The sequence below is a fragment of the Micropruina sp. genome (assembly GCF_047606365.1).
Lineage (GTDB): Bacteria > Actinomycetota > Actinomycetes > Propionibacteriales > Propionibacteriaceae > Micropruina.
Map to the genome: position 1 here is coordinate 1 of NZ_JASGEN010000049.1, position 45,728 is coordinate 45,728.

Here is a 45,728-nt window from a genome sequence, read left to right on the forward strand (position 1 = left end):
ACTGCTCGCCGACGCCCGGCTGGCCGCGGCCGGCGCCCTGATCGGGACGTCCGGCCCGGCGCGGTCGTCGAACCCCGCGTCCGGTGACCCGTGGCTGATTCGCGACCCGGACGCCTTCGCCGCCCTGCGCGACCGCGTCCGCACCGGTACCGCAGATCGGATGCTGGCCATCGTCACGACCGCCGGTGAGGTCCTGCAGCGCTACCAACGGATCCAGCTGGCGCTTCCCTCGGCGCCCGCACCGGTGCGCGCCGACGTCACCGAACAGCTCGCCGGACTGATCTATCCGGGTTTCATCGCCGGCACGCCGGAGCCGCACTGGTCGCGGCTGCCGCGCTACCTGCATGCGGTCGAACTGCGGCTGACCGCGGCCCGCAACAATCCGGGACGCGACCGGGCCGGTGCCGAGGTGATCGAGCAGCTCGAGGATGAGTACGCCGCACTCTGCGCCCGTTATCCGGCGGGCCCGCTGCCCACGGACGTCGCCGAGGTGGGCTGGCTGCTCGAAGAACTCCGGGTCAGCCTGTTCGCGCAAACCCTCGGCACGGCAGCGCCGGTCTCCGCCAAACGCGTCCGGACGGCGATGAGCCAGGTGACGCTGTCCTGAGGGCGCGCTGATCACGCCCGCTGCACCGTCATCCCGGACTTGATCCGGGATCCGGGATCCCCTCCCGCCGGAGATCCCGGGTCGGAGCCCGGGATGACGTGATGATCAGCGCTTCCCTACGTGTATGACGGCGATCGTCTGCCGTCGGGGGCTACTCCGCAGGAGTCTGAAATCGACCCCAGAGAGGTCGCTGATCGGCCTCAAGGCGGTGTGGTCATGCCTTGGCTCACCGGTGCGGTTCAGCACTCTGGGGTCGATATCAGAGTGGACCCGCCAGTACCTGCTCGGCATCGCCGGCGTACGCCGTCGGCGTAGTCACTCGGTGGTTGGAGTCGCTCGCGCTAGGGTGGCCGGGTGATCGATCCCCGGTTGCTGTACACGTTCAACCCCGAGGTCTGGTCGAGCCTGGACGGTGTTCGTCCGGTGCTGATCCACCTGTTCGAGGGGTATGTGGACGCGGCCTCGATCAACCGCAACCTCGGTGCCCACATCCTGCAGAACTGCGAGCACGAGATCCTGGCCGAGTTCGACCACGATCAGCTGCACGACTACCGCAGTCGCCGTCCGCAGATGGTCTTCGACACCAACAGCTGGGTGTCGATGAAGGACTTCTCGCTGCTGCTCTACAAGGTCATCGACGCCGCCGGCACACCGTTCCTGCTGCTCGTCGGCCCCGAGCCGGACAGCCAGTGGCGGCGAATGACCCAGGCGGTGCTGGGCATCGCCGAACGGCTGCATTCGGCCATGCTGCTGACCGGCAGCGGCGTGCCGATGGCGGTGCCGCACACCCGGCCGACCCTGGTCACCTCGCACTCCACCGACTCGAAGCTGGCCACCGGCAACCCGCTGTGGATCGACCGGGTGCAGATTCCGGGCAGCTTCTCGGCGGTGCTCGAGTTCTGCGCCGGCCAGGTCGGGCTGACCGGCCTCGGCTTCGTCGCCCACGTGCCGCACTACCTGGCCCAGTCGACCTTCCCGCAGGCGACCGCGGCGGTGCTGCGACGGATGAACGAGGCCGCCGGCCTGCAGATCCCGCTGGGCGACCTGGACGAAGAGGCCGAACAGCAGCTGGCGACGATCGCGGCCGAGGTCGAGGAGGACGCCGAGTTCCCGGCCGTCCTGGCCGCGCTCGAAGAGCAGTACGACCAGCTGTCGGAATCGGGCCGGACGTCGGTGCCCACCGCCGATGAGATCGGTGCCGCGGTCGAGCAGTTCCTGGCCGAACAGGACGACTCGTCCAACGGGCAGAACTGACGTGCCACGCACCGCCGCCGAACTGGTGGGGTTGCTCGAACTCGAACAGCTCGACACCGACCTGTTCCGCGGGCCGCAGCCCGAGACGGTCCGGCAGCGTTCCTTCGGCGGACAGGTGCTCGCCCAGGCTCTGGGTGCCGCGTACCGCACCATGCCGCCCGAACGGGTGGCCCACTCGCTCAACGCCTACTTCCTGCGGCCCGGGTCACCGGCCAGCCCGATCCTGTACGTGGTCGAGCCGACCCGTGACGGACGTGCGTTCAGCCAACGCCGGGTGGTCGGCCGGCAGAACGGCCGTCCGATCTTCTCGATGGTGTGCTCGTTCCACGTCGACGAGGACGGGCTGGACCACGCCGATCCGCTCCCGGTCGGCGTCCCGCTGCCCCAGAATTGCCGTCCGGCCGCGGACGTGCTGGGCGAGCGGTCCGCCCAGACCGCCGAGTTCTGGGAGGCCGAGTGGGGTGCGCTGGACGTCCGCTACGCGACCGAGCCGGCGTCCGATCGACCCGGACCGGCCCAACTGCAGCTGTGGATCCGCACCGAGTCACGACTGCCGGACGACCCGCGACTGCACCAGATGGTGCTGGCCTACCTGTCCGACATCTCGCTGCTCAGCGTCAGCACGCTGACGCATCCGGTGGAGTTCATGTCGTCACGGATGCAGGCCGCCTCGATCGACCACGCAATGTGGTTCCACCGCCCGGCCCGTGCCGACGAGTGGCTGCTGTACGACCAGACCTCACCGTCGGCGTCCGGCGGCCTGGGCTTCTCCCAGGGTCGGCTGTTCACCGCGGACGGCGTCCTGGCCGCCTCCTGCGCCCAGCAGGGCCTGATCCGCGTCCTGGACGCCTGACCTGTCGCCGGGCGCCTCAGGGCGGCGGCAGCAACCCCACCTTCGGGGTCTCGCCCAGTTCGGCGGACTCGTCGTCGGTGAACAGCCGCGACCGGATCAGGAACCGGAACCCGGTGGGTCCCTCCAGCGAGAAGCCGGCACCGCGTCCGGGGACGAGGTCGATGGTGAGGTGGGTGTGCCGCCAGTAGGCGAACTGGTTGGCGCTCATCCACACCTCGACCAGGTCATCCGCTTCCGGCTCACCGGCCGAGCCGGGCTCCCGGACGTCGATCGTGCCCAGCAGCGTGTCGGCGTCCGAGGTGAGGAAGTCCCCCTGGGGGTAGCACATCGGCGACGAGCCGTCGCAGCAGCCGCCGGACTGGTGGAACATCACCGGGCCGTGCTCGCCGCGGAGGCGGCGGATCATCTCCGCCGCCTCCGCGGTCACGTCGACGCGTGAGACGGTCATCGGGTCATCCGGTGCATCAGAAGAACCCCATCGCCTTCGGCGAGTAGGACACCAGCAGGTTCTTGGTCTGCTGGTAGTGGTCGAGCATCATGGCGTGATTCTCGCGCCCGATGCCCGACCCCTTGTAACCACCGAACGCAGCGTGCGCCGGGTAGGCGTGGTAGCAGTTCGTCCACACCCGGCCGGCCTGGATGTCACGACCGGCACGGTAGGCGGTGTTGGCCTCGCGCGACCAGACGCCGGCACCCAGGCCGTAGAGGGTGTCGTTGGCGATCCGGATCGCGTCGTCGTAGTCGTCGAAACCGGTGGTGGCGACGACCGGGCCGAAGATCTCCTCCTGGAAGATCCGCATGCTGTTCTGGCCGGTGAAGATGGTCGGCGCCACGTAGTAGCCCTCGGACAGGTCACCGCCCAGGTCGACCCGCTCGCCGCCGGTGACGATGGTCGCACCCTCTTTGGTGCCGATGTCGATGTAGGACAGGATCTTCTCCAACTGATCGTTGCTGGCCTGTGCCCCCATCATCGTGGCGGTGTCCAACGGGTTGCCCTGAACGATCTTCTTCACCCGCTCGGTGGCCGCCTCGAGGAACGAGTCCTTGATCGAGTTCTGGATCAATGCCCGGCTCGGGCAGGTGCACACCTCGCCCTGGTTGAGGGCGAACATGGCGAAGCCCTCGAGCGCCTTGTCGTAGTAGTCGTCGTCGGCTCGGGCCACGTCCTCGAAGAAGATGTTGGGGCTCTTGCCGCCGAGTTCCAGGGTGACCGGGATCAGGTTCTGGCTGGCGTACTGCATGATCAGCCGGCCGGTGGTGGTCTCGCCGGTGAAGGCGATCTTCGCGATCCGGCTGGACGACGCCAGCGGTTTGCCCGCCTCGACGCCGAAGCCGTTGACCACGTTCACCACACCGGGCGGAATCAGGTCGGCGATCAGCTCCATCAGCACCATGATGGACGCCGGGGTCTGCTCGGCCGGCTTCAGCACCACCGCGTTGCCGGCGGCGAGCGCCGGAGCCAGCTTCCAGGTGGCCATCAGCAGCGGGAAGTTCCACGGAATGATCTGACCGACCACGCCCAGCGGCTCATGGAAGTGGTACGCGACCGTGTCGTTGTCGATCTGCGAGATCGTGCCCTCCTGCGCACGCAGCACGCCGGCGAAGTAGCGGAAGTGGTCGATCGCCAGCGGCAGGTCGGCGGCCAGGGTCTCCCGGACGGCCTTGCCGTTGTCCCAGGTCTCGGCGACGGCCAGCTTCTCGAGGTTGGCTTCCATCCGGTCGGCGATCTTCAGCAGGACCCCGGCCCGGTCGGCGGCGCTGGTCCTGCCCCAGGCGGGTGCGGCGGCGTGGGCGGCGTCCAGGGCGGCATCGATGTCCGCGGCGGTGCCCCGGGCGATCTCGGTGAACGGCCTGCCGGTGACCGGCGACGGGTTCTCGAAGTAGCCGCCCTTGGCCGGCGCCTTCCAGTCGCCGCCGATCCAATGGTCGTAGCGGCTGTTGAAGCTGGCCGGAGAGCCGTCGGTGTTCGGCGCTGCGTAAACGGTCATGGAGACTTCCTTGTCTGCGCACCGCGACCGGGCGGTCCGGCCGCGTGTCCGGAAGGCTAGCCGACCGGACCCAGAGGTGGGTCCGAGAGCAGGTGCCCAGAAGTCGTCCGGGCACAAGGAAGCGGCCCGCCCCGGGGGGATGGGGAACGGGCCGCTTCCGTTTCGGGAGGTCTCAGGCAGCCAGGTCGTGGGTGCTGCGCAGCTTGGCGATGGCGTGCCGTTCGATCTGGCGGACGCGCTCGGCGGTGATGCCCCAGACGGCGGCGATGTCGGCCAGCTTGGCCTGACGGCCGTCGACCAGGCCGTAACGGCGGCGAACCACGTCGGCCGAACGATCGTCCAGCGTGGAGAGCATGCCGTCCAGGCGGGCGCGTTCCTCGGCGTCCAGCACCATCTCGTCCGGGCCGGGGGACATCTCACGGGCCAGCAGGTCACCGAGCGCGGTGTCACCGTCCTCTTCGACCGGGGCGTCGAGGCTGACGTGATCACGGGCCAGCCGCAGCAGGTCGATCACCTGCTCCTCGGTGAGGCCGAGCTCGTCGGCGATCTCCACCAGTTCGGGCTCGCGGCCGAAGCGGCGCTCCAGGGTGCGGCGGACGGCGGACACCTGGTTCACCTGTTCGGCGACATGCACCGGCAGCCGGACGATGCGGCCCTGCTGGGCGATGCCACGCGAGATGGACTGGCGGACCCACCAGGTGGCGTAGGTGGAGAACTTGAAGCCCTTGCTGTAGTCGAACTTCTCCACGGCGCGGATCAGTCCGGTGTTGCCCTCCTGCACCAGGTCGAGCAGCGGCATCTGGGCCCGGCCGTACTTGCGGGCGACCGAGACGACGAGTCGCAGGTTCGCGGTGATGAAGCGCTGTAGCGCCTGCTCGCCCTCGGTGGCGATCTGTTCGAGTTCGTCGGCGCTGGCTCCGTGCGGGCGGGTGGCCTCGTCGTCCACGGTGCCGTTGAGCAGTTGTCGGGCGAACAGCCCCGCCTCGATCCGCTTGGCGAGGATGACTTCCTCTTCGGCGGTCAACAGTGCGGTCTTGGCGATTCCGTCCAGATACAGGCCAACGGCATCCTTGCCATCGATTCCGTCAGTGCTCCGGATGCGGTGCGCAGTCGAGATCATGTGTGTCCTTTCGCTCCGTCATCAGTACAACGCAGCGCCAGCGACGATGTTTCCGTTGACGGCCCCCAATGAACCCTGAGCGCAGCCCCGAGGGGCAAACCAAGACCGTAGTCGTACCTGGACGCCGACCGCGGAGGCTATCGACCTCGGATCCGGTCGCGCCGGTGTCGTCTTCCAGGATGCCACGCCGCCGCGAACAGGTCTTGAGACGCAGCTACTCGGCTCGCTCCGGCGCCACCTGGTCGATGATCCAGGCCAGCTCGAAGGCCAGGTCGCGCCAGGCCTGATAACGACCCGACACGCCGCCGTGACCAGCCACCAGTTCGGTGCGCAACAGGATCGGACGGGCCTCGTCCGCGATCACCGTGCGGCGCAACTGGGCCACCCATTTGGCGGGCTCGGTGACCTCGACCCGGGTGTCGTTGAGGCTGGTGGTGGCGAGCACGGACGGGTAGCGCGCCGCCCGCACGTTCTCGTACGGCGTGTAGCCCTTCATGCATCGGTACACCTCGGGATCGTGCAGCGGGTCGCCCCACTCCTCCCACTCGGTGACGGTCAGCGGCAGTTCCGGATTGAGGATGGTGGTCAGCGCGTCGACGAACGGCACGTCGGCATGGACGGCGCGGAAGGCGTCCGGGGCCAGGTTGACCGCGGCGCCCATGGTCAGGCCGCCGGCCGAGCCACCCTGCGCGACCAGCCGGTCGGGGCTGGTCCAGCCGGATTCGGCCAGCTGCCGGGCGGCCGCAACGAAGTCGCTGAACGTGTTCGGTTTGGCCAGCAGCCGGCCCTGTTCGTACCAGGCCCGGCCCAGTTCGCCGCCGCCGCGGACGTGCGCGATCGCCCACACGAAGCCCCGGTCGAGCAGGCTCAGCCGGGGGATCGAGAACCACGGACTCAGCGAATGCTCGTAGGCGCCGTAGCCGTAGAGCAGGGCAGGGGCGCTGCCGTCGGGCACGACGTCTGCGCGATGGACGATCGACAGCGGCACCCGGGTGCCGTCCGGCGCGATCGCCCACTCGCGGCGCTGCACATAGCGGCTGGGGTCGTAGGCGCCGTGCACCGGATGGTCGAGCACCTCGCTCTGCTTCAGGGTGCGGCGGGCTCCGGTGTCCAGCCGGTACTCGTCCAGCCGGCGCGGGCTGACCAGCGATTCGTGCACCAGCCGGATCCGGTCGGTGGCCGGATCGTCGGCCGACAACGCGCCGGCACTGTACAGCGGTTCGTCGAAGGTGATCGGCGCGGGTTCGCCCCAGCCGCCGTCCTGGGTGCGCGCGATGACTTCGATCAGCGGCAGCCCGTCGCGGCGCGAGCTGAGCACCAGGTAGTCGGCGTAGGCCTGTACCCCGAGCATCCGGACGCCCGGACGCTGCGGCACCAGCGGCTGCCAGGCGTCGACATCGGACGCCGTGAACGGGGCCCGGGCCAGCTGGAACTCGGAGGCGGCCCCGTTGTGCACGATGTAGAGGGCATCGGTGCCGACCTCGACGCTGTACTCCAGGCCGTCGCGGCGTGGCGCCACCACCCGGGCACCCGCGGTCGGATCGGCCACGTCCAGCAGCCGGTACTCGCCGGACTGCTTGCTCTCGGCCGCCAGCAGCACCCGGGTGCGGTCGCGTGATTCGTCCACGCCCACCCAGAACCGCTCGTCCGGCTCATGCCAGAGCAGGACGTCGTCGGCGCTGCCGTCCAGGGTGTGCAGCCACACCCGGTCGGGACGCCAGGCCGGGTCGACGGTCAGGTAGACCAGCCGGTCGTCGCCGCACCAACACCCCCCGCCGGCGACATCGACGTCCGGTGCGGCGAGCTCGGTGCGGGTGGCCAGTTCGATCACCCGCAGCCGGTACCGCTCGTCACCGGTCAGGTCCTCGCTCCAGGCCAGCCGCGTCCCGTCCGGCGACACGTCGCACAGGCCCAGCGCGAAGAAGCTCTGGCCGTGGGCGAGTTCGTTCTCGTCGAGCACCACCTGCTCGGCCTCCGGCGCCTCGGTGACGTCGGGAATCTGTTCCGGGTCGTCGGCGGCCAGCCGGCAGTGGATGGGGTAGTCGAGTCCCTCGACCGAGCGGCTGTAGTACCACCAGGTGGAGCCGTCGCTGTGCCGGACGAAGTCGGGCACCGTCAGGTCGGTCTGCTTGGTGCGGGCCAGGATGTCGCCGTACAACTCTTCGCGCAGCGCCTCCAGATGGGCCGTCTGAGCCACCGTGTAGGCGTTCTCGGCGGCCAGGTGGGCCAGGAACTCTTCGGAATGCTTATCGCTCATCCAGGCGAAGTCGTCGACGAAGTCGTCACCGTGATGGCTGCGGACGACGGGACGCGCCGGCGGGCGCGGAGGCTGCGGCATGGTGACAACCCTAGTGCCGCCCGCTTCGACGGATTCTCGATGGACGGCGGCCGTGCGATAGCACACGTCGCGACGCCCTGGGTTTGGAATGTGACGGCCGGCGTGCCAGAATGGCTCAGGCGCTGGCCATTGACAACCCCCGGTTGTCGTGTGCCCAAAACCAAGAATCCGAGAGGCTACTTGTGTCACCACGCTCCACTGCCGCAGCCCGATCTGAAACCGTACCCGTTGAGGCGGCGGCTCCTCGCCGACGACGCGCTTCGACAGCATCGGCGACGTCCGGTCGCGCACGCAAACCCAAGGCTGTCGCCGCAACCGACGCAGTCGTGCCGACCGTCGAAGACGTGCTGGCCGCGCCGACGACGGTCGACGTGAAGTTCGCCCGCGAGGGCGACGACGTCGTGCTGACCGTCGGCGGCAAGCGGCGTTCGCTCGACGACGTCGACGACTCCAGTTTCGAGGAGGCCAAAGAGGCCGTCGTCGAGAAGGAACTCACCGAGGACGAGGGCTTCATCGTCTCTGACGCCGATGACGCCGACGAGCCCGAGCAGCAGGTGCTGGTCGCCGGTGCCACCGCCGACCCGGTCAAGGACTACCTGAAGCAGATCGGCAAGGTCGCCCTGCTGAACGCCGAGCAGGAGGTCACGCTGGCCAAGCGGATCGAGGCCGGCCTGTTCGCCGAGGAGTCGATGACCTCGGGGCGCGATATCCCGGCCACCGATCTCGACGACTATGAGTGGATCGTGCTCGACGGGCGGCGCGCCAAGAACCACCTGCTGGAGGCCAACCTGCGTCTGGTCGTCTCGCTGGCCAAGCGCTACACCGGTCGCGGCATGCTCTTCCTCGACCTGATCCAGGAAGGCAACCTGGGCCTGATCCGTGCGGTCGAGAAGTTCGATTACACCAAGGGCTACAAGTTCTCCACCTACGCCACCTGGTGGATCAAGCAGGCGATCACCCGCGCCATGGCCGACCAGGCCCGCACCATCCGCATCCCGGTGCACATGGTCGAGGTGATCAACAAGCTCGCTCGCGTGCAGCGCCAGATGCTGCAGGACCTCGGCCGCGAACCAACCCCGGAAGAGCTGGCCAAGGAACTCGACATGACCCCCGAGAAGGTCGTCGAGGTGCAGAAGTACGGCCGCGAGCCGATCTCGCTGCACACCCCGCTGGGCGAGGACGGCGACTCCGAGTTCGGCGACCTGATCGAGGACTCCGAGGCGGTCGTCCCGGCTGAGGCGGTCAACTTCACCCTGCTGCAGGAGCAGCTGCACGACGTGCTCGACACCCTGAGTGAGCGTGAGGCGGGCGTGGTCTCGATGCGCTTCGGACTCACCGACGGCCAGCCCAAGACGCTGGACGAGATCGGCAAGGTCTACGGCGTCACCCGCGAGCGGATCCGGCAGATCGAGTCCAAGACGATGAGCAAGCTGCGGCACCCGTCGCGCTCGCAGGTCCTGCGCGACTACCTGGACTGAGTCAGCAAGCCCAAGCGCCCGGCACCCCTTCCACAAGGGTGCCGGGCGCTTCGCATTGATCGGAGCTTGTCGAACCCCTGGAGGGAGCAGACGGCTCGACCGGCGATTGGTGCGTTGATCAGCGCCTTCTCTAGCCTGTGGGCATGGCGTTCGCGACAACGATTCGACCGGCGACGCCGGACGATCTGGAGGCGCTGGCGCAGGTTCGGGCGACGGCCTGGCGCGAGGCCTACACCGGGCTGCTGCCGGAGGCCGTCATCGCCGCCCAGTGGGAGCGGATCCCGCGGGCGATCGAGCTGTGGCAGCGGGCGCTGGACGCCGGCGAGACGGTCTGGCTGGGCCTGCTGGACGGCGAGATCGTCGGCTACGCCCACGCGAGCGTGGACAGCTCGCCCCAGGCGCCGGTGCCGCTGGAACTGGTCGGGCTGTACCTGCTCCGCCGAGCGCAAGGGCTCGGTCTGGGCAAGGCGCTGGTGCGCACGGCGGTGGGTGATGCGGCCTGCCACCTGTGGGTGGTGGAGAGCAACGAGCGGGCGATCGGCTTCTACCGCTCCGTCGGTTTCGAACTGGACGGGGCACGGCAGGAGGTGGCGCCGGTCTTCGAGGGCGTCCTGCAGGCACGCATGGTGCGCCACTGAGCTGGTGTCCCGCGGGATCGGACCTGGAGGCCAGCTCGACCGACGAGAGATCAGTCGAGGGCGGCGCGGAAGGCGTCCAGCAGCCGATTGCCGAACAGCACGAAGCGGACCAGCTCCACTCCGGACGCCTGATGGCCGCGGACGGCCCCGACAGCGATCCGCGCGACGTCGGTGGCGTCCCAGCCGTACGCGCCGGCACTGATCGCCGGGAACGCGATGCTCGTCGCACCCAGGCCGGCGGCGACGTCGAGGCTGCGGGTGAAGCAGGACGCCAGTTGCGCAGGATCGGTCTGGCCGCGGTGGGCATTGGGCCCCACGGTGTGGATCACCCAGCGACAGGGCAGGTCGAAGGCGTCGGTGGCGACCGCCTCGCCGACCGGCAGCCCCTCGCGCCACTCGGTGCGGCGCAGCCGACGGCAGGCTTCCAGCAGGCGCGGCCCGGCGGCGGCATGGATGGCGCCGTCCACGCCACCGCCGCCGAGCAGGCTCGAATTCGCGGCGTTGACGATGGCGTCCACCTTCTCGGCGGTGATGTCGCCCAGCGCGGCTTCGATGGTGGTCATCGCTCCACGATGCCAGTGCTGCCGCCGTTTGCCCAGCGGGGGAGTGCTGCCCGTTGCCGTCCGACGACCGTGAGCGGCTACTGCGGGGCAGTAGTCTGGCGGCCATGCCGGATCTCACCCATGAGCGCTTCAACGAGGCCGTGGTGGCGCACGTTCCCATCGCGATGGAAGCCCAGGAGGCGCTCGCCTCAGTCGTCGACCTCAATGGCGCCTACCAGGCCGATATCGAGCAGGGGGTGGTCACCATCGCCGGCCGTCCGCTGCGGGTGGTGCTGCTCGGCACGGTGTCCAAAGCCACCGGCACCTGGCTGTGGTCGTGGGCGAACCAGGGCTTCGCGCCGATGCTGCCGGCGATCGCACCCGTCCGTAGGGCCGCCGAGGTGGCCGGTCCATGGGGGCTGTGGGAACTCGGTGAGCCTCAGTTCAGCCTGACCGGAGTGCTCGACACCGGGCTGGGCGCCGGGGCCAGCGTGGCGCTGGTCGCGGCACCCCTGGTCGGGGCGACCGCGTTCTACTCCGCCGACTACGGCGCCGGCATCGCCTACTTCGGGATCGTCGATCCGGCGGTTCCGCGTCCGGCGGCTCAGGCGGTCACCTTCCCGCGGCGGATCATGGCCGCCGTCGACCTGCAGCCGGGCAACCCGCGCGCCCAGGTGCTCACCTACGCCGCGGTGCACAACCTGCGGGTCACCGGCGACGACCGCCAACTGAGGGTGCACCTCGGGCCGGACGTGCTGACCGTGACGTTCGACGAGCAGGGCCGGATCACCAACATCAGCGGCACTGTGAGCCCGGGCGCGAGTCTCTGAACGACGAACGCCCCGGACGGCTGTCCGGGGCGTTCGCGAGATTTGTGTGTGTCAGATCAACTTGTTCGTCTCGTCCTGAATGGTCAGTGCCACCTGCTTCAGCCGATCGGCGTGGGCTTTGCCATGGTGGGCACAGAAGAGGAGCTCGCCGGTGTGCAGGGTAACCCTCAGGTAGGCCTGCGCCCCGCAACGATCGCAACGGTCCGCTGCGGTCAGCTCCTCAACAGCTGTCGTGCTCATCCGCGTTCCCTTCTGTTCCGGGTTGAGTCTACCAATATCAACTCTTGATCCGGCCGGTTTGTTCCGTGGCGCGAGACTACCCCCGGAGATCAACCCCGGCTAGGGCAGGCACGCCGCGCGGAGGTTACGCGATCGTGTCGGTGCCGGGCGCTAGCCTCATCGCGTGACCATCAAAGGCAAACCCGCAGCCGAGGGGCGTGACTACGAGGCCCGTCATCTGCTCGTTCTCGAGGGGCTCGAGGCGGTTCGCAAGCGGCCGGCCATGTACATCGGTTCGACCGATACCCGGGGCCTGATGCACTGCCTGTGGGAGATCATCGACAACTCCGTCGACGAGGCGCTGGCCGGGTTCGGTGATTCCATCCGGGTCGAGCTGGCCCATGACGGCAGCATCGCGGTGGCCGACGTGGCCCGCGGCATTCCGGTCGACATCGAGCCGCGGACCGGGCTGTCCGGCGTCGAGGTGGTCTTCACCAAGCTGCACGCGGGCGGCAAGTTCGGGGCCGGCTCGTACAACGCCACGGGTGGCCTGCACGGCGTGGGTGCTTCGGTGGTCAACGCGCTGGCGGCCCGGCTCGACGTCGAGGTCGACCGCAAGGGCGCCACCTGGGGCATGTCGTTCCGGCGCGGCGTCCCCGGCACGTTCGACGGTCCCGGGCCGGACGCCGCCTTCACCCCGGGCGGTCAGCTCGCCAAGGTCGGACGGGCGGCCCGCGGCCGCACCGGCACCCGCGTCCGGTACTGGCCCGATCGGCAGATCTTCCTGCCCGACGCGCAGCTGTCGCTGAGCCATCTGGTGGCGCGGGCCCGGCAGACCAGCTTCCTGGTGCCCGGGCTGGAACTGGTGGTCACCGATTCCAGAGGCGATGAGCCGACCACCGAGGTGTTCAAGCACGACGGCGGCATCTCGGAGTTCTGTGAGTTCCTGGCCACCGACGCGCCGGTCACCGAGGTGCTGCGGCTGCAGGGCAGCGACTCGTTCACCGAAACCGTTCCGATGCTCGATGACGACGGCGCGATGACGCCCACCGACGTCGACCGGACGCTCGAGGTCGACATCGCGCTGCGCTGGGGCGCCGGCTACGACAGCCACGTCCAGTCGTTCGTGAACATCATCGCCACCCCCAAGGGCGGCACCCACGTGACCGGCTTCGAGCGCGGCCTGGTGCGCGCCTTCGGCAAGGCGCTGGAGGGCACCCGACTGCTCAAGTCCGGCGAAGAGGTCGTCAAGGACGACATTCTCGAAGGGCTCACCGCGGTGGTGACGGTGCGGCTGGCCGAGCCGCAATTCGAGGGCCAGACCAAGGAGGTCCTCGGCACGCCGCCGGTGGCCCGGCTGGCCGCCCGGATCGTCGAGTCCGAGCTCACCGAATTCCTCACCTCCAACCGGGCGGCGCAACGTCCGCAGGCCCGTGCCGTGATGGAGAAGGTGGTCTCGGCGTCCCGCACCCGGGTTGCGGCCCGGGCCCACAAAGAGAACCAGCGCCGCAAGAACGCGCTCGAGTCGAGCACGCTGCCGTCCAAGCTGGCCGACTGCCGCAGCACCGACGGCGAGCGCTCCGAACTGTTCATCGTCGAGGGCGACTCGGCGATGGGCACGGCCAAGCTGGCCCGGAACTCGGAGTTCCAGGCGCTGCTGCCGATCCGCGGCAAGATCCTCAACGTGCAGCGGGCCAGCGTCGGCGACATGCTGAAGAACGCTGAGTGCGCCTCGATCATCCAGGTGGTCGGCGCCGGCTCGGGTCGCTCCTTCGAGCTCGAGCAGGCCCGCTACGGCAAAGTGATCTTCATGGCCGACGCCGACTCCGACGGCGCCCACATTCGCACCCTGCTCACCACGCTGTTCTTCAAGTACATGCGGCCGATGATCGAGGCCGGCCGGGTGTACACCGCGGTGCCGCCGCTGCACCGGTTCGAACTGACCAATCCCCGCAAGGGGCAGGACCGGTACATCTACACCTACAACGAAGCCGAGTACCAGCGGAAACTCGCCGAGCTCGCCAAGCGCGGGGTGAACTTCAAGGAGCCGCAGCGCTACAAGGGCCTCGGTGAGATGGACGCCGATCAGCTCAAGGAGACCACGATGGACCCGCGGCACCGCACGCTGCGCCGGATCACCGTCGAGGAGGGCGAGTCGCTGGAGCAGGCCATGGCGACGTTCGAGAAGCTGATGGGCAACGATGTGGCGCCCCGCAAGGAATTCATCATCGCCGGCGCCTACGCGTTGGACGCCGAACGCATCGACGCCTGAACGCGTCCGTCCGGACGGACGCGGAGACTCGAAAGCCCGGCCCTTCGGCCATGGGGGCGGCGAGCGCCATCATGGGGCCGAAGGGCCGGGCTTTTCGAACGGTGGCCGGTGAGCCTAGGCGTCGACCGGCTTCATCACGCCGGTCACGCCGGAGTGCCCATCGCGCATGAAGGGATCTCCCTCCACGTCCTCGTCATCCTTCTTGAGGGCGAAGAATGCCCACACGCCCGCGCATGCGACCACGGCGGAGATGATGTAGAACGTCGGCTGGTAACCCAGCGCGTCGCGGATGTAACCGAACGGGGTCGAGAAGAGCGCACTACCCAGCTGCGCGGCGATCTCGAAACCCACCATGTACAGCGTCGCGGAGAGCGCCGAGGGGAAGTGCAGCGTCAGGTAGCGGAAGATGCCGAGCACGAACAGCGGCACCTCGATGGCGTGCAGCATCTTGATGCAGGACACGACGATCGGATCGGTGAAGACGGCGGAGCCGAGGATCCGGAAGGCCATCACGGTGACGCCCATCAGCAGGATGTTCCGCACGCCGACCTTGCGCATCAGGATCGGCACCAGCATCATGCAGAAGCCCTCGGCGAACACCTGGACGGAGTTCAGGATGCCGTAGGTGTGCAGGCCGATGTCCTCGTTCGGGAACAGCGCGCGGTAGAAGTTCGGGAACATCTGGTTGTCGTAGAGGTTGTAGAACGTCCAGCTGAAGATGACGAAGCCGATGATGACCCAGAGGTGCTTGAACTTGAGCACCGAGACGATCTCGCGCAGCGTCGGTGCGTGCGGGTGCTCGGTGTGACCCGGTGCGAGCGGCACGTTGTCGGTCTTCCAGAAGATCTGCACCAGCAGGCAGACGATGCCCAGTGCCGAGCCGAGGTAGAAGTTGATGTGCGGGTTGACGGTGAAGATGAACCCTGTGAACAGCGCGGCAACCGCGTAGCCGAGCGATCCCCAGCCGCGGGCCTGGCCGTAGTCGAAGCCGTAGGTGCGGCTCAGCCGCTCGGAGAAGGCTTCCAGCAGGCCGACCGCGGCGGTGTAGCCGAAGGGCAGGTAGATGGCGCCCACCACGACACCCAGCGCGAACGAGTTCGTCAGTAGCGGCTCGTAGACGAAGATCGCGAACGGTGCCAGGCACGCCATGACCGACGACGCCAGGATGACCAGGTGTCGGCGCAGCACGAGGCGGTCCTGCGTCATGCCGTAGAACAGCAGCACCGCGATGGTGGTGAGCGAGTTCACCGAGTAGATCGTGCCGATCTGGCCGCCGTTGAGCCCGAGGCTCTTGTCGAGCCAGCTCGAGAAGAACGACCACCAGATGCCCCACGAGGCGAAGAAGACGAACAGGGTCGTCGAGCTCTGCAGGTATGCGCCGTTCTTGAACAGTTTGGAGTTGATGGCCATCCGGCCTCCTTTGATCATGCTGAATGCTTTCAGCGGTAAGATAGCTGCGCCCACTCTGCGATGCAAGACGTGATGAATGGTTTTAGCTTGCGCATGACCCCGATTGGGCTCGGTTGTCGCGGTCTCCGCGGTCAACTGTGCTAAAACCGTTCAACAACGCGAGCCTTGAAACGGTGTGGTCTTGGCGCGCGGCACCGAAACCCGCCCGAACCGAGAAAGAGATCGACGATGCCCTTCGACCCGTCCTTCCGCCCGCTCGCCCACTTCACGCCCCGCCGGAACTGGATGAACGACCCCAACGGCATGCTCTTCCACGAGGGTGAGTACCACCTGTTCTTCCAGCACAACACGACCGGACTGGTGGCGGGCAACCCGAGTTGGGGGCACGCGGTCAGCACCAATCTCGTCGATTGGGTCGAGTTGCCGGTCGCGATCCCGAGCACCGCGAACGAGTGGGTGCTCTCGGGCAGCGCCGTCGTCGACGAACGCAACGTCTCCGGGTTCGGTACGACCACTGGGACGCCCATGGTGGCCCTCTACACCAGCCACGACCCGGTCTCGAAGGTGCAGAGCCAGTCGGTGGCGTTCAGCCGTGACCGTGGACGAACCTGGCAGAAGTACGCGGGCAATCCGGTACTCGACATCGGGTCGACGGAGTTCCGCGATCCGAAGATCCTTCGTGACGGCGACGAGTTCGTCATGGTCCTGGTGATGGCTGAGGATCGTGCCGTGCGGCTGTACCGGTCGGCGGACCTTCTCGACTGGCGGCTCTCCTCGGAGATGGGTGGTTTCGGCTTCACCGCGGGCGTGTGGGAATGCCCCGACATCGTCCGGGTACCCATCGAGGGCACCGACGAGACTGCCTGGGTGCTGCTGCTCAGCGTGCAGGCGGGTGGGCCGGTCGGTGGCTCCGGCATGCAGTACGCCGTCGTCGCCTACGACGGGAAGAGCTTTCGGCCGCTCGACGACGCACGCTGGCTCGACCTCGGCTCCGACTTCTACGCCGCGATCTCCTACACGGGCACCGATGAGCCCGAACCCGTCATCCAGGGGTGGATGAACAACTGGGCCTATGCCGCCGATGTCCCTGCGGACGGCTTCCGCGGCTCGATGACGCTGCCGCGCAGACTCTCGCTGCGCGAGCGTCCGTCCGGGCTACGGCTCGTCCAGCAGGTGGTCGTGGCCGATGCGCCGCCCGTCCATGAAGCCGAGCACCTGCGGATCGACGGGCGTTGGCGGGTGCCGGTCGACGTCCTGGCCGCCCGTGTGTCGCTGGAGCTTGAGTTCGGGTCGGCCACCCGGGCCGGTATGGACGTCAGGGTCGGCGACGACGGCGAGCGCACCCGCATCGTGGTGGATCGGGACGCCCGCACGATCTCACTGGACCGGACATCTTCCGGTGAGTCCGGCTTCCACGAAGGTTTCGCCGCGGTGCACACGGCCCCGCTGCCCGTGGCCGACCCGCAGGACGAGGCGGCGATGGGCGCCGAGGTGGTGCGCCTCGACGTCTTCATCGACGTCTCCTCGGTGGAACTGCTCGCCGCCGACGGTGAGGTTGCCCTCACCGACCTGGTGTTTCCGTCGCCCGAAAGTCGCGGCATCGAAGTCTTCGCAGAAGGTGGCGAGGCCGTCGTGCGCTCCCTGGTCGTCGCGCCGCTGTGAGCCGGACGCGGGTGCGGAGCTCAGCTGCGGGTCGACGCAGCGACTCGCAGCGGACGCACCGACTCACGGATGACCAGCGGCATGGGCAGCATCGTGTGTGAGGGCTCGTAGTCGCCGATCAGCATCTCGACGCCGCGTTGTGCCATCTCTTCATAGGGCAGCCGGGCGGTCGTCAGACCCGGACGCTGGTAGGCGGCGACCTCTTCGTCGTCGAAGGAGACAACCGAGATGTCATCGGGGATACGCAGGCCCAGCTTCGCCACCGCCTGATAGACGCCGAACGCGACGTTGTCGTTGAGCGCGATGATCGCGGTGAGTTCAGGGTGCTCGGTGAGCATGCGCAACCCGTACTCATAGCCCACATGAGGCTGCCAATCGTCGACCACCGCACGCACCGCGACGATGCCGGCCGCGTCGAGTGCGCCGTCGAGGCCCTTGAACCGCTCACCGATGGTGACCGATGCCCGTGGGTCACCCATCACCCTCGGGATGTCGCCGATCAGCCCGATGCGTCGATGTCCCGCCTCGATGAGCAGGTTGGCGATGGCGTGCCCCGCTGTGCGCTCGTCGGGCAGCACGCTGGGATGCTCGCGGGAACTCGTGCCGTTGATCACGACGAGGGGAACGTAGCGCACCTCGGGCAGATCGATCATGCGCGCACCCAGGAGGCCGACGAGGATGCCGTCGACCCGCCGGTCGAGCATGAGTTCGACGGCGTCGGCGAGTTCGTGGCGGTCCGTCTCGGTCATCAGAACCGTGTAGCCGCGCTGCTTGGCGGCGCCGAGGACACCGCGGATCATGCCGGACGCGTAGCGGGTGAGGGTGACGTGGTCGGAGATGAAGCCGATCGTGTGCGTCGTGTCCTGCCGCAGGCTCACGGCGGCGGGGTTGGGGCGGTAGTCGAGTTTGGCAGCGGCGGCGCGCACCCGTTCGGCCGCCTCGGCGGACAGCCGGGTGCCCGGCTTGTCGTTGAGGATCATGCTCACGGCGGCCTTGGACATGCCGGATTCCCTCGCGACGTCGGCCAGTGTCGGCCGTCGAGTGGGTCCCCGGGTCATTGCCTCGCCTCCTTCGCCGAGCGTCGCACCCGGCTTTCGGCCCAGTCTATGGAGAAGCCGAGACGCTCATCTCGAAAGCGCCAGGTTCGTCGCGGGACGACCCCCCAACCCCGGAGGACGGGTTGGGGCTGGATCGATGACAGGTTCAGTGCAGCGGATGCCGCTGAGCGAACTCGTACTGCTGGTCGAAGATGTCCTTCAGCCCGTGGTACGTGGCCGCCTGGATCTCGCCCAGCTCCCGGTACACCTCGTGGGTGGCGGCGTCCGGCTCGGTCGTGCTGCCGTGCCGGGACATCGCTTTGGCGGCGATCTCCAGCGAGTCGTGCGTGCCGGTGGCCGCCATGGCCATCACCGCGGCACCCATCGCAGACACCTCCTCGGTCGGGCTCTCGGTGAGCGGCAGCCCGATCGCGTCCGTCATGATCTGCCGCCACAGGGGGGAACGCTGCCCACCGCCGACCGCGGTCACCGTTCGCAACGGGACGCCGGTGGTGTCGGCGAGCCCGGCCAGGTTGCGGGCCATCTCGATGCTGATGCCTTCCAGGGTCGACCGGTACAGCTCGGCACGTCCGTAGGCGCCTGCCAGTCCGACGATCGCGCCGTGTGCGACCGGATTCCAGAACGGGCTCTGCACGGCGTTGAAGTAGGGCAGCGTGACCAGGCCGCCGCAGCCGGGCCGCACGGCGGCGGCCTGCTCGTCCAGCGCCGGGTCCGGACGGCCCCCGAGGGCCGGGTCGCCGAGCTTCTCCCGGAACCAGCCGGCGAGATAGGCGCCCGAGTTCTGGACGATCTCCAGCACGTACTGGCCCGGAATGCCGGCGGCATCGGTGCGGAACACCGCGGCATGCTCATAGCGCGGCGAGTGGACGCCGGCCACCAGGGCCGTGCCCATGTTCAGGTAGGCCTCGTCGAGCCCGATCGCGCCCACGCCCAGCGCAGCGGCCTGGCCGTCGCCGCAGGAGGCCACCACCTGCACCTCCTGGTCGAGCCCCCAAGCGGTGGTGATCTCGCGGTTGATCAGGCCGATCACGCTGGCCGCCGGGACCAGCTCGCAGAGCTGCTCGGCGCGCAGCCCGGCGTGGGTCAGCATCTCTTCCGACCAGTCGAGCCGGGCCATGTCGAACAGGCCCAGGCTGTCCGCGGTCGCCGCCGAATCGACCCAGCGTCCGGTCATCGCGTGCACCAGATAGGCGTGCACGCCGACCACCTTGTGGGCGTGCCGCAACACCTCGGGCTCGTTGTCCTTCAGCCAGGCGATCTTGTACACCGATGGGGTGACGTCGGGCTGGAAGCCGGTCAGCTGATGGATGTGCTCGGTGCCGAAGCGGCGCACCTGGTCGGCGGCGCGTCCGTCCAGCCAGAGAATGCCGGGACGCAGCGGCTCGCCCTCGGCGTCCACCAGGGTGAAGGTCTGGCGCTGGATGGTGGCGCACAGATGGGTGATCCGGGCCCGGTCGGCCGCCGACAGCGCGGCCACCGCCTGCGCGACGGCGTCGTTGGTGCTGCGCCACCAGTCCCGCGGGTCCTGTTCGTAGAAGTCGACGCGTGGTGTTTGCATGGCGAACTCGGCCTTGCCCTGGGCGAGGACCGAGCCGGTCGCGTCAACGACGAGGGCCTTCGTGCTGGTGGTCGAGCTGTCGATACCGATGACGAGCGGGCTGGACATGTGCACCTCCTTGTGCGGATCCGATCGTTCGAGAGTAACGGTCGCGTCCGGCTGCCGCCGGAGTTCCGGACGGCTGTCCCGGGGGACGAGAGCCGCCCTGCGCCGGACGGGCTGTTGCCGGAAGCATGTCCAACGCAGCGGTGTGCCCTCGGGACTCACCGCCGACGGGCGATAACCTGCGGCAATGACCACTAACCCGCCGAAGCCCACGATCCTGCTGCGCGCCGAGGAGCGCCCCAGCGAGCGGCGCACCCCGCTCACGCCGGAAGGCGCGGCCGAGGTCGAGGCGGCCGGCATCCGAGTGCTGGTGGAGTCGTCGACGACGCGGGTCTACCCCGACGAGGAATATCGCGCGCAGGGTCTGGAGGTCGTGCCGGCGCGTTCCTGGCTCGATGCCGACCCCGACGTCGTCATCCTCGGCATCAAGGAGCTGCCGGATGGGCCGGCTCAGCTGCGCCATCGGCACATCTACTTCGGGCACGCCTACAAGGGCCAGCAGGGCGCACCGGAACTGCTGCGCAGGTTCGTGGCCGGCGGGGGAGAGCTGCTCGATCTTGAGTATCTGGTCAACGAATCCGGCCAGCGGGTGGTCGCCTTCGGCTACTGGGCCGGCTTCGTCGGCGGTGCGCTCGGCGCGCTGCAACTCGCGGGTGACCTGACCGCGCCCTTGGTGCCGATGTCGCTCGACGAGCTGGCGGGGAAGCTGGAGGACGCCGGTACGCGGTTGACCGGTGCCACCGCGGTGGTCACCGGTGCGTTCGGACGGGCGGGGCGGGGTGCCACCGACGCCCTGGTTCTGGCCGGTGTCGGGGTTTCCCGCTGGGACCGGGACGACACCCGGGACCTCGACTCCGACGCCCTGGTCGCGCACGATCTGCTGGTGCACTGCGTGCATGCCAACGTGCCGCAGCCGCCGTTCCTCACCGAGGCCGATCGGACGCGTCCGGGCCGCCGCCTGCGGGTGCTGGCCGACGTGACCGCCGATGTTCCTTCTGATCTCAACCTGCTGCCGGTCAGCAACCGGCTCACCAGTTGGAGCGAGCCTGTGCGGCGCATCTGGGACGATCCGGTGCCGTTGGACGCCATCGTCATCGACAACCTGCCGTCGTTGCTGCCGCAGCAGGCCAGCCAGGACTTCTCGTCCGGCCTGGTGCCCATCCTGCCGGGACTGTTCACCGGTGATCCGGTCTGGGGGCGGGCGGCCGCCACTTTCCACGAGGCGATCACCGGTCTGGGGCTGACCGCGGGGGTGTGACGCCGCGCGGACGTCAGCCGAACGGACGTGAAACGACGAAGCCGGCGAAACCCTGAGGGTTTCGCCGGCCAGTTGATCGTCCGGAGCGCCGCTCGCGCGGCAACCGCAGTCACCGGTTGATCGGGATCAGCCGACGGCACGAAGCCGATGACGCGCCTCGATCCGTTCGCGTGATTCGGACACCGAATCGAAGCGATGCGAACGTCCGGCGTCGATCCGGTGCTGCTCGGACGGCATCGACGGCTGCTCGCGCTGAGCCCAGCGGATCAAGGCGAGGCCACCGTGCAGGGCGAGGCGATCGAAGACAGACAGTCGGCGCAGTTCGGTTGACGTTGTGTATTCGTGTATGGGCTTTTCTAGCGTATTCATGATGGCGCATTTCTGAAATTGGCAGGCTAATTAGCGTGTCCACAAATGGCGTGGACGCGGGTAGGCCACGGCGGGCTTTTCTGCAATGAAGTGGTGCTTCGCGGCGATTCCGATTTGTCTACCGGTGCCGGCGATGACAGAGGCTTGCCGACTCGGTGCGTGCCGACGGCGATCGCTCGTGTGCGATCAATCGTGGCAGGAAGAACTCGACAGTCCTCGGCAAGGGGCGCTCGGCAGACCCCTCAGTAGGAGGGGATCGGCAGTCGTCGCACCGTCAACCGGCAAGTAGCGACGTACCGCCCACGCAGCCGAGGGCCGGCACGACAGTGCCGTCGATCTTCGATGTGAATCGGATCATCATCTCTCTCGGCCTCCCTTCTGTGGTCGCGGTCGTATGTCTTCGTTGACAATAGACGCCTATCTCGGCAATTGCAACCGACTGGCGAATAATGTCACCTTTGGCGGTGTCGACGGGCGTATTCGGGCGAAACTGTCCTGATTCCGGCGCATTGTGATCGACGGGCGAGGAGCGGTCAGCCGGCGAGGGCGAGCGCGAACGGCAGGACCGAATCAGCACCGGCGCGACGCAGCAAACGCGCAGCCACCGTCATCGTCCAGCGCGAGTCGATCAGGTCGTCCACCAGCAGCACCGGGCCGCGCACCTCGCGCAGTTCCTCGGCCAGCTGGTCCGGCACCGCGAACCGTTCCCACAGGTCGCGCACTCGGTAAGCGCTGTTGGAGGCGCCTCGTCCGGCGCCGGCGTCCGGGTTGAGGGCGAGCGGACCGAGCAGCTTGAGGCGTCCGGCGGAGGCGATGCCGGTGGCCAGCGATTCCACCAGGCGCGGACGGCCCGCGCTCGGCACCCACACCACGGCGGCCGGTCGCTCGGCCCAGTCCCACGCCTTCAGCACGCGCAGGCAGGCCCGGCCCAACTCGGCGGGCACCTCGGCATCGATCGGACGCCCGTCGGCGTCGGACGCGAACAGCTCGCGCAGCGGACCGCCCCAGCCCAGATCGGTGAGCCGGGCCACCACCCGGCCGGGTTCGGCCTGTTCGGCGGCGGCGATCTTTCCGGTGACGTTCTTGCCGTCGGCACGGATGCCGAGGCGATCCAGGCCGGTCGGCCACAAGGCCCGCGGAGGCACGGCGACCCCGACCCGATCGAGCGCTTCGGAGGCCGTGCTGGTGGCCGCGACGGTGACATCGGTGGGGTACCAGCTGCCGGCGCAGACGTCACAGCGACCACAGGGCGCCGCGTGCGGATCGTCGAGTTGGCGGGTCAGAAAGGCCATCCGGCAGCTGTCGAGCGCCTGGTAGGCGAGCATCGCGTCCTGCTCGGCGACCCGGGCGGCGGCGATCCGCTCGTAGCGTTCGGCGTCGTAGTGCCAGGGGCGTCCGGTGCCGACCCAGCCGCCGGAGACATACTCGACCGCGCCGTCGACGGCCAGCACCTTGAGCAACAGCTCCAACGGCCCTCGGCGCAGATCGACCCGAGCCTCCAGCGCCGGCACCGACAGTGGACGGTCAGCCTCGGTCAGGGCGCCCAGCACGGAGTCGGCCCGGGCCTGGGTGGGCATCGCATTGGTGGCGAACCAGTGCCAGATGTCGCGGTCTTCGATGCCGGGCAGCAACAGCACGTCGGCGCGTTCGGTGGCGCGGCCGGCGCGTCCGACCTGTTGGTAGTAGGCGACCGGCGAACTCGGTGCGCCGACATGCACCACGAACCCCAGATCGGGCTTGTCGAAGCCCATGCCGAGCGCCGAGGTGGCGACCAGCGCCTTCACCTGGTTCGCCTGCAGCGCCTCTTCGGCGGCCTGGCGTTCGGCAGCGTCGGTGCGGCCGGTGTAGGGCAGGACGTGGTGCCCGGCCTTGGTTAGGAAGGCGGCGGCGTCTTCGGCGGCCGACACGGTGAGGCAGTAGATGATGCCGCTTCCGGGCAGCGTGTCGAGGTGTTCGGCCAGCCAGGCCAGCCGACGGTGCGCGGTGCCCAGTTCGAGCACCCCGAGCCGCAGTGAGTCGCGGGCCAGCGCCCCGCGCAGGGTGAACACGTCGCGTCCTCCGGTGCCGAGCTGTTCGGCGACGTCGTCGACCACCCGCTGGTTCGCGGTCGCGGTGGTGGCGAGCACCGGGACGCCGTCGCCGAGTTCGCCGATCAGGTCACGGATGCGCCGGTAGTCGGGGCGGAAGTCGTGGCCCCAGTCGCTGATGCAGTGTGCCTCATCGATCACCAGCAGGCCGAGCGAAGCCACCAGGCGGGGTAGCTGTTCGGCCCGGAACCGCGGGTTGACCAGGCGTTCCGGTGAGACGAACAACACGTCGACGGCATCGTCGTCGAGCAACTGCTCGATGTCGCGCCACTCGGCGACGTTGGCCGAGTTGATCGCGGCGGCGCGGACGCCGGCCCGCTCGGCGGCGCGCACCTGATCACGCATCAACGCCAGCAGCGGCGACACGATCAGCGCCGGGCCGGCACCCTCGCGGCGACGCAACAGCGCGGCGATGAAGTACACCGCCGACTTTCCCCAGCCGGTCCGCTGCACCACCAGGGCGCGGCGCCGCTCGGCGACCAGCGCCTCGATCGCCTCGTACTGGCCGGGATGGAAGGCAGCGTCGGGGCGTCCGGTGAGATCGGCGAGGATCGCGGTCGCACGCTCACGCAGCTCGCTCGTCGGAGGGGCCGTCTCGGTCGCGGAAGGGCTCATGTCTGCCACCGTCTCACGGCCCACTGACAGTTCTTGAATGCCGGCGGGCGTGGGTCAGCAGACCCGGCTGAGCAGGCCGGTGTCGACGTCGTAGAGGAAGCCGCCGATCTGTGCCGTGCCCTCGATCAGCGGATGTTCCTTGAGCAGCTTCACGTCGGCGCGCAGCTTGGCCTGCTGATCGGTGGTGGCGCCCACGGTGAGGCCGGAGGCGTCCCGCCCGCTGGCCTCGGTGACGCGGCGTCGCATCTCGACGTCGTCGCAGGCCGCCATCGCACAGCGGGTGTGTGCGATGACCAGAATGCGGTCGACCCGCAGCAGGTTGACGCCGAGGATGCAGCCGTTGAGAGCATCTTCGGTGACATGGCCACCCGGGGTGCGCAGGATCTTGGCTTCGCCGAGCATCAGCCCGAGCATCTCGAGCGGCTGCAGCCGCGAATCCATGCAGGTCACGACCGCGACACCGGCGTGCGCATAGCCGTCGAAGTTGCGGGGAGCGGAGGTCGCGTAGCGACGATTGGCCTTCAGCAGATCATCGAACTCATCGGTCACGCCGATCACCCTATCGGCCAGCTACGGCGGGCCTCAGAGGGGTCTCGGCAAGCTCGACCAACGGCTGGTGGTGTATCGGAATCAGCGGTGGGTCCGGGTCGAGACCGCGGCGATGGGTTGGCCGACGGAGACGCCGGATCCGTCGCGGCGGGGGTCGATCGCGGGCAGGTCGACGGGGGCGCCGCTGGCTGCGGCGGCGACGGCGGGGGAGGGGCCCACCCAGGCCAGCTGGAGGACGTCCTCGCCTCTGAGGAAGCGCTGGCAGCGGACGCCGCCGGTGCCGCGTCCCTTGCTCGGATACTCCTCGAAGGGGGTCACCTTGACGCTGCCGGCGTCGGTTCCGGGGAGCGCGGTCGACGAGCCGGCCACCGAGACCACCACCGCGTCGGACGCCGGGCTGATGCCGAAGAACACCACCCGGGCACCGGCGGGCAGTTTCACCCCGGCCATGCCGCCGCCGGAGCGGCCCTGCGGACGCACGCCGGACGCGGCGAAGTGCAGCAGTTGGGCGTCCGAGGTGACGAAGACGAGTTCGTCGGCGTCGTCGCGCAACTCGACCGCACCGACCACCCGGTCGCCGTCATCGAGCCGGATGATCTCCCAGGAGTCCTTGCCGAGAATGTCCGGGTTGACCCGTTTCACCACGCCGCGTTCGGTGCCCAACGCCCAGCCGAAGGTGTCGTCGCTCAGGCTGGTCACGCCGAGGATGCGTTCATCGGCCTCCAGCGCGAACAGTTCGGACGCCGGCGAGCCGCCCTGCAGGTTGGGCGCCTGTGCGGTGGCCGGCACCGACGGTAGGTCGATGGTCTGGCCGCGGATCACCCGGCCCAGGCTGGTCAGCAGCCCGAACTCGCCGCGGGCGGTGCTGGCGCAGGTGCTGACGATCACGTCATGGGTCGCCCGGCCACCGACGGCGGCGAGCGGCTCGGCGTTGTCGGTGCGGGCCAGCAGTCCCGCTGAGGACAGCAGCACCCGGCACGGATCGTCGGGGATCTCCAGCGGGGTGGTCTGCGCCTTGGCCGCCGAAACCGAACCGCCACCGGAGGCCAGCAGCACGGTGCGCCGCGGCGTCCCATGGGTGCGGGCCACCTCGTCGAGTTCCTCGGCGACCACCTTTCGTAGCAGCGCTGGGTCGTCGATGATCGCCTGCAGTTCGGCGATCCGCTGACGCAGCTCGTCCCGCTCGGATTCCAGCTCGATCCGGGAGAATTTGGTCAGCCGGCGCAGCTGCATGTCCAGGATGTAGGTGGCCTGCACGTCGGTCAGGTCGAACACCTCGATCAGCTTGGCCTTCGCGATACCCGCGTCGTCGCTGCCCCGGATGATCGCGATCACATCGTCAATGTCGAGGATCGCGATCAGCAAACCCTCGACCAGATGCAGCCGGTCGGACGCCTTGCCGAGCCGGTATTTCGTCCGGCGCAGGGTGACCTCGAGGCGATGATCGAGGTAGACGGTGAGCATCTCGCGCAACCCGAGGGTGCGCGGCTGGCCCTCGACCAGGGCGACGGCGTTGATGCCGAACGAGTCCTCCAGCCGGGTCTGCTTGTACAGCTGCTCGAGCACCGCGTCGGGGTTGAAGCCGTTCTTGATCTCGATGACCAGCCGGGTGCCGTTGGCCAGGTCGGTGAGGTCCTTGACGTCGGCGATGCCGGTCAGCTTCTTCGACTGGACGGCAGTCTTGATCTGCTCGATCACCCGCTCGGGGCCGACCATGTAGGGCAGCTCGGTGACCACGATGCCCTTGCGCCGGGCATGCACCTGCTCGATCCGGGCGGTGGCGCGGATGCGGAAGCTGCCGCGTCCGGTCAGATAGGCGTCGCGGACGCCGTCCAGGCCGACGATCTTGCCACCGGTGGGCAGGTCGGGGCCGGGCACGAAGCGCATCAGCTCTTCGGCGTCGGCCTCCGGGTGTGCGATCAGATGCTTGAGTGCCTGCACGCATTCGATCAGGTTGTGCGGCGGAATGTTGGTGGCCATCCCGACAGCGATGCCGGTGGAACCGTTGACCAGCAGATTCGGGAAGGCGGCAGGCAGGACGGAGGGTTCGGTCTCCTTGCCGTCGTAGTTGGGCCGGAAGTCGACGGTGTCCTCACCCAGCCCGGCGGTCATCGCGAGCGCGGCCGGGGCCATCCGGCATTCGGTGTACCGCATCGCGGCAGGTCCGGCGTCCAGCGAACCGAAGTTGCCGTGCCCGTCGACCACCGGCAGCCGCTGCGCCCACGGCTGGGCGAGCCGGACCAGCGCGTCGTAGATCGCTGCGTCGCCGTGCGGGTGCAACAGGCCCATCACCTGGCCGACCACCCGGGCCGACTTCACGTGCGGGCGGTCCGGGCGGATGCCCATGTCGTCCATCGTGTAGAGGATGCGCCGCTGGACCGGTTTGAGGCCGTCGCGGGCGTCCGGCAGCGCACGGCTGTAGATGACCGAGTAGGCGTATTCGAGGTAGCTGGTCTCCATCTCGTCGGAGATGTCGATGTCGACGATCCGTTCGATCAGATCGTCGTCGGCCGGAGGACGCGCCACCACTGCCTCGCTTTCAGTCCGTCACTGTTCCGCCCCGATTCTGGCCCCGGACGGTGCTTCGGGCGGTCGCTGACACGCTTACGGGACGCAGGTCGTGGTGTGATCGGAGGCGTCGCTACCTCAATGATCCGTCGGATCTCGCGACAGCTGTGCGTCCGAACCCGTCGTCGGTCGGTGGTCCCTCGCGCTCGGTCACGGACGCGCTGGTGGTTGAGGTAGATCTCGATGCGATCGGGTCCCCCACAATCAGCGGGCCTTGCGCCGGAGTGCGAAGTCCTCGACCATCGCGTCGACCTCGTCGTCGGTCAACCTCAGTAGGGCGTCGAGCTTGGCCCCAGCCGCCTTCAATGCAGCAACATCTGCGGCCCGGTCGGTCTTCACCGGGATGAAGTAACCCACCGTGTGCCCGTGCCGAGTCACCGCCACTGGTTCATCGGAGTCGACGAAGTCGGCCAGCCCCGCACGGAACTCGCGGATCCCGACCTTGGATGCAGCCATGGCCCCCTCCTGAAGGGGTGTCATCTTCGTGTACACATTCTACGCCCACTCCGAAGGGTTTCGCTTTCTGGGCCATCACCTTCAGCCCATTTCTATCGTCGGGGATTCACTGCAAGAAGATCTCGAAGTCCGACAGCGTGTCGTCGATGTGGCCTGCCAGCTCAGGTCGCATAGCAGCAAGTGCGACTAGCGCTTCCTCTGCTATTGGCCGGTTGAGGCGGCCGTGAATCCTTGCGATATGACCGAATGCTGTAATCGCGATTTCCTGAAGATTGATGTCGGGATGTTGGAGAAGCTCAAGGCATTTGTCCTCGAGCCACTGACGGTCGTCTTCTTGAAAGACGAGCTTGATCAGAGTTCCCGATGCTCCTCCTGAGTCGCCTGACCTGATCTGCTGGCCCAGTTCGCGGCGCAATGCAAGCATGCCTGGCGGCGGTGGCATCTCAGTCATCACTCAATCCTCCTCCCCGTCAAGCGGGATGTGCTCCGCGCATTCGAGCAGTGAGTGCAACAGGGCTACGGCTTCTGGTTGGGTCAGGCTCGGGAGCGTGGAAATCTGACGTAGAGACGTCGAGTGGAAACAGTCCGGATCTATTTCCCCGCAGCCAGGTGCTGACGGTGCATCGGTATACGTGGTCAGATTCAGTCACGAAGACATACAGGTAGATTTCGTCAAATCGGTCTCGGTTCGCCGATGCCCACCTGGGGCGCCCGGTGCCACTCCAGCCCTCTTGGGCGTCCGCCTTCTTCACACGATTGGGCCTGATTGGCCGACAATAAGTCGCCGAGTGAAGGATTTCCTTATTGTCGAGGGGTGTCACTCCTCATGCGTTCTTCTGGTTCGCCGCTTACGACGATTCGAATCGTCGCTACTATCATATCCAGGAGGAATCCGATAGCTGAAACCACTGTTGCGCCGAGCAGGATGATGGTAAGCGGCGATGGAGGGAGTAGGTGCGCGGAAGAAATAGACAGCAGGCCGAAAATAAACATCGCTGATCCGAGGTGGACGCCAAGCCCGGAGTGCCAGAAGCCGAATTGCCCGCGCCGTCGTGCTTGCATGCGCGCTGTTATTGATTTCCACTTCAGCATGAGTCCGTCAGCTTACCAACCCGCCCAGGGAACTACCCGCCCGCGGTGCCGCCAAGTGCCGTCCGCAACTGGGCGACCAGGCCGCGTCCGTCGGGGGCTTCGACCCAGATCGTGTCGGTGCCGGCCAACTCTTCGGCTTCTTCCAGCGGCATGTTGGTGCCGTGGGCCAGCACCTGTTCGGCGGGGGAGAGTTGCCGGATCGCGACCGCGGCGACATGGGTGGGGTGTGAGTGGGCGAACTCGGCGTAGATCTCGGGGTCGTGCTGGCCGTCGTCGCCGACCAGCAACCAGCTGATCCGGGGGAACTCGGCGGCCAGGCGCAGCAGGCTGGTCCGTTTGTGCTCCATGCCGGAGCGGAACCAGCCGGTGTTGGTCGGGCCCCAATCAGTGAGCAGTAGTGCGCCCTTGGGGTAGTTGTGCTGCCCCAGGAAACGTTTCAGGAAGTCGTAGGTGTTCCAGGCGCCGGTGGACAGGTAGAACATCGGTGCGCCGGGATGGGCGTTCAGGTAGCGATGGTAGAACCGTGCCATGCCGGGGATCGACTGCCGGTTCGATTCGTCGCGGACGAAGCTGTTCCACGCGGCGATCATCGGACGGGGCAGCCAGGTGGTCAGCACCGTGTCGTCGATGTCGGAGATCAACCCGTAGCGGGCGTCCTCGTCGATGACCAGGACGTCGCAGGCGACCGGTGCCGACTTCGAGCTCTGGACGACGACCTGTTGCCAGCCGGACGCCAACTGATGGTCCACGATCCGGTGGTCGAGGTAGCCGCCGCGATCGGTGGTCGCGGTGACCGTCCGGTCGCCGACGGTGATGGTGACACGCGCCCGTACGCACGGCGCGGTGAGAAAGCTGCGCCAGCCGCGGCGTTTGACGAACTCCTTCGTGACGCGGCCGAGCTGGCTGCGGGACCACTGCGGGACCAACTTCACCCGGGCCATCACCCGTAGGAAGTCGCCGGATCCGTAGCCGGTGTAGGCGATCACCTGTTCGCGCCAGCCGAACGCGCGGAACGCGTCCTCGATCCGCCGGTCGAGGAACTCCTCGACGCGGGCGGCGATGAACGGTTTGGTGCTCACCGGGCCACCGTAGAGTGCGCACCGGTCGAGGGCGAGTTGCCGCACCCGGCCCCGCACAATCGGGGCGGACTTGGGCAGTCGCCGCGTCCGGTGCGAAGATGAGCCGGTGACCTCGCTCGCACTGCCAGCCGCGCTGCGTCGCGACATCGACGCCTGCGGGTATTTCCCCGACCTGATCGCCGAGACGGTGGCGATGGCGATCGCCGGCGAAGAGGTGCAGCAACACGTTATTCATCACGAGGCGACTTTCGCCCGCGACGAGATCCAGCGGCACATGTCGGTGCTGGTGCTCACCCCGACCCGGCTGATCGTCGGCCACACCGACGAGTCGGACGCCCCGGGCGAGGCCGGGCAGGCCATGTCGACCACCGAGTCGGTGCGCCTGGACAAGGTCACCTCGGTCGCGTTGACCCGGGTCGTCGCCCACCCCGAACGACACGGCAGCAACCGGTCGGCGACCGTCGAGACCTGGCTGAGCGTCGGCTGGGGGACGGCCCGCCGGGTCGATCTCGAACCAGCTCATTGCGGTGACCCCGAATGCGACGCCGATCACGGCTACTCCGGCACCCTGGCCGCCGACGACCTGACCGTGCGGATGAGTGCGGCAGCCGACGGGGCGGACAACGTGGCACGCCTGATGGCCTTCGCGACGGCGCTGCAGGTCGCCGCCGGTGGTGGCCGGTGAGCCTGCCCACGCCGCCGGCCTACGGCAGCTCCACGCTGTCCGATGTGCTGCCCAGCATCGCCGCCGTCCTCGGACTGCCCGGACGCGACAACGTGCTCGGACTGCCGGCGTCCGAACGATTCGTGGTGCTGCTGGTCGACGGACTGGGCCGCGACCTGCTGCAGGGACGGGAGCAGCTGGCACCGTTCCTGACCGGCCTGCTGGGCAACTCCGCGTCGTCGACGATCACCTCGGGTGCGCCGAGCACCACCGTCACCTCGATCACCAGCCTCGGCACCGGGCTGACCCCCGGACAGCACGGCCTGGCCGGCTACACTTTCCGGCTCGGCGGACGGCTGCTGAACGCCCTGCTGTGGGAGCCCGGGCTGGACGGCCTGGACGTCCAGCCCCAGTTGACCGTCTTCGAGCGGCTCGCCAAGGCCGGCGTCCGCGCGACGACGGTCACGCCGTCGCGGTTCCGGGGCAGCGGGCTGACCACCTGCGCGCTGCGGGGCGCCGACTTCCTCGGCTACGACGAGGGGTCCGGCACCGACCGCCGGGTGGAGCTGACCGTGCAGGCCGCGTTGTCCGGGCCGCGCAGCGTCGTCTACCTCTACGACCGCGACCTCGATCATGCCGGCCACAAGCAGGGCACAAGTTCGGACGCCTGGGCGGCGGAACTCGTCCGGATCGACGCGCTCGCCTCCGCGCTGCGCACGGCGCTCCCCGACGACGTCCGGCTGCTGATCACCGGCGACCACGGCATGGTCGACATCGCCACGGATCGACGGCTCACCATTGAGGACCACCCCGAGCTGGTGGCGGGCGTGCGGCTGATCGGCGGCGAAGGGCGGTTCCGACAGCTGTACGTCGCGGGCGAGGCCGAAACGGTCGCGCGGCGATGGGCCGACCTGCTCGGCACGGACGCCTGGGTGCTGACCCGCGACGAGGCGATCGACGCCGGCTGGTTCGGACCGCTGCCGCCCCGGCTCGCGGGTCGGTTCGGCGACGTCCTGGTCGCGATGGCCACCGACCGGGCGCTGATGACACTCGGTCAGCCGAACGAGTTCGGACTGGTCGGCATGCACGGCTCGCTGACCCCGGCCGAGCTGACCGTGCCGTTGCTGATCGGCTGAGCGATGGCGCAGCTGATCTTCTTCACCGGTCCGATGAACAGCGGCAAGTCGACGCTGGCGTTGCAGACCGACTTCACCGAGACCCAGGCCGGCCGGTCCGGGCGGGTGTTCAGTCGCGACGATCGTGCCGGAGAGGCAACGCTGTCCTCCCGGATCGGACTCGAGCAGCCGGCGATCGAAGTCACCGACGAACTCGACTTCTGGTCGTACGTGATCCGCGAGCTCACCCAGGGACGGCGGGTGGACTACCTGATCTGCGACGAGGCCCACTTCTACACCCCGGACCACATCGACCAACTGGCCCGGGTCGTCGACGAACTGCAGCTCGACGTGTACTGCTTCGCGATCCTCACCGACTTCCGCACCGAGCTGTTCCCGGCCACCCGGCGGCTGGTGGAGTTGTGCGACCGGATGGAGCTGCTGCAGGTGCGGCCCCGCTGCTGGTGCGGCGAGCCGGCCACCCACAACGCGCGCACCGTTGACGGCGTGATGGTCACCGAGGGAGACCAGGTGATGGTCGGGGACGTGGTTCCCTCCGAGGACCGGGTGGTCGCCTACGAGGTGCTCTGCCGTCGGCATCATCGGCGCCGGATGACCGCCGCGGTGGCCGCGGTCACGATGAATCCCGAACCGTTGCCGTTCGAGTAATGCCGCTGGTTGAGCTTGTCGAAGCCAGGATCTCGACAGGCTCGATCAACGGACGCGGGCACCCGTCATCCGGCGAACGCCGGGATCTCGGTGGGGTTGAGATCCCGGGTCACACCAGGGATGACGAGATCGCCGTCCGAGGGTGGCGGGAATCTCTGTCGGTGGCGCGTGGTTGAGTGACACCGTGAGTCTTTCCGGATGGCAGGTCATGAACTCCATGACTCGGGACGCGTCGGTGCGCGAGCACCGGTTGGCGCCCGGAACATGGCGGCGGGTGCTCTCCTACGCAGGCGCCTACCGCGGCCTGATCGCGATGTTCCTGGTGCTGACCGTGGTCGATTCGCTGCTCGTGGTGGCGTCGCCGCTGATCCTGCAGCGACTGATCGACAACGGGGTGATTCCGGGCAATGCCGGTCTGGTCATTCAGCTCGCCGTTGTCGTCGCGATCCTGGCAGTGGCGGACGCGGCACTCACCCTGGTCGAACGCTGGTACTCGGCGCGAATCGGCGAAGGGTTGATCTTCGACCTGCGCACCGAGGTCTTCGGCCACGTGCTGCGCCAGCCGATCGCCTTCTTCACCCGGGCCCAGACCGGCGCGCTGGTCACTCGGCTGAACAGCGATGTGATCGGTGCCCAGCAGGCCTTCACCTCGGTGCTGCAGAATCTCGTCGGCAACGCGATCAGCCTGGTGGTGATCGTGATCGCGATGGCGTCGTTGTCCTGGCAGCTGACCATCGGCGCCTTCCTGCTGGTGCCGCTGTTCCTGATTCCGGCCCGCATCCTCGGTCGCCGGCTGGCCGCACTGACCCACCGGCAGATGGTGCTGAACGCCGATATGGGCGCGCAGATGAGCGAACGGTTCAATGTGGCCGGCGCGCTGCTGGTGAAGCTGTTCGGCGATCCCCGACGTGAGGACCGTGAGTACGCCGGGCATGCCGCCGGCGTCCGCGACACCGGGATCAGCCTGGCCGTGAACCGGTCGGTGTTCTTCGTGGCGCTCGCCCTGGTGGCGTCTCTGGCGACGGCGATGGTCTATGGCGTGGGTGGCGTGATGGCTGTCAACGGGGCGCTGACCGTGGGCACCCTGCTCGCCCTGGCCGCACTGCTAGCCCGGCTTTACGCACCGCTCACCGCACTGTCCAACGTCCGGGTCGATGTGATGACCGCATTGGTGTCGTTCGAGCGGGTCTTCGAGGTGCTCGACCTGAAGCCGCTGGTCTCCGAACGCCCGGACGCCGTTCCGGTGCCGTCCGGGCCGGTGCGGGTCGAGGTCGACGCAGTGAGCTTCCGCTACCCGTCCGCCGATGAGATCTCGCTGGTCTCGCTGGAGGGTGCCGCGACCGGTGACCGCAGGGGTGGCGGCGATGTGCTGCATGACATCTCGTTCACCGTCGAGCCCGGTGCGATGGTGGCGCTGGTCGGCCCCAGCGGTGCCGGCAAGACGACGATCACCTCGCTGGTGGCGCGGCTGTACGACCCGACCGAAGGCGCCATCCGGATCAACGGCGTCGACCTGCGCGACGCGACCCTCACCTCGCTGCACGACCGGGTGGGTGTCGTCACCCAGGAGGCGCATCTGTTCCACGACACCATCCGGGCGAACCTGCTGTACGCCAAGCCGGACGCCACCGACGCCGAACTCGAGGCGGTGCTGCGAGCCGCCCAGGTGTGGCGACTGGTCGATTCGCTGCCTGAGGGCCTCGACACGGTGGTGGGCGACCGAGGGCACCGGCTCTCCGGCGGCGAGAAGCAGCGGTTCGCACTGGCCCGGCTGCTGCTGAAGGGGCCCGGCCTGCTCGTGCTGGACGAGGCGACGGCGCACCTGGACAGCGAGAGCGAGGTGGCCGTCCAGCACGCCCTGGACGCCGCGCTACGCGACCGGACCTCGATCGTGATCGCCCACCGGCTCTCCACCGTGCGCGGCGCCGACCGCATCCTGGTCGTCGACGGCGGACGGATCGTCGAGCAGGGCACCCACCTCGAACTGCTCGCCGCGGGCGGCATCTACGCCGAGCTGTACCGCACCCAGTTCGCCGACCAGGCGCCGGAAGTGCGGCACCTGGATGGGCATGCGGTGAGCTGAGCCCGACCCGCCGGCCAAGCAGATCGCTCGTCGCCGTTGGTCGAGCTTGTCGAGACCTGGTTTCGACAAGCTCAACCAACGGTCGCTGTCATCCCGGGCTCCGACCCGGGATCTCGGTCGTGTCTTCGGCCGGCGGAGATCCCGGCGTTCGCCGGGACGACGAGGAACCGCGCACCCGTCGGTCCAGGGCCGGGTCAGACGGAGGTGGTCTCCGGGTTCTGGGCCCACAGGTCGGGGCCGAACACCTCGTAGTGGATGTTCTCGCTGTGAATGCCCTTCTCCATCAGCGCCAACCGGGAGGTGCGCATGAATGGCAGCGGGCCACACATGAACACCTGGGCGTCCGAGGGGACCTCGATGTCGGAGAGGTCCATGAAGCCTGACCGGGCCGGGTGCAACGTGGGCGCCACTTCGGCCTGTTCCTCGTACCACATCTGGCACCGGGCGTCCGACATGGCGAGCACCTGCCGGCGCAGGCTGTCGTACAGGGCGTGATGATCGTGGGACTTGTCGGCATGGAACAGCCGGACCTTCCGGTCGGGCTGACGCCGCGACAGATCCTCCATGATCGCCGCGATCGGGGTGATTCCGATGCCGGCCGAGACCAGCACCAGGGGAGTGGCGTCCGAATCGTCGAGCACCAGGTCGCCGGCCGGCTGGGAGACGTCCAGGATCGAACCCGGGCGGGCGTTGGCGTGCAGCCAGCTCGACACCTGGCCGTCCGGCGCGCCGTTGACGCCGTGAACCCGTTTGATGGTGACCCGCAGCGAATCGCCGCGCGGGCCGGACGAGATGGTGTACTGCCGGGGCTGTCGCTCACCGCTGGGTAGATCCACAGCAATCGCCACGTATTGACCGGTGCGGTGTGCCGGCACGTCGCCCTGCACGGGCACCAGCAGCAGCGAGAAGACGTCGTCGGACTCTTCGAAGCGCTCCACGACGCGGTACTGCCGCCACGGATGGGCCGGATCTGTGCCGGCCAGCGCATACAGCTTGGCCTCCTCGGCGATCAGTGAGCAGCCGAACAGCCAGTACACCTCGTCCCACGCCGCCGCGATCTCAGGGGTGATGGCCTCACCGAGGACGGTCTTCACCGCCTTGAGCAGGTGGTGGCCGACGATCGTGTACTCCTGCGCCTTGATTCCGAGCGAGACGTGCTTGTGGGCGATGCGCTGCATCACCGGGGTGAAATCGGGTGCCTCCGGGTCGATCAGCTGGACGGCGAAGGCGACCACCGAGGCCGCCAGCGCCTGCGGCTGCTCGCCGATGGCCTGGTTCGCCTTGTTGAACACCCGCATCAGCTCAGGATGGGCGGCGAACATGTCGGGGTAGAACACCGTGGTGATCTGTTCGGCGTGTTCGGCGACCACTCCGGCGGTGGCGGCGACGATCTGCTCCGATTCTGGCGTGAGCCGCATTCGGTTCCTCCTTCTCAGGCCCGCTCCCCTGCGGGCACCCGGCGACCACGCCTGTTGCTGCCGTCCGCGATGATCGGGCTCGCCACGGGCAACTAGGGTGCGCTGGACGATGGGGCGGGTCTGGAGGAAGGTTGGCACAACCGCACGGGTTTTGTGCGGAATATTCGGAGAAACCGAGGTGAATCAGGTCGTTCGCGCCCGAGGGGTTACTCCTTGGGGCGGGGAGACCCGAACATGATCTCGTCCCAACTCGGGACGCTGGCCCGCTTGCGCTTGATCGAACGCGACGGCTCGTTGCCCGCCGCGTCGACCAGGCTCGGCTGCTCGGGTTCGGCGGGGGAGGGCTTGATCCGTCCCGGACGGGTGGCCGGAGCCGATTCCTCGGCCTCGGGGGCGCCGGCCTCGGGCTGCTCGGCAGCGGAGGTGTCCTCGACAAGCTGGACCGTCGGCTCCTCGGCCGCCGGCGGGGTCTCCACAGCCTCGGCCGGCGATTCCTCGAGCGCCGGATCCTCCGCGGGTGTGTCGACAGGCTCGACCGACGGTTCCTGGTGCTCCTCGAGAGTCGGATCGTCTGCGGGTGAGGTCTCGACAAGCTCGACCAACGGTGGGGTATCGACCGGCGGTTCCTCGGCGTCCGACGAGGCAGGAGTCTCGACAAGATCGACCGGCGCTGGGGTGTCGACCGGTGGTTCCTGGTTTTCCTCGGTAGTCGGAGTGTCCGTGGATGGGGTCTCGACAAGCTCGACCAACGGTGGGGTTTCGGCGTCATCGACCGAGTCCGGGGACTCCGCAGCGAGGCCTTCGTCCACCAGGCGTTCGGTGGGCTCGCCGGCGAGGATGTCGATCTCGATCTCGTCGGTGACGATCTCCACGGTTTCCGGGCCCTCGTGCAGCACGGGTGCTGCGGCCTGTTCCGGACGTGGCCGCACCAGCCCGGCGTAGATCTGGACGGAGTCCTCGTCGAAGGTGGACAACATGTCGTAGAGCACGTCCATGTTCGAGCGGTCGCCCGGAACGATGTCGTAGACGCCGTCCACCTCGGCCAGGTCGCCTTCGGCGAACGCGTCCTCGCTGTCGGAGGAGCCGTCGTCCGACTCATCCTCGTCGAGGTCCTCGTCGTCGAAGTCGTCGGCGATGTCGGGGGTGACGGCGAACTGGGGCTGAATGGCCCGCACGATCGCCAACTCGTCGTTGCGGTCCGGGCCGGCCTCACCCCGTCCCGGCTCGGCGGTCTGCGCCGACTGCTCGCCGGTCAGCCAGCGGGCGTCGTCGTTGCTGGCGGTGGAGAACCGCCCGGTCTGGTCGTAGCTGAACTCGGCCTGATGCGGGGTCGACTCCAACTCGTACGACAACTGCACGGTCCAGCGGCGGTCCTCGGCGCGCCAGGCGTCCCACTCGACATCGTCGGGGTCCACGCCGTGCGGCAGCAGCCGGTCGGCGACCACGTTGCGCAGGCTGCGGTGGGCGACGGCGTCCCCGGCGCGCCGCACCGGGTTGGTCTGCGCCAGGCCGGCGACGTGCTCGCGCTCGGCAAGCACCGGGCCGGCGAACGGCTCGATCTTCGCGATGGGGACCCCGGCGGCCTGCGCAACCGCCTCCAACGACTCCCCGCCCCTGATCCGGGCCTGGATGTCGCGCGGTCGCAGTGCACTTTCCATGTCGATCTCCAGTTGTCCGCTGCGTGGTCGGTCGTTGCGCAGCGCCGCCGCCAACTCTTCGTCGGCGGGGATCGCCACCTGTCCGCCACCCTCGATGACGACGATCAGGTACCTCCCGTCCGGGCTCAACCCCAGTGGGTGGGCGGTGCGCATCGCTCGATCGCTCTCCTGTGTTCGTGCTTGTGCGTAACCTACCGGTTCGGACGCCGTGTCGATCCCTCGCCCGGCCCGCCCCGCGCGTCCTCGTGGCTGAGATAGGGGCTGCCGGGCTGCCGATGTTTGGAGCCGTGTGATATGTATGCCTCCGACACATTCAGGATCCAGTGATACCGCTAGCGCGGCTGACCGCCGGCAGGCGTTCGGGATGGAGTTACGAAACACAATGGCAACTGATTACGACGCTCCGCGCAAGACCGACGAGGAGAGCGAAGACAGCATCGAGGAACTCAAGACCCGCCGGAACGACAAGAACTCCGGCAAGGTCGACGAGGACGAGGTCGAGGCTGCCGAATCCTTCGAGCTGCCGGGCGCCGACCTCTCCCACGAGGAACTCACCGTGCGGGTGCTCCCGCGCCAGGCCGACGAGTTCACCTGCTACTCGTGCTTCCTGGTGAAGCACCGCAGCCAGATCGCGGTGACCCGCAACGGGCACTCCTATTGCGTGGACTGCGCCGACTGAGCTGACTCAGCAGACACGTCAGCCTCGTCCGGCCCTTCGGCTGGACGAGGCTTCGACGTTTCTGGGTAGCGGTCATACGGCCGCCGCGACCGGGATCCGGGCTCAGAGGTGGAAGTTCACCCGTGAGCGGGTCGGCGCCGGCGTCCCCATCGCCTTCTCCCAGCGGGTCGCCGCGAACCGGTTGGTGAGCAGCTGGGCGACGCCGATGCCGATACCGCCTGCGAGCGCCCAGACCAGGGCCTCGCCGATAGGGGTGGCCGGATCGTTCGGGTCCGGCGGCTCATCGCCTGTGGCGACCTTCCAAGCGCCACGGACCGCCTTCTGAGCGACGACGGCGCTCAGTACGCCGATGGCGCCCGCATAGAGGTTCCAGACGAGCCGTTGTGAGATCTTCATCGGTGGTTCCTTCGTTGGCCTTCCGGGGTTTTGGCCGAGTCTAGGCGTCCCTCGGGTGTTGCTGCACTCACCCGGGTGGAGGCAATCCCGGCTTGTTGCTGGCGGATTCGTCCGACACCGCGGACCGGACCCCGCCACGTCCGCCGGACGGTTAGGTTGGGGGCGTGACCCGTAGCGATCCGCAACCCCACTACTCCGAACGGTTGGGCGTACCCGCGGCCTACTGGGGGATCGCGCTGTTCTTCGGCCTCAGCTTCGTCACCGCGGTCACGTTCATGCTGGGCGAGCTGATCCTGCTGGTCAGCACGGTCGCCACGGTCGGTTTGATCGCTTGGACGCTGCTGGCCTGGGGCTCGCTGCGGATCACCGTGGACGCCGACGGCGTCCGGGTCGGTCCGAGCCTGCTGGAATGGCGCTACATCGGCACCGTGGCGGTGGCTGACCGGGCCGTGAAAGCCCGGGTGCTGGCCCGTGACGACGCCTTCCTGGGTCTGCGCCCCTACGTCACCGGGTTGGTTCTGATCGGCGTCATCGACGGGGCGGACCCCCATCTGTGCTGGCTGGTCTCCAGCCGCAACCCGGATGAACTGGTCCGGGCCATCGAGGACAACCGGCCCTCGGGCGTCGCAGAACCGGCGGAGCACTCCCGACTAGACTCCGGCGAGTGAACTCGCCCGAGAACCTCCAGGTGCTGTTGCGGCGGCTGGACGAGTCGATCCCGGTGCCGCGCTACGCCCACCCCGGCGACGCCGGCGCCGACCTGGCAACCGCCGAGGATGTCACCATCGCCCCTGGTCAGCGGGTACTTGTCGGCACCGGCCTGGCCATCGCGATCCCGATCGGCTGGGTGGGCCTGGTGCACCCGCGTTCGGGACTGGCCGCGCGGCACGGACTCACCATCGTGAACGCGCCCGGCACGGTTGACGCCGGTTACCGCGGCGAGATCAAGGTGTGCCTGCTGAACACCGACACCCGCACCGAGGTCCAGCTGCGGCGCGGCGACCTGATCGCCCAACTGGTGCTGCAGCGGGTGGCGCAGGCCGACTTCATCGAGGTGGACGAGCTGCCGAGCAGCGACCGGGGCGCCGGCGGACACGGATCCACCGGAGGAATCAAGGGGTGGCTGCAAGCCGCCGAACCGATCAAGGAGCAGTCGTGATCTTTCGCCGAAAAGCCAAGGACGAGCCGATCGACGAACCGGCGGACGAGTCGACGGAGCAGTCGGACGCCGAACTGACCGACGCCGACGAGGCTGCGGACGACGAGGTGTCGGAGGAGTTGTCTGACGACGACTCCGAGGACGAGGACTTCGACTCCGACGAGGACGACGACGAAGAAGAGGACGTCGACTGGCGCGCCGACGGGCCGTTCGACCACGACGAGGTCGACCTGAGCGCCGACGAGGTGCAGCGGCTCGATCTGGGCGCGCTGATCCTCACCCCGTGGGAGGGCATGGGCCTGCAGCTGCAGGTCAACGAGAACACCCAGCAGGTGGTGGCCGCGCTGGCGTTCTGGGAGCAGTCCGGCCTCGAGCTGGCCCTGCTCGCCGCCCCGACCAGCGGTGGCCTGGCCGACGAACTGCTCGAAGACCTGACCGAAGAGGCGCAGCAGGCCGGCGGCAGCGCGACCACCGTGGTGGGACCGTTCGGACCCGAACTGCGGCGCGTCCTGCCGGCCGAAGGGCCTGACGGAGAGCAGCTGTTCCAGGTCAGCCGGACCTGGTTCGCCGAGGGTCCGCGGTGGATGCTGCGCGGCACCCTGCTCGGCGAGGCCGGGTTGACCGAGGACGACGAGGGGGCGTCCGCGCCGTTCGTCGAGTTCTTCCGCAACGTCGTGGTGCGCCGGGGTGACGGGCCGATGGTGCCCGGCGAGGTGATCGCGATGACCATGCCGACGGTGCCGCAGGCCTGAGCATGCCCGCCAATCCGTTCGAGCGCGCGTTGCGCTGGTTCGGCCGCTCGACCGAGGAACTCGACTCGGAGGCGGCGGTGAAGGCCGCGCAGGCGTCCGGCGCGATGACGATCGCCGACTGCGCCGACCGGCAGCGGGCCACCCTGCGCGGTCGGATCGCGGTGCTGACCCTGCGTCCGCGCAGCGGCACCCCCTGGCTGGAGGCCGAACTCACCGACGGCTCCGGCAGCATCACCCTGATCTGGATGGGTCGCCGCGAGATCCCCGGCCTGATCGCCGGACGCGAACTCAAGGTCACCGGCCGGGTCTCCTGGGTGGACGGCCGGCGCCGGATGTACAACCCGTACTACGAGCTGCTCTGAGCCCAACGCCGGTCGAGTTCCCGCCGGTTGGGTTCCCGTTGGTCGAGCTTGTCGAGACCCTGGTGAGGGAAGCGCTGACCATGCACGTCATCCCGGGCTCCGACCCGGGATCTCCGGCGGAGAGAGATCCCGGATCAAGTCCGGGATGACGATGGTGGGGCTTCCATCTGCGCGTCCTCAGGTGGTTTCGACAAGCTCAACCAGCGGTCGTGGGGACAAGCGCAACCGGCGGCGGAAGCCTCAGTTGTGGACGCCGACCAGGGCGGCGCGGCCGCGGGGGCTGAGGTAGTGCGCCAGTTCGGACTCGTAGTCGGGATCGACCACGAACAGCAACTCGTCGGACGCCTCGACGGCACCGTCGCGCTCCGGGGAGCGGGCCGTGCCGTCTCGGATGATCGCGACCAGGACGGCGTCGCCGGGCAGGTCCAGATCGCCCACCCGGACGCCGACCCGCGGGCTGGTGTCCGGCAGCGTCATCTCGACCAGGTTGGTCTGGCCGCCGCGGAAGCTGAACAGCCGGACCAGGTCGCCGACCGTCACCGCCTCCTCGACCAGGGCGCACATCAACCGCGGCGTGGAGACCGCGACGTCCACGCCCCACAGGTCGTCGAACATCCATTCGTTGCTGGGGTGGTTCACCCGGGCCACCGTCCGCGGCACGCCGAACTCGGTCTTGGCCAGCAGCGAATGCACCAGGTTGGCCTTGTCATCGCCGGTCGCCGCGATCGCCACGTCGCAGGTCTCCAGCTCGGCCTCCTCCAGCGAGGCCAGCTCACAGGCGTCGGCGAGCAGCCATTCGGCGTCCGGCACGCTGGCGGTCTTGATCGCCAGCGGATCGCGATCGATCAGCAGTACCTGATGCCCGTTCCCGATCAACTCCCGGGCGATGGAGCGTCCGACGTTGCCGGCTCCGGCGATCACCACACGCATGTCCGTGCCTCTCAGTGCTGTGCGGGCGGGGCGTCGAACAGTTCTTCGACGTCGGCCTCGCGGTCCTTGTGCACGGCGACATAGAGCAGGTCGCCGTCCTGGAAGATGGTCGATTCGGTCGGCACCTGGCCGACCCCGAACCGGATCAGGAACGGGATGGGGCAGTGTGCCGCCGCCGACATCACCCCGATCGTGGTGCCCACCCAGCCGGCGTTCACATGCATCTCTGACAGCCGCACCGAGCCGGACGGATCCCGCCACTGCGGTTCGGCACCCTCGGGCAGCAGCCGCCGCAGCACCTGGTCGGACGCCCAGCGCACCGTCGCCACCGACGGGATGCCGAGCCGCTCGTACACTTCGGCACGGCCCTCGTCGTAGATCCTGGCGACCACGTTGTGTACGCCGAACGTCTCGCGCACCACCCGGGCGGCGAGAATGTTGGAGTTGTCGCCGCTGGAGACCGCGGCGAAGCCGTCCGCCCGTTCGATGCCAGCCTTGATCAGCACGCCCCGGTCGAAACCCATGCCCTTGACCGTCTTGCCCTGGAAGGTGGGCCCGAGCCGGCGGAAGGCGTCCTGCAGGGCGTCGATCACCGCCACCGAATGGCCGCGCCGCTCCAGACTGCGGGCCAGGGACGACCCGACGCGGCCGCAACCCATGATCACGATGTGCACGACCGTGCCTCCTGCCTCGTGCCGCCTGAAACGGCACTAGTGAACGACCGATTTGCCCGCCGCTCAGTATAGGGAGCGCCGCCGCGTGAACGATCGAGTCCAACCCGGCATATAGTCAGCGGACGTGAGCATCACCGGTGCCGTCAAACGGCTGCTGGTCGGGCGCAAGCTGGCCAGCAAGCAGCTCGGCGAAACGTTGCTTCCGAAGCGGATCGCACTGCCGGTCTTCGCCTCGGACGCACTGAGTTCGGTCGCCTACGCCCCGGACGAGATTCTGCTGACCCTGTCGATGGCCGGCGTCGTCGGCTTCGCCTACTCGTGGCCGATCGCGGTGGCGGTCGCCTTCGTCATGCTGATCGTGGTGCTGTCCTACCGGCAGAACGTGCACGCCTACCCCTCCGGCGGCGGCGACTACGAGGTGGCCACGGTCAACTTCGGGCCGACCGCGGGCCTGACCGTGGCCAGTGCGCTGCTGGTCGACTACGTGCTGACGGTGGCCGTGTCAACCTCGTCCGGCGTCCAGAACGCGAAGGCGCTGCTGCCGTGGGTGAACGGTCACGAGGGTCTGGTTGCGGCCGGCCTGATCCTGCTGCTGATGGCGATGAACCTGCGCGGCGTGCGCGAATCGGGCACCGTTTTCGCCATCCCCACCTACGGCTTCATGATCGCCGTGCTGGGAATGACGGGGTGGGGACTGGTCCGCATCTTCGTCTTCGGCGACAACCTGGAGGCGCCCAGCAAGCACCTCGAAGTGATCGGCTCGGCGGTCTACGACCCGTTCGTCGGGTTCGCGATGATCGCGCTGCTGGCGCGTGCCTTCTCGTCCGGCTGTGCGGCGCTGACCGGAATCGAGGCGATCAGCAACGGCGTCCCGGCCTTCCGCAAACCGAAGAGCCGCAACGCGGCGACCACGCTGACCCTGCTCGCCTCGGTGGCGGTGTCGATGCTGGGCGGCATCATTCTGCTCGCCAACCTGACCGGGCTGAAGCTGGTCGATCCGGACGGCCACAGCCACTTCGTCTCCAACGGCAAGGTGGTGCACGTCGACGTCGGCACCGCGATGGGACAGCTCGCCCACACCGTGTTCGACAACTTCGCGCCCGGCCTCTATTTCGTGATCATCGTCACCTTCATCATCTTGTTCCTGGCCGCCAACACCGCGTTCAACGGCTTCCCGGTGCTCGGTTCGATCCTGGCCAAGGACGGCTACCTGCCCAAGGCGCTGTACACCCGCGGCGACCGGCTCGCCTACAGCAACGGCATCCTGCTGCTCGCCGCTGCCGCGATCGGGCTGGTGCTGGCCTTCAACGCCTCGGTGACCGCGCTGATCAACCTCTACGTGGTCGGGGTGTTCGTGTCGTTCACGGTCAGCCAGGCCGGCATGCTGCGGCACTGGACGCGGCATCTCGCCACCGAGACCGATCCTCGGGTGCGCCGGCAGATGAAGCAGTCCCGGATCGTCAACGCCATCGGCCTGAGCTGCACCGGCATCGTGCTGTGCATCGTGCTGGCGGTGAAATTCCTGCTCGGCGCCTGGATCGCCATCCTCGCGATGGCCGTCCTGTTCGTGATGATGCGCTCCATCCACACCCACTACCGCAAGGTGGAGGCCGAGATCGCCGTCGGACAGGGCGAGCGCAACGTGCTGCCCAGCCGGGTCCGGGCGGTGATCGTGGTCAGCGGCATCAACAAGCCCACGGTGCGGGCGGTGAACTTCGCCAAGGCCACCCGTCCCAGTTCGATCGAGGCGGTCACCGTCTCGGTCGATCCCGACGAGACCAAGGAACTGCTCGACGAATGGCACGCCGAAGACCTCGGGGTGCCGCTGCGGGTGATCGACTCGCCGTACCGCGAGGTGACCTCGCCGGTGCTGAACTTCGTCAAGGAGGTCCGCTCGGACAATCCGCGCGACGTGGTGTGCGTCTACATTCCCGAATACGTGGTGGGGCACTGGTGGGAACAGGTGCTGCACAACCAGACGGCGCTGATCCTGAAGGCGCGGCTGAACTTCATGGCCGGCGTAATGGTCACCTCGGTGCCCTATCTGCTCGCGTCGTCGAGGTACGCCATCGACCGGGCCAAGCGGGACAACCCGGCGGCCTGGCGGCGTCCGGGCACCGGTTCAGTGCGCTCCGGACAGCACATGAGGTCGGAGTGACGTGCAGGCCGACGAACTGATCGGCCCGGTCGAGGTCGGGCCGGTCGCCCATGGTGGGCATTGCGTGGCCCGGGTCGACGGCCGGGTGGTGTTCGTCCGGCATGCGCTGCCCGGTGAGCGGGTACGGCTACGGATCACCGAGGTCACCAAGCGGTTCGCCCGGGCCGATGCCGTCGACGTGCTGGACGCCTCGCCGCACCGGGTGACCCCGCCCTGCCCGGTCGCCGGCCGGTGCGGCGGCTGCGACCTGCAGCACGTCGAGCCGTCCTTCCAGCTGGAGTGGAAGCGCCGGGTACTGGTCGAACAGCTGCAACGGTTGGCCGGGATCGACTGGGACGGCACGGTCGAGCCGGTCGAGCCGCTGCTCAGGTCGCGCTGCCGGATGCGGTTCGTGGTCGGTACCGACGGACGGCTCGGGTTGCGGGCGCACCGGTCCCACGAGGTGGTGCCGTTGCCGTCCGAGGGTTGCGGGCTGGCCGACCCCGCGCTGCCGCTGCACGTCCGCGAAACAGCGACCGATTCGGCGGCTGCCGCGCCTGGCGAGCGTGGCGGCGGCCGGAATCGGTCGCCGGTTGACGAGCCGGACGAGTACCTGGGGGTGGTCAGCCTCGAGGGCGGACGGCTGGTCGCGGCGGGTTCGCCGGCGTCCCGCAGCGCGGTGACGCAGCGGGTCGGGGCGCGGGACTTCACTGTCGAGCTGGACGGCTTCTGGCAGTCGCACCGGGCGGCACCTGACGTGCTCACCGCCGCAGTCCTGGACGGCGTGCGCCCGCAGCCGGACGAGCACGCCTTCGATCTGTACTGCGGTGTCGGCGTGTTCGCCGGCTCGCTGGTGGACGCCGGTTGCCGGGTCTGGGGCGTCGAGGGCAGCAAGGCGGCGATCCGGCACGCCAAGCGGAACGTGCCCGAGGCGTCCTTCTTCGCCGGTGACGTCCAACGCACGCTGCCCCGGCTGCCCGGACGCGCCGACCTGGTCGTCCTGGACCCGCCGCGCACCGGCGCCGGC

Annotated in this window: 41 protein-coding genes; 21 read left to right on the plus strand and 20 right to left on the minus strand. The window is 68.5% G+C overall.

Annotated elements, in window-relative coordinates:
- From QM624_RS06385 to QM624_RS06395, 3 genes are all read left to right on the plus strand, one after another.
- Positions 1-607 (plus strand): DUF3418 domain-containing protein (locus tag QM624_RS06385; protein WP_415089927.1); only part of this gene is annotated, 607 nt, incomplete at its 5' end.
- Positions 608-961: 354 nt separating this feature from the next.
- Entirely contained in the window at positions 962-1,861 is a 900-nt protein-coding gene (locus QM624_RS06390; RefSeq protein ID WP_415089929.1) for a PAC2 family protein, read from the plus strand.
- A gap of 1 nt (position 1,862) precedes the next feature.
- A complete protein-coding gene (locus QM624_RS06395) occupies positions 1,863-2,714 on the plus strand; it encodes an acyl-CoA thioesterase (RefSeq protein WP_415089932.1) in 852 nt (283 codons plus the stop codon).
- Positions 2,715-2,730: 16 nt separating this feature from the next.
- Here QM624_RS06395 and QM624_RS06400 read toward each other — a convergent pair whose 3' ends face one another.
- The 4 genes from QM624_RS06400 to QM624_RS06415 form a co-directional block, all read right to left on the minus strand.
- Positions 2,731-3,162: a DUF779 domain-containing protein gene (locus QM624_RS06400; protein WP_415089934.1), complete on the minus strand. Its 432-nt coding sequence runs from the start codon at positions 3,160-3,162 to the stop codon at positions 2,731-2,733.
- A 16-nt stretch (positions 3,163-3,178) separates the two neighbouring features.
- Positions 3,179-4,702 (minus strand): aldehyde dehydrogenase, encoded by a 1,524-nt coding sequence (gene adh, locus QM624_RS06405; RefSeq protein WP_415089936.1) that lies wholly within the window; start codon positions 4,700-4,702, stop codon positions 3,179-3,181.
- Positions 4,703-4,874: 172 nt separating this feature from the next.
- On the minus strand, positions 4,875-5,819 hold the full coding sequence (locus tag QM624_RS06410) for an RNA polymerase sigma factor RpoD/SigA (protein WP_415089999.1): 945 nt from the start codon (positions 5,817-5,819) through the stop codon (positions 4,875-4,877).
- 217 nt (positions 5,820-6,036) lie between these two features.
- The gene (locus tag QM624_RS06415) at positions 6,037-8,160 is read right to left on the minus strand and encodes a S9 family peptidase (protein WP_415089938.1); all 2,124 of its coding nucleotides are present in this window, start codon (positions 8,158-8,160) and stop codon (positions 6,037-6,039) included.
- A 110-nt stretch (positions 8,161-8,270) separates the two neighbouring features.
- Here QM624_RS06415 and QM624_RS06420 point away from each other — a divergent pair, with 110 nt between their 5' ends.
- Together QM624_RS06420 and QM624_RS06425 are read left to right on the plus strand one after the other, a co-directional pair.
- Positions 8,271-9,638, plus strand: a complete 1,368-nt coding sequence (locus QM624_RS06420) for an RNA polymerase sigma factor (RefSeq protein WP_415089940.1) — start codon at positions 8,271-8,273, stop codon at positions 9,636-9,638.
- A gap of 143 nt (positions 9,639-9,781) precedes the next feature.
- A complete protein-coding gene (locus QM624_RS06425; protein ID WP_415089942.1) occupies positions 9,782-10,276 on the plus strand; it encodes a GNAT family N-acetyltransferase in 495 nt (164 codons plus the stop codon).
- A gap of 50 nt (positions 10,277-10,326) precedes the next feature.
- Here QM624_RS06425 and QM624_RS06430 read toward each other — a convergent pair whose 3' ends face one another.
- The gene (locus QM624_RS06430) at positions 10,327-10,839 is read right to left on the minus strand and encodes an O-acetyl-ADP-ribose deacetylase (RefSeq protein ID WP_415089944.1); all 513 of its coding nucleotides are present in this window, start codon (positions 10,837-10,839) and stop codon (positions 10,327-10,329) included.
- A gap of 104 nt (positions 10,840-10,943) precedes the next feature.
- Between QM624_RS06430 and QM624_RS06435 the strand changes: the two genes are divergently transcribed.
- On the plus strand, positions 10,944-11,648 hold the full coding sequence (locus QM624_RS06435; protein ID WP_415089946.1) for a DUF6882 domain-containing protein: 705 nt from the start codon (positions 10,944-10,946) through the stop codon (positions 11,646-11,648).
- 51 nt (positions 11,649-11,699) lie between these two features.
- On the opposite strand, the gene QM624_RS06440 is transcribed toward QM624_RS06435, so the two are convergent.
- Positions 11,700-11,888, minus strand: a complete 189-nt coding sequence (locus QM624_RS06440) for a hypothetical protein (RefSeq protein WP_298133710.1) — start codon at positions 11,886-11,888, stop codon at positions 11,700-11,702.
- Positions 11,889-12,051: 163 nt separating this feature from the next.
- Between QM624_RS06440 and QM624_RS06445 the strand changes: the two genes are divergently transcribed.
- Positions 12,052-14,139, plus strand: a complete 2,088-nt coding sequence (locus QM624_RS06445) for a DNA gyrase/topoisomerase IV subunit B (RefSeq protein WP_415089948.1) — start codon at positions 12,052-12,054, stop codon at positions 14,137-14,139.
- 114 nt (positions 14,140-14,253) lie between these two features.
- Here QM624_RS06445 and QM624_RS06450 read toward each other — a convergent pair whose 3' ends face one another.
- Positions 14,254-15,549: an oligosaccharide MFS transporter gene (locus tag QM624_RS06450; RefSeq protein ID WP_415089950.1), complete on the minus strand. Its 1,296-nt coding sequence runs from the start codon at positions 15,547-15,549 to the stop codon at positions 14,254-14,256.
- A 228-nt stretch (positions 15,550-15,777) separates the two neighbouring features.
- Here QM624_RS06450 and QM624_RS06455 point away from each other — a divergent pair, with 228 nt between their 5' ends.
- On the plus strand, positions 15,778-17,211 hold the full coding sequence (locus QM624_RS06455; protein ID WP_415089953.1) for a glycoside hydrolase family 32 protein: 1,434 nt from the start codon (positions 15,778-15,780) through the stop codon (positions 17,209-17,211).
- 20 nt (positions 17,212-17,231) lie between these two features.
- On the opposite strand, the gene QM624_RS06460 is transcribed toward QM624_RS06455, so the two are convergent.
- A complete protein-coding gene (locus QM624_RS06460; RefSeq protein ID WP_415089955.1) occupies positions 17,232-18,269 on the minus strand; it encodes a LacI family DNA-binding transcriptional regulator in 1,038 nt (345 codons plus the stop codon).
- A 145-nt stretch (positions 18,270-18,414) separates the two neighbouring features.
- Complete coding sequence (locus QM624_RS06465) at positions 18,415-19,935, minus strand: xylulokinase (protein WP_415089957.1); 1,521 nt, start codon at positions 19,933-19,935, stop codon at positions 18,415-18,417.
- Positions 19,936-20,119: 184 nt separating this feature from the next.
- Here QM624_RS06465 and QM624_RS06470 point away from each other — a divergent pair, with 184 nt between their 5' ends.
- Both QM624_RS06470 and QM624_RS06475 read left to right on the plus strand, forming a co-directional pair.
- Positions 20,120-21,190 (plus strand): hypothetical protein, encoded by a 1,071-nt coding sequence (locus tag QM624_RS06470; RefSeq protein ID WP_415089959.1) that lies wholly within the window; start codon positions 20,120-20,122, stop codon positions 21,188-21,190.
- A gap of 195 nt (positions 21,191-21,385) precedes the next feature.
- Entirely contained in the window at positions 21,386-21,520 is a 135-nt protein-coding gene (locus QM624_RS06475) for a hypothetical protein (protein ID WP_415089961.1), read from the plus strand.
- A gap of 572 nt (positions 21,521-22,092) precedes the next feature.
- Here QM624_RS06475 and QM624_RS06480 read toward each other — a convergent pair.
- From QM624_RS06480 to QM624_RS06505, 6 genes are all read right to left on the minus strand, one after another.
- Entirely contained in the window at positions 22,093-24,261 is a 2,169-nt protein-coding gene (locus tag QM624_RS06480) for a RecQ family ATP-dependent DNA helicase (RefSeq protein ID WP_415089963.1), read from the minus strand.
- 54 nt (positions 24,262-24,315) lie between these two features.
- A complete protein-coding gene (locus QM624_RS06485; protein ID WP_415089965.1) occupies positions 24,316-24,810 on the minus strand; it encodes a beta-class carbonic anhydrase in 495 nt (164 codons plus the stop codon).
- A gap of 81 nt (positions 24,811-24,891) precedes the next feature.
- The gene (locus QM624_RS06490) at positions 24,892-27,336 is read right to left on the minus strand and encodes a DNA gyrase/topoisomerase IV subunit A (protein WP_415089967.1); all 2,445 of its coding nucleotides are present in this window, start codon (positions 27,334-27,336) and stop codon (positions 24,892-24,894) included.
- 246 nt (positions 27,337-27,582) lie between these two features.
- On the minus strand, positions 27,583-27,834 hold the full coding sequence (locus QM624_RS06495) for a hypothetical protein (RefSeq protein WP_415089969.1): 252 nt from the start codon (positions 27,832-27,834) through the stop codon (positions 27,583-27,585).
- 106 nt (positions 27,835-27,940) lie between these two features.
- Entirely contained in the window at positions 27,941-28,285 is a 345-nt protein-coding gene (locus QM624_RS06500) for a hypothetical protein (protein WP_415089971.1), read from the minus strand.
- 673 nt (positions 28,286-28,958) lie between these two features.
- Positions 28,959-30,005 carry an App1 family protein gene (locus QM624_RS06505; RefSeq protein WP_415089973.1) on the minus strand — a complete coding sequence of 349 codons (1,047 nt, stop codon included), beginning with the start codon at positions 30,003-30,005 and terminating at the stop codon, positions 28,959-28,961.
- A 106-nt stretch (positions 30,006-30,111) separates the two neighbouring features.
- On the opposite strand from QM624_RS06505, the gene QM624_RS06510 reads away from it, so the two are divergent.
- The 4 genes from QM624_RS06510 (at position 30,112) to QM624_RS06525 (ending at position 34,536) form a co-directional block, all read left to right on the plus strand.
- Positions 30,112-30,690 (plus strand): DUF5998 family protein, encoded by a 579-nt coding sequence (locus tag QM624_RS06510; RefSeq protein ID WP_415089975.1) that lies wholly within the window; start codon positions 30,112-30,114, stop codon positions 30,688-30,690.
- The gene (locus tag QM624_RS06515; RefSeq protein ID WP_415089977.1) at positions 30,687-31,805 is read left to right on the plus strand and encodes an alkaline phosphatase family protein; all 1,119 of its coding nucleotides are present in this window, start codon (positions 30,687-30,689) and stop codon (positions 31,803-31,805) included. Before QM624_RS06510 ends, QM624_RS06515 begins: the two co-directional genes overlap by 4 nt.
- A gap of 3 nt (positions 31,806-31,808) precedes the next feature.
- Positions 31,809-32,453, plus strand: a complete 645-nt coding sequence (locus QM624_RS06520; protein WP_415089979.1) for a thymidine kinase — start codon at positions 31,809-31,811, stop codon at positions 32,451-32,453.
- Positions 32,454-32,661: 208 nt separating this feature from the next.
- Positions 32,662-34,536: an ABC transporter ATP-binding protein gene (locus QM624_RS06525; protein WP_415089981.1), complete on the plus strand. Its 1,875-nt coding sequence runs from the start codon at positions 32,662-32,664 to the stop codon at positions 34,534-34,536.
- Between the two features lie 194 nt (positions 34,537-34,730).
- On the opposite strand, the gene QM624_RS06530 is transcribed toward QM624_RS06525, so the two are convergent.
- Both QM624_RS06530 and sepH read right to left on the minus strand, forming a co-directional pair.
- Positions 34,731-35,954, minus strand: a complete 1,224-nt coding sequence (locus QM624_RS06530; RefSeq protein ID WP_415089983.1) for a globin domain-containing protein — start codon at positions 35,952-35,954, stop codon at positions 34,731-34,733.
- A gap of 206 nt (positions 35,955-36,160) precedes the next feature.
- Entirely contained in the window at positions 36,161-37,765 is a 1,605-nt protein-coding gene (sepH, locus tag QM624_RS06535) for a septation protein SepH (RefSeq protein ID WP_415089985.1), read from the minus strand.
- A gap of 229 nt (positions 37,766-37,994) precedes the next feature.
- Here sepH and QM624_RS06540 point away from each other — a divergent pair, with 229 nt between their 5' ends.
- On the plus strand, positions 37,995-38,291 hold the full coding sequence (locus tag QM624_RS06540) for a DUF4193 domain-containing protein (protein WP_105185533.1): 297 nt from the start codon (positions 37,995-37,997) through the stop codon (positions 38,289-38,291).
- Between the two features lie 102 nt (positions 38,292-38,393).
- Here QM624_RS06540 and QM624_RS06545 read toward each other — a convergent pair whose 3' ends face one another.
- Complete coding sequence (locus QM624_RS06545; RefSeq protein ID WP_415089987.1) at positions 38,394-38,687, minus strand: DUF4235 domain-containing protein; 294 nt, start codon at positions 38,685-38,687, stop codon at positions 38,394-38,396.
- A 164-nt stretch (positions 38,688-38,851) separates the two neighbouring features.
- On the opposite strand from QM624_RS06545, the gene QM624_RS06550 reads away from it, so the two are divergent.
- Genes QM624_RS06550 through QM624_RS06565 form a run of 4 tightly spaced genes read left to right on the plus strand, consistent with a single transcriptional unit; the run spans position 38,852 to position 40,960 of the window.
- Positions 38,852-39,355 (plus strand): DUF3093 domain-containing protein, encoded by a 504-nt coding sequence (locus QM624_RS06550; protein ID WP_415089989.1) that lies wholly within the window; start codon positions 38,852-38,854, stop codon positions 39,353-39,355.
- Entirely contained in the window at positions 39,352-39,846 is a 495-nt protein-coding gene (gene dut, locus QM624_RS06555; RefSeq protein WP_415089991.1) for a dUTP diphosphatase, read from the plus strand. Before QM624_RS06550 ends, dut begins: the two co-directional genes overlap by 4 nt.
- On the plus strand, positions 39,843-40,598 hold the full coding sequence (locus QM624_RS06560; protein ID WP_415089993.1) for a DUF3710 domain-containing protein: 756 nt from the start codon (positions 39,843-39,845) through the stop codon (positions 40,596-40,598). Before dut ends, QM624_RS06560 begins: the two co-directional genes overlap by 4 nt.
- 2 nt (positions 40,599-40,600) lie before the next feature.
- Complete coding sequence (locus QM624_RS06565; protein WP_298133135.1) at positions 40,601-40,960, plus strand: OB-fold nucleic acid binding domain-containing protein; 360 nt, start codon at positions 40,601-40,603, stop codon at positions 40,958-40,960.
- A gap of 240 nt (positions 40,961-41,200) precedes the next feature.
- Here the strand turns inward: QM624_RS06565 and QM624_RS06570 are convergent, their stop codons facing one another.
- Both QM624_RS06570 and QM624_RS06575 read right to left on the minus strand, forming a co-directional pair.
- Positions 41,201-41,890: a potassium channel family protein gene (locus QM624_RS06570; protein ID WP_415089995.1), complete on the minus strand. Its 690-nt coding sequence runs from the start codon at positions 41,888-41,890 to the stop codon at positions 41,201-41,203.
- An 11-nt stretch (positions 41,891-41,901) separates the two neighbouring features.
- The gene (locus QM624_RS06575; RefSeq protein WP_298131806.1) at positions 41,902-42,549 is read right to left on the minus strand and encodes a potassium channel family protein; all 648 of its coding nucleotides are present in this window, start codon (positions 42,547-42,549) and stop codon (positions 41,902-41,904) included.
- A 139-nt stretch (positions 42,550-42,688) separates the two neighbouring features.
- On the opposite strand from QM624_RS06575, the gene QM624_RS06580 reads away from it, so the two are divergent.
- Both QM624_RS06580 and QM624_RS06585 read left to right on the plus strand, forming a co-directional pair.
- The gene (locus QM624_RS06580) at positions 42,689-44,722 is read left to right on the plus strand and encodes an APC family permease (RefSeq protein ID WP_298131796.1); all 2,034 of its coding nucleotides are present in this window, start codon (positions 42,689-42,691) and stop codon (positions 44,720-44,722) included.
- 1 nt (position 44,723) lies between these two features.
- Positions 44,724-45,728, plus strand: a 1,005-nt coding sequence (locus tag QM624_RS06585) for a class I SAM-dependent RNA methyltransferase (protein WP_415089997.1), incomplete at its 3' end; no start/stop codon positions are given.

What these genes read in the sequence shown, in the direction of transcription:
- QM624_RS06480 (WP_415089963.1), bottom strand. Translation starts at nt 24,261, where the DNA reads ATGAGCCCTTCCGCGACCGAGACGGCCCCTCCGACGAGCGAGCTGCGT.
- QM624_RS06475 (WP_415089961.1), top strand. Translation starts at nt 21,386, where the DNA reads ATGCGAACGTCCGGCGTCGATCCGGTGCTGCTCGGACGGCATCGACGG.
- QM624_RS06545 (WP_415089987.1), bottom strand. Translation starts at nt 38,687, where the DNA reads ATGAAGATCTCACAACGGCTCGTCTGGAACCTCTATGCGGGCGCCATC.
- QM624_RS06400 (WP_415089934.1), bottom strand. Translation starts at nt 3,162, where the DNA reads ATGACCGTCTCACGCGTCGACGTGACCGCGGAGGCGGCGGAGATGATC.
- QM624_RS06450 (WP_415089950.1), bottom strand. Translation starts at nt 15,549, where the DNA reads ATGGCCATCAACTCCAAACTGTTCAAGAACGGCGCATACCTGCAGAGC.
- QM624_RS06575 (WP_298131806.1), bottom strand. Translation starts at nt 42,549, where the DNA reads ATGGGTTGCGGCCGCGTCGGGTCGTCCCTGGCCCGCAGTCTGGAGCGG.
- QM624_RS06415 (WP_415089938.1), bottom strand. Translation starts at nt 8,160, where the DNA reads ATGCCGCAGCCTCCGCGCCCGCCGGCGCGTCCCGTCGTCCGCAGCCAT.
- QM624_RS06430 (WP_415089944.1), bottom strand. Translation starts at nt 10,839, where the DNA reads ATGACCACCATCGAAGCCGCGCTGGGCGACATCACCGCCGAGAAGGTG.
- QM624_RS06525 (WP_415089981.1), top strand. Translation starts at nt 32,662, where the DNA reads ATGAACTCCATGACTCGGGACGCGTCGGTGCGCGAGCACCGGTTGGCG.
- QM624_RS06500 (WP_415089971.1), bottom strand. Translation starts at nt 28,285, where the DNA reads ATGACTGAGATGCCACCGCCGCCAGGCATGCTTGCATTGCGCCGCGAA.
- QM624_RS06470 (WP_415089959.1), top strand. Translation starts at nt 20,120, where the DNA reads ATGACCACTAACCCGCCGAAGCCCACGATCCTGCTGCGCGCCGAGGAG.
- adh (WP_415089936.1), bottom strand. Translation starts at nt 4,702, where the DNA reads ATGACCGTTTACGCAGCGCCGAACACCGACGGCTCTCCGGCCAGCTTC.
- QM624_RS06565 (WP_298133135.1), top strand. Translation starts at nt 40,601, where the DNA reads ATGCCCGCCAATCCGTTCGAGCGCGCGTTGCGCTGGTTCGGCCGCTCG.
- QM624_RS06460 (WP_415089955.1), bottom strand. Translation starts at nt 18,269, where the DNA reads ATGACCCGGGGACCCACTCGACGGCCGACACTGGCCGACGTCGCGAGG.
- QM624_RS06440 (WP_298133710.1), bottom strand. Translation starts at nt 11,888, where the DNA reads ATGAGCACGACAGCTGTTGAGGAGCTGACCGCAGCGGACCGTTGCGAT.
- QM624_RS06420 (WP_415089940.1), top strand. Translation starts at nt 8,271, where the DNA reads ATGGCTCAGGCGCTGGCCATTGACAACCCCCGGTTGTCGTGTGCCCAA.
- QM624_RS06520 (WP_415089979.1), top strand. Translation starts at nt 31,809, where the DNA reads ATGGCGCAGCTGATCTTCTTCACCGGTCCGATGAACAGCGGCAAGTCG.
- QM624_RS06570 (WP_415089995.1), bottom strand. Translation starts at nt 41,890, where the DNA reads ATGCGTGTGGTGATCGCCGGAGCCGGCAACGTCGGACGCTCCATCGCC.
- QM624_RS06425 (WP_415089942.1), top strand. Translation starts at nt 9,782, where the DNA reads ATGGCGTTCGCGACAACGATTCGACCGGCGACGCCGGACGATCTGGAG.
- QM624_RS06465 (WP_415089957.1), bottom strand. Translation starts at nt 19,935, where the DNA reads ATGTCCAGCCCGCTCGTCATCGGTATCGACAGCTCGACCACCAGCACG.
- QM624_RS06455 (WP_415089953.1), top strand. Translation starts at nt 15,778, where the DNA reads ATGCCCTTCGACCCGTCCTTCCGCCCGCTCGCCCACTTCACGCCCCGC.
- QM624_RS06435 (WP_415089946.1), top strand. Translation starts at nt 10,944, where the DNA reads ATGCCGGATCTCACCCATGAGCGCTTCAACGAGGCCGTGGTGGCGCAC.
- QM624_RS06495 (WP_415089969.1), bottom strand. Translation starts at nt 27,834, where the DNA reads ATGGCTGCATCCAAGGTCGGGATCCGCGAGTTCCGTGCGGGGCTGGCC.
- QM624_RS06530 (WP_415089983.1), bottom strand. Translation starts at nt 35,954, where the DNA reads ATGCGGCTCACGCCAGAATCGGAGCAGATCGTCGCCGCCACCGCCGGA.
- QM624_RS06540 (WP_105185533.1), top strand. Translation starts at nt 37,995, where the DNA reads ATGGCAACTGATTACGACGCTCCGCGCAAGACCGACGAGGAGAGCGAA.
- sepH (WP_415089985.1), bottom strand. Translation starts at nt 37,765, where the DNA reads ATGCGCACCGCCCACCCACTGGGGTTGAGCCCGGACGGGAGGTACCTG.